The sequence below is a fragment of the Dorea amylophila genome, assembly GCF_025567265.1.
Taxonomy (GTDB): Bacteria; Bacillota; Clostridia; order Lachnospirales; family Lachnospiraceae; genus Dorea_A; species Dorea_A amylophila.
Window position 1 is genome coordinate 1 of the sequence record NZ_JAOQJW010000002.1, and the last position, 57,671, is coordinate 57,671.

A 57,671-nucleotide genomic window follows, 5' to 3' on the forward strand; every position below is an offset into this window, starting at 1 on the left:
ACGTCAACTATTGAAAGCGCCGTATACCGAACGGTACGTACGGTGCTGTGAGAGGACGGCGGTTAGTCACCGCCTCCTACTCGATTAGTTTTTTAGATTACATAAGAGGCTTGACAAATAAAACAACTTGAGATTATAATTAAATTTACGTAAAGACAGTCTGCAGACCAGAAGAAAGCATTTAGATTTAGGGCTTGTACTGGTTTCGACGGGGGTCTGGAAGTTGGAGAAGCCATCCGTAGCGGGACACTACGTTAAAAGTTCCACTTAAATATAAACGCAGACAATACAGAATTAGCGTACGCAGCCTAATTAGGCCGCAGTCGGCCCCGGATCATCCGCTGTCCGGGTCACCGGCTTCAAACAGGCGGAGCACTTCGTTTCCAAAGCTTTGAGGAGATGGAAGAACTTATGAAGCTACTAAAGTGAGGAACCTGTCATTAGGTGCCGCATGGAGGGAATGTTAATATAATGACTGTGATGGGAGATGCTCGAATGGATGGGCTTTCGGACGCGGGTTCAACTCCCGCCAGGTCCACTATAATATTAAGTAATACGGAGAACGTGTCATGGGCGGGTTTTCTTATATACTTAAGAACACAGAGGAAAGTCATAGTTTCTGAAGAATCGGTAAACTAGGGCTTTTCTTTTTATTTACGCGAGCAACGAGCCAAAGTCCGTGCTTGCACGAGACCTTGGCGACTGCCGCGATAACTTGAGAAACTCGCGAAGCGTGTTTCTCATAGTTTGTAATTATGAAAAACACGGAAGCAACAAAATAAGAGAAGAAACAAATAGATTAACAGGAGGGTATTATGAGTGAGAAATCGCTGAGTAAAAATACAAGAAAAAATGTGATCCTGCTGCATATTGCAGTTATGTGCTTCAGCTTTTCGGGAGTGATCGGTCAGTATGTACAGGTACCGGCAGTACAGGTGGCAATGGGAAGAGTTATCTGTTCTTCACTGCTTTTGCTGGCAATATCTCTGGTCTGCAAGGATAAGCTGACGCTTGATTCAAAGAAAGATTATGGTCTTATGATCATGACAGGTGCGGTAATGGCAATTCACTGGTCAAGCTTCTTTCAATCCATCCAGACATCGTCTGTAGCAATTGGAACGATTACATTCTCTACATTCCCGCTGTTTCTGACGTTTTTAGAGCCGTTATTATTTCATGAGAAGATTCGTGGCCGGAATATTTTGAATGCACTGATCCTTCTTCTAGGAGTATTGATCACAATTCCGGAGTTTTCTGTGGAGAATAAAGTGACGGTCGGAATCATCTGTGGAATGATTGCGAGCTTTACATATGCAGTGATGACATTGTCGAACCGGTATTTTGCCAATAGATACAAAGGACGTACAATCTGTCTATATGAACAGGGAACAGCAGCTGTTGCACTGCTTCCGGCACTGGGATTGGTGAAAGCGGACTGGCGTCCGGTGGATTTTGCAGGAGTTGTAACGATTGGCTTTTTGTGTACGGCAATTGCATATTCTTTATATGTGACGGCGCAAAAGGGTGTGAAAGCACAGACAGCGGGAATTATCTCAGGAATGGAGACGGTGTACGGCATCGTATTTGCACTTCTGTTCTTAAGAGAGATCCCGACAGTCAGGGAACTGGTCGGAGGAGCGGTGATACTTGGAATTGCATTTTATTCGTCTCTGCACAGTGAGGATGAATTATAAGAAATTTTTAAGAATTGTATCGGGAAATATTTAAATCATGAGCGGTATAGTATGGCTGTAAAGAAAAAGAGGGGAGAGACGAAAGAAATGGAGGCAGAAAAAATATTAGTAGTAGATGATAATAAAGAAATCGTCTATTCCATCAGTGAACTGTTAAAATATGAAGGCTATGAGATTTTGAAAGCTTATGATGGTATGGAAGCACTGGATATCATGGAGCGGGAGAATGTAGACCTGATCCTTCTGGATGTGATGATGCCAAGACTCAATGGTCTGTCAGCGCTGATGAAACTGCGTGAGAAAAGCAGGATCCCGGTGATCATCCTGTCGGCCAAGACAGAAGAAAGTGATAAGGTGTCGGGACTTACGCTCGGAGCAGATGACTATATTGAGAAGCCGTATAATCCGGCGGAGTTGATCGCCAGAGTGAAAGCGCATTTACGCAGATACCGTGTATGGAGTAACATGGAAGCGGAAAAAAAGAAAGATCCGGATCAGATTGTGAATGGCGGACTGGTACTTGATAAGAAACAGAGAGTGATCTTTGTTGAAGGAGAAGAAGTGCATCTGACGGCAACGGAGTATAAGATTCTGGAGCTATTGATGGCGCATCCCGGGCAGGTATTTCCGGCAGAGCAGATTTATGAGAATGTATGGCAGGAAACAGCAGATTATACTGTAGAGAATACTGTAATGGTACATATCCGTCATATCAGGGAAAAAGTGGAGATTGATGCGAAGAAGCCAAGATATGTAAAGGTGGTGTGGGGAATTGGATACAAAATGGAAAAATATGGTAAAAGCAATTAAAAAGTTTATAAAAGAATATTATGATTGCGTATTTGGATTTCTGCTGTTTATAATTGGAAGCTTCCTGTTCTTTGTGATGTTAGTGAATAGATATTATTTCAGTACATGGGACGTATGGAGAATCTGCCTGATCGGCAATATCCTGGTGCAGCCGGGAATCTGCCTGCTCGTACGCAGGTATATGAAATTGAGATATCGGAACTGGAGTCAGAAAGGGAGTGCAGAGATCTATCTGCAGGATACAGAAGACAGTATCTATTATCAGACCTGGAAGGCGAAAGAAAAACAGTCGGAAAAAAGATTCCGGAATATACTGGCGGTAGAACTGTCGGCAGCAGCGGCATATCTTTTCTTTATCAGTTACAGCAGCGGATGGGGATGGAATTATGCAGCCGGATATATGATGGTAGCAACGGTGTTTATAGAATATATCTGTTGCCGGGAAGTGCTCCAGAGATACTGGAGAAATGAGCTGGATCAGATCATGGAGCAGACGGAGAGCTTCTTTCAGAAGCGTCTGGAACAGGCGCTGGAGATTGAACGGAAGAGTCTGGAAAAGGTATCGAGAAGTGACCAGTTAAGAGTAGACTTGATCACAAATGTATCGCATGATCTGAAGACACCACTGACTTCCATCGTCGGATATCTGGAACTGATCAAAAAAGAAGAATTAAGTGATGTAGTGAGGGACTATGTAGACGTGATATCGACAAGAGCAGGAAAGCTTGGTGAGATGATCAACAGCCTGTTTTCGCTTGCAAAAGCGAGCAGTGGGAATGTAGAACTTCACAAAGAAACTTTTGAGCTTAATCGTCTGATGGAACAGATATTTGCAGATATGGATGACCGGATAAAAGAAAGCGGGCTGAAATTTGTAACTCAGCTTACGGAAGAAGATACGGCAATTTATTCTGATAATTCATATTTTTATCGGATCTGCCAGAATTTGGTGGAAAATGCGCTGAAGTATTCGGCGAAAGGAACCAGGGTATTTATAAAGACATATAAAAAGGAAGCGGGTACAGATCAGAAAATGGTATTGGAGATTACGAATACATCCGGATATGAGATGGATTTTGAAAAAGAAGATATCATCGAACGGTTTTCAAGAGGCGACAAGGCAAGAACCAGTGAGGGTAACGGACTGGGACTTGCAATCGTAAGTACCTATGCGAAAGCACTGGGAGGAGAATTTGATATTAAGATCGACTGCGATCAGTTCAAGGCAATTGTTTCGATATAATAAAATGTATAAAAGTAATCTAGATCCCGGAGAAGGGAATGCAAAGGATGGTGTACGCAGGACGCCATCCTTTCTTAATATGTATGTACCCGGTTTTTCTGAAAAAGTCCTGTAAAAGAGTTTCGAAAATGATTTCGTTGACAAATAAATAAGTTTAAACTAACATTAGTTATATAAAAATAACTAATGGAGGAGAACGATGTTTCTGGAAATAAGAGGAATCAAAAAATCATTTGGAACAGGAGACAGCCGCGTAAATGTGTTGAAAGGGCTGGATCTGAATATAGAAAAAGGGGAATTCTGTGTCTTACTCGGACCGTCGGGATCTGGTAAATCAACATTGCTGAATATCATCGGAGGAATTGATGCTGCGGATGAGGGCAGTATTACAATCGAAGGTGAACGTCTGGAAGATATGACAGAGAAAAAGCTTTCCATGTATAGAAGAAAGCATCTGGGATACATCTTCCAGATGTATAACCTGATACCGAATCTGACGGTCCGCGAGAACATTGAAGTGGGGGCATATTTAAGTGAGCAGCCATTAGATGTGGATGAATTATTACATACACTGGGACTTTACGAACATCAGAGAAAACTGCCGAATCAGTTATCAGGAGGACAGCAGCAGAGAACTGCAATCGGACGTGCAATCGTCAAGAATCCAGATATTCTGTTGTGTGATGAGCCGACTGGTGCTCTGGATTATCATACATCAAAGGAAATTCTGAAACTGATCGAGACGGTCAATCAGAGATATGGCAATACGATTATTATGGTTACACATAATGATGCGATCAAAGACATGGCTGACAGAGTAGTGAAGCTCAGAGATGGAATGATCCGGAAGAATTACAGAAATGAAGTGAAGATTCCGGCAATCGATCTGGAATGGTAAGGAGGACATGACAAATGAAAAGTCCTTTAAGAAAAAGATTACCACGGGAACTTAAAAGTGAATTTGGAAAGTATTTAGTTGTCTTTATCATGATGGCAATCACGATTGCATTTGTATCCGGATTTCTGGTGGCGGATGGAAGTATGATCCGGGCATACGATGACAGCTTTCAGAAATATAATATAGAAGATGGGTATTTCCAGACGAAAAAGAAGCTGACTACAACACAGAAAGAAGACATCGAAAAATCGGATGTAAAAATATATGAGAATTTTTATATAGAACAAAAACTGACGAACGGAAGCACTGTGCGGTTTTTTAAGAACCGGAAAGATGTAGATAAGGTATGTCTGATGAAAGGAAGGATGCCGGAGAAGTCCGGCGAGATTGCCGTGGACCGTATGTATGCAGAGAATAACAGCCTGGAAATCGGAGACAGGGTAAAGAGTGGAAAGAAGGCATTTCGGATTACAGGACTTGTGGCTCTTTCGGATTACAGTGCATTATTTCAGAATAATAATGATACGATGTTTGATTCTGTAAAGTTTGGAGTGGCGATCGTTACGGACAAAGATTTTGAAGCATTAAACCAGGTGAAACTACAGTATAATTACGCCTGGGTTTATGATAAAAAGCCGGAAACAGAGAAGAAAGAAAAGAAAATGGCAGAAAATCTGATGGAAGACATGACTGGTGTTGTGACGCTGGAAAGTTTTGTGCCGCAATTTCAGAATCAGTCGATCTGTTTTACCGGGGATGATATGGGAAGTGACCGTGCGATGATGGTTATGCTGCTTTATATCGTAATGGCAATTCTTGCATTTGTCTTTGGAATTACGATCAGTAATACGATAAGAAAAGAAGCCGGAGTTATCGGTACGCTTCGTGCATCCGGGTATACAAGACGTGAATTGATCATACATTATATGTCGCTTCCGGTTGTGATCACGCTGATCGGTGCGCTGGTTGGAAATATTCTTGGATATACGTTATTAAAGCAGGTATGTGCCGGTATGTACTATGGAAGTTACAGCCTTCCGACATATGTAACGATCTGGAATGCGGAAGCATTCTGGATGACGACGGTTGTGCCGGTTATTATTATGCTGACCATTAACTATGGTATTTTATATTACAAATTAAGGCTGTCACCACTTAAGTTTATAAGAAGAGATCTTTCTTCCCGAAAACAGAAGAGAGCGGTATATTTGAGCACAAAGCTTGGAATTTTCCGAAGATTCCGTCTGAGAGTTATTTTCCAGAATATCAGTAATTATATGGTGCTGTTTGTAGGAATCCTGTTTGCCAATCTGTTATTATTCTTCGGATTGTTGCTGCCATCCGTATTGGATCATTATCAGGAAGAAATTCAGGAAAATATGCTGGCGAAATATCAGTATATACTTGAGGTTCCGACAGAGGCAATGAGTGGAAGTAAACTGGAAAGTTTACTGGCGCTGATGCAGTATTCCAACGGGACAGAGACAGAGAATAAAACTGCAGAAAAATTCAGCGCATATACATTAAATACAATTCCGGGACAGGCGAAGAGTGAAGAAGTGATGCTGTATGGAGTAGAACCGGACAGCAGATATATCAAGGCAGATCTTGGGAAAAGAGTCTATGTATCAGCTGCATATGCAGACAAATATCAGGTGGAACCGGGAGATAAGATCACGTTAAAAGAAAAATACGAGCGGAAACGTTATACATTTAAAGTAGACGGAATCTATAATTACAGCGGAGCTGTCAGTGTATTTATGAGTCGTGATAAGCTGAACAGGACATTTGATCTTGGAAATGATTATTATGCAGGGTATTTTTCAAATACAAAGATCAGGGATATTGATGAGAAATACATCGGCACCGTGATTGATCTGGAGGCATTGACGAAGGTTTCGAGACAGCTGGACGTATCTATGGGAAATATGATGGGACTGGTCAATGGATTTGCAGTCATGATCTATATGATCGTCATCTATCTGTTGTCAAAGATCATTATCGAGAAAAATGCACAGTCTATCTCTATGACAAAGATACTTGGATATACGAACGGAGAGATCAGCAGGCTGTATATTATGTCGACAATGCTTGTGGTTATCATAGAACTGCTTATAAGTCTTCCGATTGAAAAGGCAGTGATGAATGTGATTTTCCGTGCAATGATGATGTCAAGTATGACAGGTTGGATCACACTGTGGATCGATCCGAAAATATATGTGGAAATGTTCCTGGTTGGATTTATTACCTATGTGGCGGTAGCACTTCTGGAATATCGGAAGATCAAAAAGGTTCCGATGGATGAAGCGTTAAAGAATGTGGAATAATCAAAAGAATGCATAGAAACGTATGACAGAAGTAATTGAATATAAAAAAAGGAGGAGAGAGAAGAGAACTGATCATAACAGGAGCAGGAATCGGGTTCAAGAAAAAGAAGGGTGAAAATCTGGATGAAGCACTGGCGGATAAAACTTATTATCTGGAGAGTGTCGATGACAGCAGGAGACTGCAGGAAGTAGTAAAAGAAATATCAGAAGAATATTTGGAGATTGTAAGCCGTATCGTAAAGACAGCGAGGGAGGAAGGATTGAAAGTCAGGGATTCCCTGTATGTGACACTTACAGATCATATCAATTCCGCAGTTGACAGATATCGTGAGAATATAGCATTAAAAAATATGATGAAACTTGAGATCCGTAAATTTTATCCAAAAGAATATGAAATCGGATTAAGGGCAGTACAATGAATACAGGAACAAAATGATGAGAATCTAGGGGAAGACGAAGCTGCATTTATAGCGATGCACATCGTTTCGGCCGAACTTGGCAATGGAAGTAATGTAGATGTTAATAAGATTACGAAATTGATTAATGCAGTTCTTCAGATTGTCAGAATCCATTTTAAGATAGAATTTAACGAGAAATCGATATCGTATGAACGGTTCCTAACTCATTTGAAATTTTTTGCGACCAGAGTATTTGATAATACCATTTATCAAGACAGCATGCAGGAAATATACAAAGTATTGATAGAAGAGAATGAATATGCTTATTCAGGAGTCAGAAAAATTGTGGAATATATTGAAAAACAGTATTCCTACAAATTGACAATAGATGAAAGATTATATTTATTAATACACATTAAAAGAATATTAGATGAACAATCAGAATAGATTGCAGGTTTGTTATTATTCAGTTAAGCAAGACCTGACTTAAAAGAAAGCAGCGGTCCCGGGAAGCGTATGCTCTTTTAAGTCGGGTCTTTGTTATATATATGAAAAAATAAAAAAGAAAATTGAGGTAAATGAAAATGGATTACGAAAGTATAGCAAAAAAAATCCTCCAAAGAGTCGGGGGAAAGGAAAATGTAATCAGCCTGGTACATTGTATGACGAGACTGCGTTTTACATTAAAAGATGAATCAATTGTAGACGATGAAGCAGTGAAAAAGACCAAAGGCGTTATGGGAATCATGAAAAAAGCCGGTCAGTATCAGATTATCATTGGTAATGATGTGGCAAATGTCTATGCAGAGCTTAATAAGCTTGGAAATTTTTCAAACGAAGTACCGAAAAAAGCACCACAGAATAAGGAAAAACAGAATGTATTTTCTATGCTGATGGATACAATCTCCGGTATCATGGCACCGGTTATTCCGGCAATCATCGGAGCTGCAATGATCAAAGTACTTCTTACATTACTTCCAATGATCGGTGTTCTGAGTACAAAAGGTGATACTTATAATCTGTTAAGTGTTATGGGTGACGGCGCATTTTTCTTTATGCCGGTATTGATTGCGATATCTGCATCTAAAAAATTTGGAACGAATATGTATTATGCGGCAAGTATAGCGTTGATTATGTTGCATCCAAATTTTATTTCATTCATGAATAGTGCAAATGATGCAAAAGAAACTGTAAAATTTCTTAAATTTATTCCGGTAACATATGCATCTTATGCTTATTCTGTTATTCCGATTATTCTGGCAGTATGGTCGCTGAAATATGTCGAGCGTCTGGTAGATAAGATTACACCGGTAGTAACCAAGAACTTCTTAAAACCGATGTTGGTAGTGCTGATCGAAGCACCTATTGCATTGATTATTCTTGGACCTTTAGGTGCAATCTGTGGTAACGTATTATCAACAGTTGTTTATACAATTCATGATAAACTTGGATTTATTGCGATCGGTCTTGTGGCGGGTGTATATCCTTTCGTTGTTATGGCAGGTATGCATCATGCATTTACACCAATCAAACTGGGAATGATTGCTTCCACAGGATTTGAAAACTTTATCTGTATCGGAGAACTTTGCTCTAACATGGCACAGGGTGCTGCATCGCTTGCAGTAGCAGTAAAGAGTAAGAACAAAGATTTTAAACAGATTGCCGGATCTTCTGCATTTTCGGCATTATTTGCAGGAATTACAGAGCCAGCTCTGTATGGTGTAACATTACGTTTGAAACGTCCGATGTTAGGAGCATGTATCGGTGCTGCTGCAGGTGGATTATTTGGTGGATTTTTCCAGATGAAATGTTTTGGTATTGCGACACCTGCGATCGTAACAATCGTTCAGTATGTAGAAAAAGGGAAACCGCAGAGTCTGTTATTTGCGGCACTTACGATTCTCCTTACAATAGTGGTTGCATTCATTGCGACAATGATCATTGGATTTGAAGATGTAGTAGATGATGATGATGAATTAGACATGCTGGAAACAGAAAGCAAAGAAGAAGTAAAAGTAATGGAGAATGCGATTGATATTGCAAGTCCGGCAGAAGGAAAAGCAATTTCACTGTCAGAAGTTGCAGATGCAACATTTGCACAGGAAATTCTTGGAAAAGGTGCGGCAATCGTTCTGGAAAAAGGAGTGATCTATGCACCATTTGATGGAAAAGTAGATGTGATGTTTGAAACGGGACATGCAGTAGGTCTTGTAGGAGAGAATGGGGTAGAACTTCTGGTACACATCGGAATCGATACCGTAAATCTGGAAGGAAAATATTTCTCACCGAAGAAAGCAGCAGGAGATGTTGTGAAAAAGGGTGATGTGTTGATCGAATTTGATATTGAAAAAATAAAAGAGGCTGGATATGATGTAACAACGCCGGTGATCGTTTCAAACACAGATCAGTATGCAATAGTTGAAAAAACAGCAACAGGAGAAGTAACAAAAGAAAGTAACCTTATCAAAGTTCAGTAAAGGAAAGGAATATGGATATGGAAGAAATGAAAGTGACAAGATTTCCAAAAGACTTTCTATGGGGAAGCGCTTCAGCGGCTTATCAGATTGAAGGTGGATGGAAAGAAGATGGAAAAGGTGTGACAAACTGGGATACATTTGTACGTATCCCAGGGAAAACATATAAAGCAACGACCGGTGATGTAGCGGTAGATCATTATCACCACTATAAAGAGGATATTGCATTAATGGCAGAGATGGGATTAAAAACATACCGGTTTTCTATCTCCTGGGCCCGTATTTATCCGGAAGGAAGAGGTACGGTCAATGAAAAAGGACTTGCATTTTATCAGGATATTATTGATGAATGCTTGAAATATGGAATTGAGCCGATGGTGACAATTTTCCACTGGGATCTTCCGCAGGCACTGGTGGATCTGTATGGTGGATGGGAAAGCCCGGAGATCATTCAGGATTATGTGACTTATGCAAAGACTCTCTTCGAAAACTTTGGCGATAAAGTGAAATACTGGATTACATTAAACGAACAGAATATATTTACTTCTCTTGGTTGGTTGACAGCACAGCATCCGCCTGGAAAATTTGATGACCAGAAGACTTTTTATCAGGTTAATCATTATGCTTTTATGGCACATGCCAAGGCAGTACTTGCTTATCGTGAAATGGGTGGAAAAGGAGAGATTGGTGCAAGCTTTGCGTATGTACCATCCTATGCGTTGGACTGTAAACCGGTAAATGCAATGGCAAAACGTGATTATGATGAATTGAAAAATTTCTGGTGGATGGATATATATGCATATGGGCGTTATCCAAAAGCTGCGATGGCTTATCTGAAGAAAAAAGGTTATGCTCCGGAAATTTTAGATGAAGATATGGAAATATTGAAAAAAGCTGCCGGAGAGATTACATTCATGGGTGTAAATTATTATCAGAGTTGTGTGTGTGAGTATAATCCAATGGATGGAGTTACGCCGTATGGTACGATGAATACAACAGGTGTAAAGGGATCTGCCCAAGAACTGGGAATGCCGGGAATATATAAGAATCCAGTAAATCCATATCTTATGACAACAGATTGGGATTGGATGATAGATCCGATGGGGCTTCGCTTTTGCTGCCGTGAAATTACAAGCCGTTATGGTCTGCCAATTGTGATTTCTGAAAATGGATTGGGAGCATTTGATAAAAAGACAGAAGATGATCAGATTCATGATGAATATAGAATCCATTATCTGGAAGAACATTTGAAAGAACTGGGAAAAGCAATTGAAGAAGGCTGTGAAGTTCTGGCATACTGTACATGGTCATTCACAGATCTTTTAAGCTGGTTAAATGGTTATCAGAAACGTTATGGTTTCGTATATGTAGACCGTGAAGAGGAAGAAGGCGGTACATTAAACCGCTATAAAAAAGATAGCTTTTACTGGTATCAGAGTGTTATCAAATCTGATGGGGAGAATTTGTATAAATAGGTATAAATAAAAAAGATTATTGTGATACAGAAATGAAATTCCGGCACAATAATCTTTTTTGTTTACAAATCTATTTGTATTATCCACTGACTTCGCTGAATCATTTTTTGAGGCGGAAGATGATGTAGATGAGATGCAGGCACGCTTGGAACTAGTTAACCTTCTGGTTACATACAAAGGTTCGATCGGTGACAGCCGTCATGATGCATTAAATAGAAAATCATGTGTAAAGAATAAATACAACAACTGTCTTGTCACATGTAAATAACAGTGGTATAATGTGAAAAGTTTAAGCGGTCAGAAGAATATATATGGAGGGACTGTCCGTAAACGGAAAGCAGTATAGAAAAGAGGATGTTGTATTATGAAACTGAATGCAGATACAGTAATCGTAGGAAGCGGAGTCGCAGGACTTTTCAGCGCGTTGAATTTACCAAGAGAACAGGATATTATATTAATTACCAAGTCAGATCTGGAAAGCAGTGATTCGTTCCTTGCACAGGGGGGAATCTGTGTATTAAGAGACGAAAGCGACTACGACAGTTATTTTGAAGACACGATGAAAGCCGGTCATTATGAGAACCGGAAAGAATCTGTAGATATCATGATCCGTAATTCCAGAGATATCATCAATGATCTGGTAAAGTATGGCGTAGAGTTTGAAAAGAAGGACGGCGAATTTGCCTATACAAGAGAGGGAGCGCACTCCAGACCGAGAATCCTGTTTCATGAAGATGTGACAGGAAAAGAAATCACCAGCAAACTGCTTGCTCAGGTGAAGGAGCTTAAGAATGTGAAAATGTATGAATATACAGAGATGACAGATGTGATCATCGAAGATGATAAATGTGTAGGAATCAAGGCAAAGAATGAAAAGGGAACGTATGAAATTTATGCAGAAAATACGATCCTTGCAAGTGGCGGTATCGGCGGGACCTATCAGCATTCCACGAATTTTCCACATCTGACAGGGGATGCGATTGAGATTGCAAAGAAGCATGGAATCCGTCTGGAACATCTGGACTATGTACAGATCCATCCGACAACTTTATATTCGAAGAAACCGGGAAGACGTTTCCTGATCTCAGAATCGGTACGTGGTGAAGGAGCGGTCCTTTATAATAAGAACAAAGAACGTTTTGTAGACGAACTGCTTCCAAGAGATGTTGTGACAAAAGCAATAAGAGAAGAGATGGAAAAAGAAGGAACTGATCATGTATGGCTTTCTATGGAACATATACCAAAAGAAACGATTTTAAAGCATTTCCCAAATATCTATGAACATTGTCTGGAAGAAGGATATGACGTAACGAAAGAATGCATCCCGGTTGTACCGGCACAGCATTATTTTATGGGTGGAATCTGGGTAGATTCAGACAGCAGGACTTCTATGGAACACCTGTATGCAGTCGGGGAGACAAGCTGTAATGGTGTACATGGTGCTAACCGTCTGGCAAGTAACTCACTTCTGGAAAGTCTGGTATTTGCAAAGCGCGCAGCAACAAAGATTACAAAAGAAGAAACACAGGAAAAAATATCTGAACGTAAAGCGGTATAAGATGTTATAATAAATGCAGTATACGGATGCATAGATAAAAATTGCTATCTGTCAAAAAATGAATAGAAAAATAAACAGGAAAAGGACAGAAACAGACGAACAGGAAGAATGATAAAGGAGACAAGCATAATATGAATAACATAACAATGACTTTACAGGTAGACCACCTGATCATGGAAGCATTAAGAGAAGATATTTCAAGTGAGGACGTGACCACCAATGCGGTCATGCACGAAGCTGTAACCGGAGAAGTAGATCTGATCTGTAAACAGGATGGTGTGGTCGCAGGACTTCAGATATTTCAGAGAGTCTTCGAATTATTAGATAAAGATACAAAAGTAGAATTTTTCTGCAAAGATGGCGATGAAGTAAAGAATGGACAGTTAATGGGGAAAGTAACCGGAGATATCCGTGTACTCCTTTCCGGAGAAAGAGTTGCGCTGAATTATCTGCAGAGAATGAGTGGAATCGCAAGTTATACACATTCCGTAGCATCGCTTCTGGAGGGAAGTAAGACAAAACTTCTGGATACCAGAAAGACGACTCCGAATATGAGAATTTTTGAAAAATATGCAGTCAGAGTGGGTGGCGGATACAATCACCGTTATAATCTGTCTGATGGAGTGTTGCTGAAAGACAATCACATCGGTGCAGCAGGAAGCGTGACAAAAGCTGTTCAGATGGCAAAAGAATATGCACCATTTGTACGTAAGATCGAGGTAGAAGTTGAAAATTTGGATATGGTGAAAGAAGCGGTAGAAGCAGGGGCAGACATTATCATGCTCGATAATATGTCCACGGAAGAGATGCAGGAAGCAATCCGCATCATTGACGGACGTGCCGAGACCGAGTGTTCCGGTAATGTAACGAAAGAGAATATCAGCAGACTGACTTCTCTCGGCGTAGATTATATTTCCAGCGGAGCACTGACACATTCCGCACCGATTTTAGATATTTCCTTAAAGCACCTTCATGCGGTATAATAGATATGATTACCGTGTGTGGAGAAAAATACATGGATAAATAGATCATTTGGGAAAATAACATGGGAGGTGGCAACAGGAAATGCATGGATCTGAAAGAAGAGAACAGATAATCAGACAGATTCAGGAAAGCAAAGCTCCGGTATCCGGAACAAAGCTTGCTTCCCTTTATAGTGTCAGCCGTCAGGTGATCGTGCAGGATATCGCACTGATCCGCTCAGCAGGATATGAGATCATATCTACAAACCGCGGCTATATATTGAACCAGCCAAAGACGGTGTGTCGGATATTTAAAGTACAGCACACAGATGAACAGCTGGAAGAAGAGCTGAATACGATCGTTGACCTGGGAGGATGTGTAGACAATGTCATGATCCATCACAGAGTCTATGGAAAGATGGAGGCGGAACTGGCCTTAAGTTCCCGGAGAAAGGTCGGCGCATTTATGGAAGATATCCGAAGTGGCAAGTCCAGTCCGCTTAAGAACATCACATCCAACTATCATTATCATAAGGTTAGTGCCGACAGCGAAGAGACGCTGGATCTGATCGAGCAGGAACTGAGGGAAAAAGGATTTCTGGTAGAGGAAAGACGACAGGTAGTGTAAATATTTCTTGCATTTTTCAGAAAGATTGTATACGATATAGTATAAAGTGAAATGTGAGGAATGAGATGGCGGGAATAAAAAAAGGTGCAGAGTTAAGACAGAAAATTATTGATACAGCATGGGAACTGTTTTATGAAAATGGTTATGAGAATACGACAGTAAATGATATCATCCGGAAAGTGGGAACTTCAAAAGGTGGATTTTATTATTATTTTAAGGCGAAAGAAGATTTGTTGAATTCCTTGTACTCCGTTTTCGACCGGGAATATGAAAAATTTTATGAAAATATGGACCAAAATCAGGACAGCCTGATGAAGCTGAAACAGCTCAGTCAATATGTGTCTTATTTTATTGAAGGAAATGTATCAGCAGAACTTCTGGCTGCACTTTACCAGTCACAATTGGCAAAAAAAAGTCAGGATAATTTTTTGAATCCGGACAGGTATTATATCAATCTTGTCAAAAAGATCATATCCGAGGGTCAGAAAAAAGGGGAAATCCGGACAGATATATCTGTAGAGGAGCTGGCGCATGATGTGCTGGTTTTGGAAAGAGGAATTATTATGGACTGGTGTGTCCAGAATGGTTCATTTTCGTTAGGATATTACGGAAGTCGCAGTTTTGACCTGTATATTGAATTTATGAGAGTAGGTTAAGTAATAATAAAAAAGATTACAGCAATGTATTTGTTGTAGTCTTTTTTTATACCAAAGTATGTAATAGAAGCTGATTGTAAAATGTAATCTGTATTTTATAAAAAACAGACCAAGGTATGTACCTGCAAGTGCGAATAAAAGGAGATAAAAGAAAGAAAATAAATGTAAAAGCATACAATAAATAAGAAATGTATGGATAAAAAGAAGAAGAAGTCAGATAAATTAATTGACAACAGAAGAGAGAATTGTTAATATTATAACTAACAACAAACCGCGGTTTCCAAAAGAATGGAGGAGAAATATGGTATATACAGAGATATGTAACGCTGTGTGGATGTATCTGTGGGTAGGAGCCTTGTTACTGGCAGTAATTTTACAATGTCTGGTATTTATGAAAAAAGCCTGGAAACACGCTCTGGAATTAGGACTTCGGCCGGAACAGATAAAAAAGGGCTTAACAACAGGAATCACGATCAGCATTATGCCGACTTTGCCGGTATTGTTAGTTTTACTTTCACTTATGCCTTTGCTGGGCGTTCCGCTTCCGTGGTTGAGATTATCAATCATAGGATCTGCATATTACGAAACCTATGCAGCGACCACAGCATTGGAGTGTGTGGGAGAAACAATGAAATTAAATGAATACAGTGCCGTAGGATGGGTGGCTGCAGCGTGGGTTATGACGATTGGAGGAAGCGCCTGTGTATTATGGTCATCCCTTGCAATCAAACCGATTTCCATGTTGTATGAAAAGGCCGAAAAGATTGATATGAAATTAGTACTTTCAATTGGAGCAGGATGTCTTGCCGGAGTTATGGCATATGTATCGGTATCTTATGGATTTAGTGCAATGTCAACAAAAGGCGTTGTGTTCTGTATCAGTTTCGCCGTTGGTGCATTGCTAGTGTGGATACATAACAAAAGACCGAAGGCCAAATGGCTGTCGGATTATCTGATGACGATCAGTATGCTGGTTGCGATGGCGGCAGCCTGTATCATCTTTTAATGAAAGAGAAAGGATGTGGAAAACATGACAGATAATGGATATCACAGGTGGATACACCGGTTTGGAATTTCATCGAGCCTGCTTTTGTTTGTGGCGATGACTGCATTTCCGGTGGCAATTAGTTTTGTATATGGAATATGGCCGGATTTTAAAGCGTTATGGCCTGGATTTGTTGCAGTGATTTTATTTATGGCACCATATTGGCCGGCCGAAACGATCGGATATATGTCGGTAATGGGACCGGGAGCGTTATATATGTCCTACATTACCGGAAATGTTACAAATCTCAGAATGCCGGCAACGATTGGAACGATTAATTCACTGGGAATTAAACCGAATACCGAGGAATGTCATACAATGGCAATCATTGCATGTGGAGCATCTGTAATTACAACCGTTGTGATCGTAGCGTTGGGTGTCGTGATTGCAACTCCGCTTGCACCGGTTTTGGAATCTCCGGTGATCAAGCCTGCATTTGATTATGTTGTACCGGCGTTGTTCGGAGGTCTGGTTGCGCAGACAGTTCTGAAAGGGAAAAAACAGTTTTTGTATTTTCTGGTACCATTGGCGATTTGTCTGTTTTTCTGTTATTTTACCGCAGTAAACAGTGCATATTATATGCTGATTGCGATTGCAGTATCGGTAATCATCTATGTGATGGATTATAAAAAAGAAAAACAAAAAGAAGTAAAATAGTGTTCATGTAAAGGAGCAGCGTATGAGTAAGTATACATATATTATTTGTGGGAAACTTTATAATGGTATAGATGCGGAATTCAAAGAAGGATATAAGATACTTGTCAAAGACAATAAGATAGAGGCTGTTGGCAGAGAAATTCCACAGCCGGAGACAGCAGAAGTGGTGGATCTTTCGGATGCAACCGTTACGCCGGGAATGATAGATGCGCATATGCATATGGATTATATAGACTGGCACACAATAAGAGAAGAAGTATATACTACTTCAGAAGAAGCAAAAACGATCGCGATCATCAGAACTGCACAGAAAACACTTTCCAGAGGATTTACAACAGTCAGACATCCGGGAGGAATTACTTCGAATGGTTTTGGAGTTCTGGATGTAAAAAGAGCAATAGAAAAAGGGTATATCACAGGATCGAGAATTGTGGCGGCACCTAGATTCCTGTGTGCGGCAGGAAGCCATGGTGATCTGTCACAGGGATTTGCAAGAAATCCGGAATTGTCTAATATAGCGCAGAATCTGAGATTAAGTCTCGGAGCCGGAAAAGATTTCTTTGCAAATGCGGTTAGAGAAGAGATAAAATACGGTGCGGATTTTATTAAAATCATGGCAACGGGAGGTTTCTTTACGCCATATGATAATCCATCACAACAGCAGATGAATGATGAAGAACTGAAATCAATCATGGATACAGCCCATGAATGGGGCAAGACTGTTACAGCACATGTATATAGTGTAAATCATATGCAGAAACTGATAAAATTCGGAATTGACGGAATGGAACATTGTTCGCTTATGGATGAAGAAACGGCACAGATGATCATAGATAATGATGTATATGTTGTTCCTACATTCTGCCCGTACGAAGAAGCGGTACATTATGATCCGGTTATGATACAGACCAAGCAGAAAGAATATAGAATTAAATTAGAATATTACAAAGACGCATTGCAGGCAGGGCGTGAAGTGATTAAAAATTGTAAGTGTAAATTAGGATATGGCACGGATATGGTTGCAACACATCAGAATTATGAAAGTGGATATGAATTTAAAGCGTGGATGGAGAGTGGCATGGGTACTTTCCGTACCTTGCATGCGGCAACAAAGGTTAATTCAGAGATACTTCAGCTGGAAGATAAGATCGGTACACTGGAACCAGGAAAATATGCAGATATTGCAGCATGGAAAAGAGACCTGATGACAGATCCGTATGCATTATTAGACTGTGCATTTGTTATGAAAGAAGGAGTAATTTATCCGACAGAAAAATGCGAGGAATTAACTGATTAATTGTTGAAAATATATGGTATTTTCTGACGAGTCAATGTATAATGATAGACAAAGAAATCGTGATACTTTCATCGAAGGAGGGATACCTATGACGACGCATAAGATTATAACAATAGGCAGACAGTTTGGAAGCGGCGGACATGAGATTGGCAATCTTCTTGCAACAAGACTGGATATTCCGTTATATGATAACAATCTTGTCAGAATGGCAGCAGAGAAGATGGATATCAGAGAAGAGACGGCAAAGGCAATTGATGAGACTTCTCTTAACAGTTTCGTATCCAGTTATCTGATCACACCGATGGGATATTCTTCCTATATTAATTCGGAAGAATATGTGCAGCCGTTATCTGAGCAGATGTATGAACTGCAGACGGAGATCATCAAAAAACTTGCAGAACGTGGGCCATGTGTGATCGTGGGCAGATGTGCAGACTATATCCTGAAGGACAATCCAAACTGCATTAACGTATTCATCTGTGCTGACCGGGCTGACCGCATCAAACGTATAGCGGAAAGATACGATGTGTCTGAGAAGAAAGCTCTGGATCGCATCAAACGTATGGACAGAGAACGAAAATATTATTACGAAACTCATACAGGACAGGAATGGGGAAGCATCAGTTCTCATGATATATTATTGAATGCCAGCCTTCTTGGGATCGAAGGAACGGTTAATGTACTAGAAGGAATCTATAAAAGATAACGGACAATGAAATGAAAGATGTAATAAGAAATGAGCGGTGTATGCCGCTCATTTCTTATTGCCCTTAAACATTATGATTCAAATCCAAGTACCGTTTCTGTATTCTGAATATCTGAATATAATTTCAGATGCATGCCTTCTGTATGGCATACTTTTACAATATCCTCATACTCTTTGCAATCCGGAAGTATTTTCATAAGCATGTTAGGCATATTATGAAAAATATTACGGTTAAATATACAGGATCGTTCAAAAGTACTCATATGGCCACATCCTTTCTGTGAAAATAGTCTATATATAATGTGTTATACAGAAAAAAGACTGAAAATTACAGGATAAATGAGAAAAATATACAAAGTAAGACTACATATTTTGCTTGAAAAATACGACCATAACATCTAGAATAAAAATGTTATGAAAAAAATTAAAGGAGAGACGGTAGATATGGAAATGTTTATTGATATATTACTGGATGCGGCAATCGATTGTGTGAAGATGCTTCCATTCCTGTTTCTTGCATTTCTGCTGATAGAGGCACTGGAGCATTATTCCAGTGATTTTACAAAAAAACTCATGGTGAAAGTAGATAAGGCAGGACCGGTTGTAGGAGCAATCGTAGGATGTGTCCCTCAGTGTGGATTTTCGGTTATGGCAGCAAATCTGTATTCAGGCGGAATCATTACGGTTGGAACATTGATCGCAGTGTTTCTGGCCACATCGGATGAGGCAATACTTATTATAATGGGAAATCCGGAACATGCAGGAAAGATCGGTGTGCTGCTTCTGGCAAAAGTGATCATTGCAATTATTGCAGGATATCTGGTAGATATTTTCTTTAAAAAAGAAATTGCAGTGCCGCATCATGAAGGAGAACTCTGTCATGACTGTGGATGTCACAATCATTCGGCTGGAATAGTAAAACCTGCACTTCGCCATACGGGAAAGATTTTTTTGTATCTGTTTGTATTTACGTTTATTTTAAATCTGTGTATTGACATACTTGGAATTGACAAGATTTCAGCTATGATGCTTGGAGATACTGTGTTCCAGCCGGCAATTGCGGCTTTGATCGGCCTGATTCCAAATTGTGCGGCGTCCGTGATTCTGACACAGCTGTATCTGAGTGGGGCAATTTCTTTTTCCTCTGTGATTGCGGGACTTTGCACGGGAGCCGGTATCGGGCTTGTAGTATTGTTCAAAGTGAATCCGGATAAGAAGGAAAATATAAAAATTATAGCAGTATTGTATGTGATTGCTGTGATCGCAGGTCTGATCCTGGAGCTGACCGGAGTGTAGAATGCTGTCTGTGGCATAGAATTGCATTTTTGGAAGAATGTGTTATAATATTGACAACTAGGTGATGAGGCTTAGAGAGATTTAGGAGGAAATGAAATGGCTACAAAAAAAGTAACAACAGCAACCACAAAGGATGTAACTGCAAAAGTAACTGCACCAGTGACAAAGACATCAGAAAAAGCAGAGACAACTAAGAAAGCAGAGACAGTAAAGGCAGTGGCAGCAACAGAGCCGAAGAAGATAGAGAAGGAGCCGGTAAAAACAGCAGCTCCAAAGACCGAGCCAGTAAAACCGACTACAAAAGAAGAAACAGCTAAGCCGGAAGCAAAGAAGGCCGAGAAAAAAGTTGAAGACAAAGCTGTAAAGACAGAATCTGTCAAGAAAGCTGAAGCTGAGACAAAGACAGCAGCAAAGAAGACGACCACAAAGAAGACGACAGCAAAGAAGACAACTGCGAGAAAAACAACAGCAAAAAAAGAAATCAAAGTAAGTGCGTTTGTAGAATACTTTGGAAAACAGGTAGAAGAAAAAGATATGATCGCAAGAGTAAAGAAGGCATGGACATCTTCTGGAAAGAAAATCGGAGATATCAAGACGATGGAGTTATACATAAAACCAGAAGAATCTGCAGTATACTATGTTATTAATGGAACAGAGACAGGAGCAGTAGCATTCTAGAGGCGGATATAAGGAACCAAAGGCTGTGAATCTTCGGAGGCACAGTCTTTTCTATTCTTAAAGCATAATAAGGGGCAAAGGAGAAACGGGTATGAATATGGAGAACTTTACATCAGTTTTTAATTCGGCAGATGGGCCCACGAGTATATTTGTTGCAGGGAAGACACCGGAGATAATGGGTGTGCTGATTGCGATTGTTGTAGTGGGTGTGATTATTTCATTGTTTGGTCTGAAGCTTGTAAGAGTACTTTCGGCGATGATGGGACTTGGAACCGGAGCAGTGATCGGAGCAGTGATCGGAACAGTGGCAGGTCTTGATACGACAAAGATGGTTGCGACAATTGCCGTGTGCGGAGTGGTATTGTGTATCATGTGTGCAGTACTACGAAAATTCGGAATATTTGTTATGACTTTCTTGGGATCATGGGGGACATTTGTTACCCTTGTGGAAGCGCGGTCAGTTATAGTACTTGGAATCTGCGCAGCGGTTGCACTGGTCATCGCAATACTGACAGTCATCTTTGCGGAATTTCTGGTCATCTTTGTAACCGGTATTGTAGGAGGAGTGGAAGCAGGAATGGCACTTCCGTTTCTTCTTGGGATGACAAAGATTGGCTGGATCGGATATGTAATGAGTGCAGCGATCGCAGTAATTGGCATCACGGTTCAGACAATGATGCAGTCGAGAAAGATCGGAAAGAGGGAAAAAATATTTTCGAAAAAGATCAAAGAACAGGTTTCGATGGAATCGGAAGTAGAAAAGGCCAGAATGCTTCTCGATGATGGAGATGTGGAAGAATCTCAGGAGGAAGAAACGGAAGCCGGAGATCAGGAAGATCAGGGAGATCAGGGAGAACCGGAAGAGACGGTGACAGAGATATTTGACATAGACGATGATAAGCCGGAGCCGGAAGATACAGATGATGAGGAAAATGTAGATGCCAAAATGACGGATGTGCCGGAAGGCGGATTCCTGGATGAAGATGATGTCGAGATATTCGAGACAGACGATTCGGATGTCGTAGTTCTTCATGCGGATGATATTGACTAAAGCAAAAAATATATACCCGTTGCAGAAAATTAAGATCTGCAACGGGTATTTTTGTTATAAGGGATGTGCTATAATGTTATTAAGAATAAAGTTAAGGAGGCTTACTTATGAAATTGGATATGCATTGCCATGTGCGGGAAGGTTCAGTAGACAGCAGGGTAAGCTTGGACGAATACATCACAACCCTGAAGGAAAAAGGATTTGACGGGATGCTGATCACAGATCACGATACGTATCATGGTTATCGTCATTGGAAATATCATATGAAAGGCAAGGTACATGAAGATTTTGTTGTGTTGAAAGGAATCGAGTATGATACTCTGGATGCGGGACATATCATTTGTATTATGCCGGAAGGTGTAAAGATGCGTCTTCTGGAAATAAAGGGACTCCCGGTGTCTGTTCTGATTGACTTTGTGCACAGACACGGAGGAATCCTCGGACCGGCACATCCATGCGGGGAAAAGTATCTGAGTTTTACTAATACGGGAAGGTTTTATAAATCACCGGAACTGATCAAAAGGTTTGATTTCATTGAGGCGTTTAATGCATGTGAATCAGCAGAATCGAATGAAGGAGCAAGGAAGCTTGCAGAGAAATACAAAAAGCCGGGAATCGGCGGAAGTGACGCACACAGACCGGACTGCATAGGGACAGGCTATACCATTCTTCCGGAAAGAGTGACCTGTGAGACGGAACTGATCGCCCTGATACGGAGTAAAGCGGCAATCGAGGCCGGAGGCGTGTTGTACGGAAAGACAGCCAAAGACAAGATGGGACCAGCGCATAAGATCCTGACGTATTCATTCTGGTTCTATAATAAGGGCGGGGCACTTCTGAAAAAACGGAAAAGAATCTTGAAAGGAAAGATCGAAAATCCGGCAACACCGATTGATCCGATTGAAATTCCATACCTGCATAATATAAAAAAACAGAAATAAAAAGAAGATGTATTTTTGAAAAATTATGCATTAAAATTTATAATTTCTTGCATGCCCTTTTTTACTGTGCTAAAATACAGTATAAAATTATGAGAATCAAGGAGGTAAAGATTCGTTATGGGAATGACGATGACACAGAAGATATTGGCAGCACATGCTGGGCTCGACAGCGTGACAGCCGGTCAGTTAATAGAAGCAAAATTAGATGTAGTCATGGCAAATGATATTACAGGTCCTATGGCATTACCAATCTTCAGACAGATGGCAGATAAAGTATTTGATAAAGATAAAGTAGTTCTTGTTCCGGACCATTTTACACCGAACAAAGACATCAAGTCTGCGGAAAACTCAAAAGCAATCCGTGAGTTTGCCAAAGATCAGGGGCTCAGCTGGTATTTTGAACAGGGAAAATCAGGAGTAGAACATGCAATTCTTCCGGAAGCAGGAGTGGTTGCAGCAGGTGAATGTATCATCGGAGCAGATTCGCATACTTGCACATATGGTGCACTTGGTGCATTTTCGACAGGTGTCGGAACGACGGATATTGCAACAGGTATGGCAATGGGAGAACTGTGGTTCAAAGTTCCGAGTGCGATCAAGTTCGTACTGACAGGGAAACCGGGCAGATATGTAAGCGGTAAAGATATCATCATTCATATCATCGGCAAGATCGGTGTAGATGGTGCGCTTTATAAATCTATGGAATTTACCGGAGACGGAATCAGGAATCTTTCTATGGCAGACAGATTCACAATGGCAAATATGGCGATCGAAGCCGGAGCCAAGAACGGAATCTTCCCGGTAGATGAGAAGACAGAAGAATATTTAAAAGAACATACAAAGAAAGACTATCATGTATATGAAGCGGACGAAGATGCGGAATACGAAAGTATTGTAGAGATTGATCTTTCAGAAGTCCGTCCAACCGTTGCATTTCCACATCTTCCGGGAAATGCGAAGACAATTGACGAGATCGAGGCAATGGAACCGATCAAAATCGATCAGGTTGTGATCGGATCCTGTACAAACGGAAGAATGGAAGATATGAGAAAAGCAGCTGCCATTCTTCAGGGACATACGGTTCATCCGGATGTACGTGTTATGGTCATTCCGGCTACACAGAAGATATACAAACAGTGTATCAGAGAAGGTCTTCTGGAAATTTTCGTAGACGCAGGATGTGCAGTCAATACACCAAGCTGCGGACCTTGTATGGGTGGACATATGGGTGTTATGGCAGCAGGAGAAAAATGTGTATCTACAACAAACCGTAACTTTGTAGGAAGAATGGGACATGTAGATTCTCTGATTTATCTGGCATCACCGGAAGTAGCAGCAGCAAGTGCGATCGCAGGATACATCGCAAATCCAGAGAAAGTAGGTGACAAATAATGAAAGCTTTAGGACATGTTTTTAAATACGGCGATAACGTAGATACAGACGTAATCATCCCGGCAAGATATCTGAATTCTTATGATGCACAGGAACTTGCGAGCCATGCAATGGCAGATATCGATCCTGAATTCGTCAATAAGGTACAGCCTGGAGATATCATTGTTGCCAACAAGAACTTTGGATGTGGTTCTTCTAGGGAACATGCACCGTTATGTCTTAAGACAGCAGGTGTCAGTTGCGTTATTGCAGAGACATTTGCAAGAATTTTCTATCGCAATGCGATCAACATCGGACTTCCGATCATTGAGTGTCCGGAGGCTGCAAAAGCAATTGAAGCAGGTGATGAAGTAGAGATTGATTTTGACAGCGGTAAGATCTATGACAGAACAAAAGGAACAGAATTCAAGGGACAGCCGTTTCCAGAGTTCATGCAGAAACTGATCGCAGCAGGCGGACTGGTAAAATATACAAACAGTAAGAGAAAGTAATCATAATAAGGAGAGCGTTGGCATGGGTTTATATTACAAAAGTACAAGAAATTCTAATCTGAAAGTAACAGCATCAGAGGCAATTCTGAAAGGACTTGCTCCGGATGGCGGACTTTTTGTACCATCGGAACTTCCAAAGCTGGATGTAACAATGTCAGATCTGAAAGGAAAGACATATCAGGAGATCGCATATCTCGTAATGAAGCAGTTCCTGACAGATTTTACAGAAGAGGAACTGAAAAACTGTATTGATAAAGCATATGACAGCAAATTTGACACAGAAGAAATTGCGCCGCTCGTAAAAGTAGATGATACTTATTACATGGAATTGTTCCATGGTGCAACAATCGCATTCAAAGATATGGCATTATCAATCCTGCCGCATCTGATGACAACTTCGGCAAAGAAGAACGACGTTAAAAATGAGATCGTGATTCTGACTGCAACATCCGGAGATACAGGAAAAGCCGCACTTGCAGGCTTTGCGGATGTGGAAGGAACGAGGATCATCGTATTCTATCCAAAGAATGGTGTCAGCAAGGTACAGGAACTCCAGATGGTAACACAGAGAGGAGAGAATGTAAACGTAGTAGCGATCCATGGCAATTTCGATAATGCACAGAGTGGTGTGAAAGCGATGTTCGAAGATACAGAACTGGCGGAAGAACTCGCAAAGAAAGGCTATCAGTTTTCATCAGCCAACTCTATCAATATCGGACGTCTGGTTCCACAGGTGGTATATTACGTCAATGCATATGCAAAACTTCTGGAAAATGAAGAGATTGAAGATGGTGAAAAGATCAATGTGGTAGTACCGACAGGTAACTTTGGAAATATCCTGGCTGCATATTATGCAAAACAGATGGGAGTACCGATTGATAAGCTGGTATGTGCTTCAAATGACAATAAGGTATTGTTTGACTTCTTCCAGACAGGAGATTATGACAGAAACCGTGAGTTTATCCTCACTACATCCCCATCCATGGATATTCTGATCTCTAGCAATCTGGAACGTCTGATCTACAGAATCAGCGGGGATGATGATCAGAAGACGAAGGATATGATGGAAGCATTAAAATCCGCCGGAAAATATACGATCACAGAAGATATGAAGGAGCGTCTTGCTGATTTCGCAGCAGGGTACGCAACAGAAGAAGAGTGCGCAGAGAATATTAAAAAAGTATACGATAAGACAGGATATGTTATGGATACGCATACAAGTGTAGCGTCGTATGTATGCGGCTGTTATCAGAAGAACAGTGGCGACGATAAGAAATGTGTGATCGCGTCGACTGCAAGTCCGTACAAATTCGTGAAGAGTGTGATGAGCGCAATCGATTCGAAGTATGCTGATCAGGATGAATTCAGCCTTCTGAGTGTTTTGGAAGAAACATCCGGACGTGAGATGCCACAGGCAATCAAAGATATTCTGAACGCTAATATCCTGCATGATCTGGAATGTGATGCAGATAAGATGAAAGACACAGTAAAGAATATTTTAGAAGTATAAAACTTTATATTAAAAATAAATAAAATTCATAATCGATAAAAATTACTAAATGCAAGGTTTCTATAAAAATCTTGCATTTTTGAACTATATAAAAGAATAAAAGCAGAAAAAATAACGGATTGAGATATAGGAGTTGCAAAATAGTGCTTTGAAAAGATTGTTAAAGTGTTGACTTTTGCGCAGAAAAATGCAATAATAAGGCAAATGCTGTTGTGGGAGAGTATGAAAAACCAGAATTTATAAATATACAGCAGTAAATAAAAGAAAAGAGGTTAAATGAAGATGGCTAAAATCGATTTAAGTAAGTATGGCATTTCAGGAACGACGGAAATCGTGCACAATCCTTCTTATGAATTATTATTTGAGGAAGAGACAAAACCGGAACTGGAAGGTTTTGAAAAAGGACAGGAAAGTGAACTTGGTGCAGTCAATGTAATGACAGGTATCTATACTGGACGTTCTCCTAAAGATAAGTTCATCGTAGTTGATGAGAATTCAAAAGATACTGTATGGTGGACATCTGATGAATATAAGAATGATAACCATCCTGCAACACAGGAAGCTTGGGACGCAGTAAAAGATATTGCAATCAAAGAACTTTCTAACAAAAAACTTTATGTTGTAGATGCATTCTGCGGAGCAAACAAAGATACACGTATGGCAATCCGTTTCATCGTAGAAGTTGCATGGCAGGCTCATTTCGTAACAAATATGTTCATCAAACCTTCAGAAGAAGAGCTTGAAAACTTTGAGCCAGACTTCGTAGTATACAATGCTTCTAAAGCAAAAGTTGAAAATTACAAAGAATTAGGACTGAACTCAGAAACAGCAGTAATGTTCAACATCACAAGCAAAGAGCAGGTTATCGTGAATACATGGTACGGCGGAGAGATGAAGAAAGGTATGTTCTCTATGATGAACTACTTCCTCCCACTTAAGGGAATGGCTTCTATGCACTGCTCAGCCAATACAGATTTGAACGGAGAGAATACAGCAATCTTCTTCGGACTTTCAGGAACAGGAAAGACAACACTTTCTACAGATCCTAAGCGTCTTCTGATCGGTGATGACGAGCACGGATGGGATGACAACGGAGTATTTAACTTTGAAGGCGGATGCTATGCTAAGGTTATTAACCTTGACAAAGAGTCTGAGCCGGATATCTACAATGCAATCAAGCGTAACGCACTTCTTGAGAACGTAACACTTGATGAAAATGGAAAGATTGATTTCGCAGATAAGACTGTAACAGAGAATACACGTGTATCTTACCCAATCAATCATATTGAAAATATCGTGCGTCCTGTATCTTCAGCACCTGCTGCTAAAAATGTAATCTTCCTGTCAGCTGATGCATTCGGAGTACTTCCACCGGTATCTGTACTGACACCAGAGCAGACACAGTACTACTTCCTGTCAGGATTTACAGCAAAACTTGCAGGTACAGAGCGTGGAATCACAGAGCCTACACCTACATTCTCAGCTTGCTTCGGACAGGCATTCCTGGAACTGCATCCTACAAAATATGCAGAGGAACTTGTTAAGAAGATGGAGAAGAGCGGTGCAAAAGCATACCTGGTTAACACAGGATGGAACGGAACAGGAAAACGTATCTCTATCAAGGATACACGTGGAATCATTGATGCCATCCTGAACGGAGACATCAAGAATGCTCCAACAAAGAAAATTCCATATTTCAACTTCGAAGTACCTACAGAACTTACCGGTGTTGACACAGGAATCCTTGATCCTCGTGACACATATGCCGATGCAGCTGAGTGGGATGAAAAAGCAAAAGATCTTGCTACAAGATTCATCAAGAACTTTGCTAAATATGAAGGAAATGAAGCAGGTAAAGCTTTAGTTTCAGCAGGACCACAGTTATAAGAGACACTTATCTATTTGATTAAAATCAGACAATTGTAAAGGGTTGTAAAATCCATGTAAATGGGTTATAATAAGTGCAGTGGAAACCTGAAATGTTCGATACTCTTGTAGTTTTGAACCTACAATACTTTAAACGGGAGTCTTACATCTCTGTAATATGTCAGGCCATCGACTTTGCAGTGGAAGGCAGAAAAGCAGATGCGGATACCCACCTAGCGGGTGCTAGGAGTCAGAATACAGGAACCGGCATTTTGGGGAATATACAAAAGATAAAAGACAGTCGTTTTAACGGCTGTCTTTTTTTGAAATCGCCATCAGGTTCAGGTAAGCGGATCTGAGAAAGACAGTCAAAGAAAGGAAAATAAAGTGCGGAAACGGAACAACAGGCATTATAGCATCTACATTGCATGGATTTTATTGCTGCTGTGTCTGATTACAGGGCTGAAATCTGGGTTAGAAAAAAATGCAGCCGGAAAGAAGGAGTCCTATCCGGGAATATCGATTCAGAGCCGGTGGGAAGAATTGTGGAAAACAGTATCATCGAAAGACAGAGAGGAAGAAAGTGAAAGTAAAGACAAGACCCCGGAAAAGGATGCGGATTCTCAGAGAAATATCCGGGTATTGATCATGACAGATGGATATCAGCAGATCGTACATAGAGAGGTAGAAATCAGTGCAGCGGGAGGCTTAAGAATTGAAAAGAAGGATGGCCTGGAAGAAACTGCAGGAAATGAAAAAATTAAGATCACAAAAGAAGATACGGGATTTCAAAATGGAAAGATCCGTATACAGGCAATTGATGGCGGAGAGATAACCGTTCGCAGTATTAGGCGGGGCTACGGGAATCCGTCTTATGCAGGTGCGTTGGATCTGTATGCCACATCAGAAGGGGTTGTGATGGTAAATGAACTTCCGCTGGAGAATTATCTGTGTAAAGTGGTTCCGAGTGAGATGCCCGCATCATATCAGAAGGAAGCATTAAAGGCCCAGGCGATATGCGCAAGAAGTTATGCATACCGGCAGATTATGGATTATGCATATCCGGAATATCAGGCTCATGTGAATGACAGTACGGATTACCAGGTGTATAATAATTCGGCATCGCAGCAAGCTGCAACAGAGGCTGTACAGGAGACGGCAGGAAAAGTATTGAAATATAATGGAAATATTATAACCGCCTATTACTATTCGACTTCCTGCGGAAAGACAACAACGATGGCTGCGTGGGGAACGAAAGAGAAGGCAGAAAATGCATATCTTCAGTCTGTAGAAGTGAAAGATCAGACAGGTGATTATGAGAGAAATCTTCCATGGTACCGGTGGGAAGCAGATATAGATCAGAATACATTGTCCAAAATGATTGCAGAGAATACAAAAAAGAATATAGGAACTGTGCAGTCACTGGAGGTGACGAAAAGCGGACCGGGCGGTGCAGCGTTACAGATAAAAGTATCAGGAAATCTTGGAACAGTTGTTGTTGATACGGAAAATAAGATCCGCAGAGCACTGGGGGGAAGCGGATATGAGATAAAGAAACAGGACGGGACAGCTGTAAAGGGAAGCAGACTTCTTCCGAGTGCCTTTTTTAAAGTAGAAAAGAAAGGAAACACCTTCAAGATTAAGGGCGGTGGATATGGACACGGTATTGGCATGAGTCAGAACGGAGCAAATGAAATGGCAAAAAAAGGAAAGAATTATCAGCAAATACTGCAAATGTTCTATCCAGGAACGACAATTGAATGATAAGTATAATCAATGAAAAAGTATTTGAAAAAACATAACAAGAAACAGAATAATTTCTAATAGACAAATAAATGAAAATCGGGTAGAATATAGAGACGAATATTTTGGGAGATAAGAATGAAAAAAGTTAAGTTTCTATATGATAAAGTAATGGAAATAACCGGACAGGTCGGAAAAGATCATGTAGGTGCCTATGCTGCACAGGCAGCGTATTTCTTTATGCTCAGTATGATTCCGATCATTTTACTGCTGATCACATTGGTACAGTATACACCGGTTACGAAGGCAGATGTTATGACAGCGGTTCTTCAGGTGTTTCCAAAATCCGTAGACAGTCTGATCACATCGATCGTTAATCAGGTTTATAATCAGTCCGGCGGAATCATCTCGCTGACTATTATTGTTGCACTCTGGTCAGCCGGGAAAGGGGTGCTGGCACTGACGACAGGTTTGAACTGTGTCTATGACTGTAAAGAGACACGTAATTATATTATTTTGCGAATACGTGCAACCTTTTATACAGTGGCATTTATAATTGTGATCATTTTTCTACTGGTATTATCGGTGTTCGGTAATACGTTGAATCTGTTTGTAACGGAACACTATCCGGTGATGGAACGCTTGGTGGATCAGATCATGCGGATTCGCGGAATCATCACGCCGGTATTACTGTTTGTATTTACGATGATGATCTATAAATTCCTGCCGAACCACATTGTACAGTTGAGAATCCAGCTGATGGGAGCTGCATTTTCAGCAGTCGGATGGATGATCGTATCCTGGATTTTCTCGGTCTATCTGGATATTTTTAAAGGATTTTCATCAATGTATGGGAGTCTGACAACGATTGTATTGATCATGTTGTGGCTGTATTTTTGTATGTATATCTTACTGCTGGGCGGAGAAGTAAATATGATTTTGCGGGATATGGAGCAGGGGTAGAATTTCTGACTTGACAACTCTGAGCCATATGATACAATAATTAGGTATTATGAGATAAAGGCAATGACCGTGTAAGTAGTGAGCCATTTTCCGATAGAGAGAGGGAATCAACAGGCTGAAAGTTCCCTTGGGTTCAGATGGTAAATGAATTTCCCGCGTGAGCTGTGTTCTTGAAATAACAGTAGAGAACGCCGTATGATGCACGTTACGCAATAATGAGTGTCCGTAAAAGTTTTTACGGGAATCAGGGTGGTACCACGGGTTATATGTCTCGTCCCTTTTGGGGCGGGGCTTTTTTAATACCAAAAAGCATACGCTGATATAAAGATATGCGGAGAAAGGAAGAAAATGATGAAAGAAAGACTGCAGAACATCAAAGATGAAGCATTGAAGGCAATTGAAGCTGCCGATATGCCGGAAAAACTGAATGATGTGCGTGTAAAGTTCCTTGGTAAAAAGGGAGAACTTACCGCTGTATTAAAAGGTATGAAAGACGTTGCACCGGAGGACAGACCGAAGGTCGGACAGATGGTAAACGAGACAAGGGCGGCAATTGAAGCTGTTCTGGAAGAAAATAAAGAAAAGATGGAAAAGGCAATCCGTGCAGAAAAGCTGAAAAAAGAAGTGATCGATGTTACACTTCCGGCTAAGAAAAATTGTGTCGGACACCGTCATCCGAATACAATTGCACTGGAAGAAGTAGAACGTGTATTCACCGGTATGGGATATGAAGTCGTAGAAGGGCCGGAGATTGAGTATGACGAGTATAACTTCCGCAAACTGAACATTCCGGACGGACATCCGGCAAAGGATGAGCAGGATACATTCTATATCAATAAAGATATCGTGCTTCGAACACAGACATCTCCTGTACAGGCTCGTATTATGGAACAGGGCAAGCTCCCAATCTGTATTCTGTCACCGGGACGTGTATTCCGTTCAGATGAAGTTGATGCGACACATTCTCCATCCTTCCATCAGATTGAAGGATTGATCATTGATAAGAATATCTCGTTTGCCGACTTAAAGGGAACACTGGAAGTATTTGCAAAAGAATTATTCGGGGAAGATACAAAGACAAAATTCAGACCACATCATTTCCCATTCACAGAGCCAAGTGCAGAGATGGATGTAAGCTGCTTCAAATGCGGTGGAAAAGGATGCCGTTTCTGTAAAGGATCCGGATGGATTGAGATTCTTGGATGCGGAATGGTACATCCACATGTGCTGGAAATGTGCGGAATCGACCCGGAAGAATATACAGGATTCGCGTTTGGTGTAGGACTGGAACGTATCGCACTTCTGAAGTACGAGATCGATGATATGAGACTGTTATACGAAAATGATATCAGATTCTTAAAACAGTTCTAGCGAGCACAAGTAATAATACGAAAAGGAGATTTATAAATGAATACTTCATTATCATGGATAAAAGCGTATGTTCCGGATCTTGATGTAACAGCTCAGGAATATACAGATGCAATGACTTTGTCTGGTACAAAAGTCGAAGGTTATGAGAAATTAGATGCAGATCTTGATAAGATCGTGATCGGACAGATCGACAAGATTGAGAAACACCCGGATGCAGATAAACTGATCATCTGCCAGGTAAATGTCGGAACAGAGACGATTCAGATCGTAACAGGCGCTCCGAATGTAAAAGAGGGAGACAAGGTACCGGTTGTATTAGCAGGCGGACGTGTAGCAGGCGGACATGAGCCTGGACAGCGTGTAGAAGGCGGAATCAAGATCAAAAAGGGAAAACTCCGTGGTGTTGAAAGTGATGGTATGATGTGTTCCATCGAAGAACTTGGCTCTAACAGAGATATGTATCCGGAGGCTCCGGAATACGGAATCTATATCTTCGACGATGATGCCGTTGTAGGCGAGAGTGCGATCAAATCACTTGGCCTCGATGATGTCGTTGTAGAATATGAGATTACATCTAACCGTGTAGATTGCTTCAGTGTTGTAGGTATTGCAAGAGAGGCAGCAGCTACATTTAATAAAGCGTTCTATCCACCTGTTGTCACACCAACAGGAAATGATGAGAATGCAGCAGATTATATCAAAGTAACCGTTAAGAATCCGGAACTTTGCCCAAGATATTGTGCAAGAATCGTAAAGAACATTAAGATCGGACCATCTCCAAAATGGATGCAGAGACGTCTGGCTTCTGTAGGAATCCGCCCGATCAACAACCTGGTTGATATTACAAACTATGTAATGGAAGAATACGGACAGCCAATGCATGCATATGACCTTGATACGATCGAAGGAAAAGAAATTGTAGTGCGTACTGCAGAAAAAGGTGAGAAATTCACAACTCTTGACGGACAGGAAAGAGAGATGGATGAATCTGTACTGATGATCTGTGACGGTAAGAAATCCATCGGTATCGCAGGTATCATGGGTGGAGAAAACTCTATGATCACAGACGATGTTCAGACAATGTTATTCGAAGCAGCTTGCTTTGATGGAACCAACATCCGTAAATCAAGCAAGAAGATCGGACTTCGTACCGATGCATCCGGTAAATTTGAGAAGGGTCTGGATCCAAATAATGCAGAGGCAGCCATTGACCGTGCATGCCAGCTGATCGAAGAGATGGGAGCCGGTGAAGTTGTCGGAGGAATGGTTGATGTATACAGCAAGAAGAAAGAGCCTGTAAGAGTACCATTTGATGCGGAAAAGATCAACAAGCTGCTTGGAACAGACATTTCTAAAGAAGAAATGATCGGATACTTCAAGAAGATCGGTCTGGAATTCGATGAAGAGACAAGCGAAGTCATCGCACCTACTTTCCGTCATGACTTATTCCGCATCGCCGACCTTGCGGAAGAGGTTGCAAGATTCTACGGATATGATAACATTCCGACCACACTTCCAAGTGGAGAAGCTACAACAGGAAAATTATCATTCAAGTTAAGAGTAGAGCAGGTTGCACGTGATATCGCTGAGTTCTGCGGATTCAGCCAGGGAATGACATATTCATTCGAAAGCCCGAAGGTATTTGACAAGCTTCTAATTCCGGAAGATTCTGATCTTCGTAAGGCTATTCCGATCATGAACCCACTGGGAGAAGATTATAGTATCATGCGTACATCTTCTTTGAATGGTATGCTGACATCACTTGCAACAAACTATAACAGAAGAAATAAAGACGTAAAATTATACGAACTGGCTAACATTTATCTTCCAAAGGCACTTCCACTTACAGAACTGCCGGATGAAAGAGTACAGTTCACACTTGGTATGTATGGCGAAGGCGACTTCTTCACTATGAAGGGTGTCGTAGAAGAGTTCTTCGATAAAGTAGGACTTCATAAGAAAGAAAAATACGATCCGAATGCAGGAAAATCATTCCTTCACCCGGGACGTCAGGCAAACATCATTTATGATGGTGTAGTAGTCGGATATCTTGGAGAAGTACATCCGGAAGTTGCAGATAACTATGGAATCGGAACAAGAGCCTACATTGCAGTAATCGATATGCCAGAGATCGTAGCAAGAGCAACATTTGATCGTAAATATACAGGAATTGCAAAATTCCCTGCAGTGACACGTGACATCAGTATGGTAATGCCAAAAGAGATTCTGGTAGGACAGATTGAAGATGTGATCGAAAGCAAGGGCGGTGAATATCTAGAAAGCTATTCACTGTTCGATATTTACGAAGGTGCTCAGATTAAAACAGGATTCAAATCTGTTGCATATTCTATCGTATTCCGTGCAAAGGATAAGACTCTGGAAGATGCAGATGTATCTGCAGCTATGGACCGTATCTTAAAGGCACTAGAGGGTATGGGAATCGAACTTCGTAAATAAAAAAACATTCATTCATATCAGATAAAAGCTCGGTAAAAAGAGCAAGAGGATTACGTATGAAGAAAAAACAAATCATAGGTCTGGTAGTAGCGGCAGCACTGTTCGTTGGAGTCAGTGCTGCCAGCGTATTTACCAATACAATTTCAAAAAATCTGCTTCAGAACAGTGCAGATGATATAATTAATCTCGGAGGTTCGTATCAGTTTAATCCACCGTCTGAAGATTATATTGCAATCGTAAGAGTAGAAGGTACGATCCAGGAACAGAGTGGAAGCAGTACACTGGAGGCATCCAGTGGATATCAGCATGATTCAACGATGAATTATATCGATGAATTGATGGATGATTCTAACAATAAAGGAATTCTTCTGTATGTAGATTCTCCGGGAGGAACTGTCTATGAATCCGAAGAACTGTATCAGAAACTGAAAGAATATAAAGAGACAACAAAACGTCCGATCTGGGATTATATGGCACATTATGCGGCATCCGGTGGATATATGGTGTCTATGGCATCGGATAAAATCTATGCAAATTCGAATACAACGACCGGTTCCATCGGTGTGATCATGTCAGGATATGATATGTCCGGGCTGTATAAAAAGCTTGGAATCCGTTATGTAAGTATCACGAGCGGAAAGAATAAGGACAGCAGCAAATTTACGGACGAGCAGATTGCTATTTATCAGGATCAGATCAATGAAGCTTATGAGAAATTCGTGAATATCGTGGCAGACGGCCGTGATATGTCAGTGGAGGATGTAAAGAAACTGGCAGACGGAAGAACTTATACTGCAAAGCAGGCGAAGAACAACGGTCTGATCGATGAGATCAGTCTGTATCCGGATATGAAAGATGCAATGAGCAAAAAACTTGGAACATCTACATTTTATGAGATGGAATCAGATGAAGGACTTTTGCAGTCGCTGTTTTCCAAAGCAGAATCATTAGTTCCGAAGTCAGAAGCGCAGGTTCTGACGGAAACCGCCAAAAGTGTAGAAAGCGGGGTGCCGATGTACTATGCAGAACAGTTACGATAATCAGGAGAAGTTAGCCAGACAGAACAGTTGCTGTGCCAGTGGGAATCTGGAGTATGCAGGGTTCTGGGTGCGGATGGCGGCTTATATGATCGACAGTGTGGTAGTATTTGCAGGCCTCCTGATCGTGCGGCTGATATTTGCAGGTATCTCACTGGCTGGCGGTGGTGCGATAACGGGAACGGATATCCTGTTCCATTATTCGTTGAAAGATATCATACTGTATGCTCTGAAAGTGTTATATTTTATTGCATTTACCTATCTGACAGGAACGACACTTGGAAAGAAAGCGATGAATCTCCGGGTAGTTTCAAAAAATCCGGAAGAGAAGCTGACACTGTTCAATGTGGTGTATCGCGAGACGGTTGGAAGATTCTTATGTAGCCTTCCGGTGAATATCGGTTATATTGTTGCAGGAATTGATTCGGAAAAACGTGGATTTCATGACCTGCTTTGTGATACCAGAGTGGTCTATCAGAAGAAGATAAAAGCATGGATGGCGCAACCGGGAACAGTTGTACCAGAATGTGAAAAGCCAAATGTAGAAGAGCAGAAACAGCAGACATCAGAGGGTGAGCTGTCAAAAACGCAGGAAAATGTCCAAATGAAAGAGTCTGGGATACGGGAATTGAAAAAAACAGAAAATACACAGAGTTCTGTAGTTGAGAAACTGGGAAAACCAGTGTATAATGGCTATCGTCTGGTAGAAAATAAATCAGAAAAAGAAATAGCTTCAAATGCAACTGTAAATGAAAACATATCAGAAAAAGATACGTAAAGAATAAAAGGGAAAGGAATTCATAATTATGAAACGTCAGGATTTTTATTATGAATTGCCGGAAGAACTGATTGCACAGGATCCGCTTGAGGATCGTTCGAGCTCCAGACTTCTTGTCCTTGACAAGGAGACCGGGGCTTTTTCCCATCATGTATTTAAAGAAATCACAGAGTATCTGCATGAGGGAGACTGTCTGGTAATCAATGATACAAAGGTTATTCCGGCAAGACTGATTGGTTCCAAAGTAGAGACCAATGCCAAAATTGAAGTATTATTATTGAAGAGAAAAGAAAACAACGTATGGGAGACGCTGGTAAAACCAGGTAAGAAAGCAAAAGTCGGAGCAAAGATTAGTTTCGGTGATGGCCTTCTGATGGGAGAAGTCATTGATGTGGTAGAAGAAGGAAACCGTCTGATCAAATTCGATTTCGACGGAATTTTTGAAGAAATCTTAGACCAGCTTGGCCAGATGCCGCTGCCTCCATATATCACACACCAGCTGGAGGATAAGAACCGTTACCAGACGGTATATGCAACTCACACAGGTTCGGCAGCAGCACCGACGGCAGGACTGCATTTTACACCGGAACTTCTGGAAGAGATTAAGGCAAAAGGTGTGGATATTGCGAGAGTTACACTTCATGTGGGGCTTGGAACATTCCGTCCGGTAAAAGTGGATGAGATTACCGAGCATCATATGCATTCGGAATTCTTCATGATCGATGAAGAAGCGGCTGAGAAGATCAATCGTGCAAAAGAGACGGGACACCGTGTTATCTGCGTCGGAACGACAAGCTGCAGAACGGTAGAATCGGCAGCAGATGAGAATGGACATCTGGAAGCGAAGAGTGGATGGACACAGATATTCATCTATCCGGGCTATAAATTCAAAGTACTGGATTGTCTGATCACGAACTTCCATCTTCCAGAATCTACATTAATCATGCTGGTATCTGCGCTTGCAGGACGGGAGCACGTGCTTGCGGCTTATGAAGAGGCTGTGAAGGAGAGGTACCGGTTCTTTTCATTTGGGGATGCGATGTTTATTCAGTAGAGTTGCTATTTAATGCATTAAGCGGTTGATACCCGGCCGGACAATCGTACTTCATGAGATGCCGGATGACTTCAAGACCCAGCCGTCCGGAGATTCGGGAATGAAGATTGCATGCGGTGAAATCAAAGCATGGGAACAAGAATGTAAGAACAAAAATGGTAACGAATAAGTGGAGAACCGTCATACAGATAATTTGACATGTAAGTATGAAAACGCTAAAATTGGTGGAGGAATGTAGAAAACTGCAGTCCTCCATTTTTGCGTCAGGGGATATTAAAAAAGCCAAAACCTCGCTCCCTGATGGAAAGGAGTCCATATGCCGAAAAAAGAATTAGCAAAAGGGTATACAACCGGAACCTGTGCACAGGCTGCAACGAGGGCAGCAATGCAGATGCTTTTTACAGGTGAAAAAGTAGAGCAGGTGTCGGTAGAACTGCCGCAGGGAGAAAAGCTGCAGTTGGATATCACGGATATACAGAGAAAATATACAGACAGGGAATTGCCGGATATGGTATCCTGTGCGGTCAAAAAAAACAGCGGAGATGATCCGGATATCACGAATGGAGTACTGGTTTACAGTCAGGTAAGGCTTTCTGAAACAGGACAGATTCATATTGATGGCGGGATCGGGGTAGGAAGAGTGACCAGGCCCGGACTGAATCAGCCGGTGGGAGAAGCCGCAATTAACCGTGTGCCAAGGCAGATGATAAGAAAAGAAGTAGAAGAAGCCTGTGAAGAGGTTGGCTATACCGGTGGAATTGATGTAGAGATTTCGATTCCGGAAGGGGCAAGACTGGCAAAAGAAACATTTAATCCAAGACTTGGAATAGAAGGAGGACTTTCAATACTTGGGACAACCGGTATTGTGAATCCGATGAGTGAACAGGCGCTGATCGATACCATTGAAGTAGAGATGAAGGTATGCCTTGCGGAAAAGTACAGGTATCTGATCATTGCACCGGGTAATTACGGATTGGATTTTCTGAAAGAACAGTATAGTATAGAAGAAAATGATGTGGTAAAATGTAGTAACTATATTGGTCAGACTATAGATATGGCGGTAGAACAGGATTGTAAAGGTGTCCTGCTGGTCGGACATATCGGGAAACTGATCAAGGTATCCGGCGGAATCATGAATACCCATTCCAGATGGGCAGACTGTCGGATGGATTTATTCGCCACGGCCGCATTGAGAGCGGGAATTGCCGGAGAGAAGGCAGTCGAATTTCTTGACTGTGTGACGACGGATGATGCATTGGAGAAATGCAGCGAGGAAGAACGAACACGCATTATGGAAAAAATCATGATGCGTATGGAGGAATATCTGAACTACCGGGGGAAAGGAGAGATACAGGTGGGAGTGGTCACGTTTTCCAATGTATACGGAATCCTTGGAAAGACAGAAAAAGCAGAAGAACTGATAGAAAGATTCAGAAAAGAACGACATATACAATAGATACCAGAGTATGCAGGAGAAGTTGCTGGTGGCAGGTTCTTTGCAGGACAGGAAGGAGTCGGAAAATGATACATTTTGTGGGAGCAGGTCCGGGAGCCGAAGATCTGATCACGGTCCGTGGACAGCGTTATCTGGAGCAGGCTGATGTGGTGATTTATGCGGGATCACTGGTGAATCCGGGGCTGTTAAAGAGTACAAAGGAGACATGCGAGATATATAACAGTGCGAAGATGACACTGGAAGAAGTTCTGGAAGTGATGAAACAGGCAGACCGGGAACAGAAGATGACGGTTCGGCTGCATACAGGTGATCCGTGTCTGTATGGTGCAATCCGGGAACAGATGGATCATCTGGATGAACTGGGAATTGCGTATGATTCCTGTCCGGGTGTCAGTTCCTTCTGCGGGGCAGCAGCGGCACTGAATCTGGAATATACACTTCCGGAGGTGTCACAGAGTGTTGTCATCACACGTATGGAAGGAAGAACACCGGTTCCGGCGAAGGAAAAGGTTGCAGCGTTTGCAAGTCATAATGCGACGATGGTACTTTTCTTAAGTACAGGACTTCTGGAAAAGCTGGAAGGCCAGTTGATAGAAGGCGGTTATAAAGAAGATACGCCGGCAGCAATTGTATACAAGGCAACATGGCCGGAGGAAGAAAGTTACATCTGTACTGTCAGTACACTGGCAGAGACTGCGAAAGCACATGGAATTACAAAGACAGCATTGATCATCGTTGGAGATGTGGTGACACATCATGCGTATGAACGTTCGAAACTGTATGATCCGGAATTCACCACCGAGTTCCGTCAGGGAGTAAAATAAGATGAAGATTGCAATGATCAGTTTTACCGGAAATGGAAGAAGACTGGAGAGATCTTTAGCACATGAACTGGAAAAAGAAGGACACCAGGTGCTGCAGGCGGTAAAATGCAAAGAACTGGAATCGGACAAGGATGAGGTAAAATGCAGTGCCAGAGAATGGACAGGTGAACAGTTCCGGACGCGGGATGTACTGATCTTTATTGGAGCAGTACAGATTGCCGTGCGCTTGATCGCATCTTTTATAGGATCAAAGACAACAGATCCGGCGGTACTGGTACTGGATGAGAAAGGACAATATTGTATCCCGATCCTGTCCGGGCACATTGGCGGAGCAAATGAGATGGCTGAAAGAATTGCAGAGATGGCAGGAGCACTGCCTGTGATCACAACAGCTACAGATATCCGGGGAAAATGGGCAATAGATGTATTTGCCAGAAAGAATCATCTTTATATAGAAGATATGCAGAAGGCAAAGCAAATTTCGGCAAAGATTCTGGAAGGAAAGACAGTCGTGGCCGCGATTGAGAGCGGAAGAGATTCGATAGAGGGTACTGTGCCGGAAGAAGTGAAGATCGTACCGGAAACCTATGAGAATCCAGATATCTATATCGGGATATATGAACGAAAATTAAGCAGTCATGTATTAAGGCTGATACCACAACGGATCACGGTGGGAATCGGCTGCAGACGGGGGACATCCGCAGAGCAGATAGAACAGCTGGTGGATAAGATACTGAAAGAATCACATATTAATAAGAAAAGTATTGGCAGGATCGCAAGCATTGATCTAAAAAAAGACGAAGAGGGATTGCTTACATTTTGCAACAAATATAACATAGAGCCGGAATTTTATCCGGCAGAAGAATTAAAAAAAGTAGAAGGAGAATTCAGTGTTTCTACATTTGTAAAAAAGGTTACCGGAGTGGATAATGTATGTGAAAGAAGTGCTGTATATACAGGTGGTACACTGCGAATCAGAAAACAGGCAGAAAATGGTGTGACAGCAGCATTTGCCTGGGATAATTGGAGGGTGAAGTTTGAATAAGGTATATGTGATAGGAATGGGACCGGGGGCATATGAACAGATGACGGTGAAAGCAGTCCGGACGCTGGAAAAATGTGATGTGATCGTCGGATATACCGTATATATCGAATTATTAAAAGAATATTTTCCGGATAAGAGATATCTGACAACGTCCATGAGACAGGAGGCAGCACGGTGCAGGATGGCATTCGAAGAGGCAGCAAAAGGAGCTGTAACGGCAATGGTATGCAGCGGAGATGCCGGGATATACGGAATGGCAGGACTGATGTATGAAATCGGTGAGGAATATCCGGAAGTCGCGATCGAAGTAATCCCGGGAGTGACAGCGGCACTGGGAGGTTCTGCGGTACTTGGAGCAGCAGTCGGACATGATGTCAGTCTGATCAGTTTAAGTGATCTTCTGACACCGTGGGAATTGATCGAAGAAAGGCTTCGCTGTGCGGCAAAAGCTGATTTTGTGATCTGCCTTTATAATCCGTCCAGCAGGAAACGCAGTACCTATCTTGCAAAAGCATGTGAGATCATGCTGGAATATAAGGCGGAAGATACCGTCTGCGGAATAGTGAAAAACATTGCCCGCGAGGGAGAAACAATGCAGACACTAACACTGAAAGAATTAAAAGAGACAACAGTAGATATGTTCTCTACTGTATTTATCGGAAATAAACAGACAAAAGTAATTCGGGAAAAAATGGTTACACCAAGGGGATATCGTATATGAAAGACAAAAAGATTCTATTATATGCAGGGACAACAGAAGGAAGAAAATTAGCATCTTATCTCGGAAGAAGAGGCGTAAGACTGCACGTCTGTGTGGCAACCGCTTATGGGGAGAGTCTGCTTCCGGAAGAGAAGAATATAACGGTGACACACGACCGGATGGACAGTGGGCAGATGGGCGAGTTTATGAGGGTGTTTGAGCCGGATTATGTGATCGATGCAACGCATCCATATGCCAAAGAAGTGACCAAAAACTTGAAAAGTGCCTGCGAGGTTATGCAGGTTCCGTATTTAAGACTGGTCAGGGGAAGTGAAGAGACCAAAGAAAGCATCTGTGTGGAAAATATGGATGAAGCGATAAAGTATCTGGAAAAAACAGAAGGAAATATTCTGGTAACAACAGGAAGCAAGGAGCTGGAATCCTATACAAGACTGACGGATTACGAAAGCCGGGTATATGCGCGCGTTCTGTCTATTGGCCAGGTGGCAGTTAATTGTGAAGAACTTGGATTCTCCGGACGTCATCTCATCTGTATGCAGGGACCGTTTTCTACGGAAATGAATCGTGCCATGTTAAAGGAATATGATATTGCTTATATGGTAACGAAAGAATCAGGACTTGCAGGCGGATACCCGCAGAAATGTCAGGCTGCACTAGAAGCCGGTGTGAAAATGGTTGTGATCGGAAGGCCGGAAGAAGAAGAGGGAATGAATTTTGAAGAAATGTCCAAATTCCTTCAGAAAGAACTGGAACTGGATAATCACTGGAAAGTTACACTGGTGGGAATCGGTGCAGGTGCCAGAGACCAGGTTACACTGGAAGCAAAAAGATGCTGTCAGGAAGCAGAACTTCTGATCGGAGCAGGCAGGATGATCGAGGCAGTGGCAGAAGTCGGACAGACCATATATGAAGCATACCGCCCGGATGAGATCATTTCTTATATCAAAGAAAATCCGGAATATGAAAATGTAACGATTGCGTTGTCCGGTGATACAGGATTTTACAGCGGTGCGAAGAAGATTCTGGAATTGACGAAAGATGACCCACAAATTGAGACAAAAGTGGTGCCTGGAGTATCATCCATCATATATTTTGCATCAAAGCTTGGCGTAACATGGGAGGATGCGGCACTAGTAAGCCTGCATGGAAGAAAAGAAAATCTGATGGCGGTCATTAAGGAGAATAAAAAGGTATTCGCCCTTGTAAGTAATGCAGAAGAGATCCGTCAGATCCTGACAAAAATGACGGAATATGGAATGGGCGAAGTAACAGTCAGGATCGGGACAGAACTTTCTTATAAGAATGAAGAGATTCAGACAGGAACAGCAAGATCACTGCTTCATTACAAAGGAGAGAATCTGGCGGTCCTTTATATTGAAAATGAATCCGGCGGCGAAAGCCCGGTGATTCCGACAATTCCGGATGATACATTTGTACGTGGCGATGTACCGATGACCAAGGAAGAAGTAAGAAGCATTTCGATTGCTAAACTTAAGATTAAGAAGGATGCAGTTGTATATGATGTCGGAGCAGGAACAGGCTCTATTTCCGTAGAGGCCGCCATGGTTGCAACGCAAGGTAACGTCTATGCAATCGAACAGAAAGTGGAGGCGCAGGAACTGATCCGTGAAAATGCAAGGCGGATGCACGTGGATAATCTGCATGTGATAGAAGGTATGGCGCCGGAGGCACTGGAAGAACTGCCGGCACCTGATTGCGTATTTATCGGGGGCAGTAAAGGAAAGTTGTATGAAATCCTGGATGCTATCCGGAAGAAGAACCCATTTGTACGGGTGGTGCTCAATGCAATCTCACTCGAGACGATGATGCAGGTGTTAAAATATACGGAAGAGAATGAGATAGAAGAGGCAGAAGTTATTCAGGTAGCGGTAAGCCGTGCGAAAAAAGTGGGCAGTTATCATATGATGAATGGACAGAATCCGATCTATGTGATCAGCTTTACGAGCAGACCGGCAAAAAAGGAAGCAGATCCGGAAAATGAAGACGATTTCGTTCTGGAAGAAATCAATCTGGACGAGGTGGAACCGGAAGATATGACCGGAGATATTGTGGAGGATATTACGAAAGTGATCTCTGTAGGGGATCTGACACCGGAGAAAATCCGGGAAGAAATGGAGGAATCTGAGTAATGAAACTTCCTAGAATTCTGATTACTGCGATGAGAAGTGGCGCAGGTAAAACCATGCTGACCTGCGGAATATTGAAAGCAATGAAGATGCAGGAGATAAATCCTGCGTCTTTTAAGTGCGGGCCGGATTACATTGATCCAATGTTCCACAAGACTGTGATCGGCATCAGCAGCTATAATCTGGATTCCTTTTTGTGTGGAGAAAATGGAGTCAGAGAGATCCTGAAAAAAAATGGTGCCGGAGCAGATATTTCCGTAATGGAAGGTGTTATGGGATACTATGATGGGATCGCAGGGATCTCTTCAGAGGCGAGTGCTTATGACATTGCCAGAATTACCGATACCCCGGCTGTGATGATCCTGGACTGTAAAGGACTAAGCGTGTCTGCAGTGCCGTGTATCCAGGGGTTTTTGCATTATAAAGAAGACAGCCGTATCAAAGGCGTAATTCTGAACCGTTTGTCTCCGATGATGTATGGAAGAATGAAAGAGATGATCGAGGTGCAGACAGGAATCAAAGTCTACGGTTATGTTCCGGTTATGAAAGATTGTGCACTGGAGAGCCGTTATCTGGGACTGAAGCTTCCAAAAGAACGAAAAGATACGGAAGACAAACTCACAAGACTGGGAGAACAGATTCTGAAAAGTGTAGATATCGCAGGCCTTCTGGAACTGGCAGAAAATGCACCGGAGCTGCAGGAAAAGAAAACGCAAGGATATACATCAGAAATGGTAGAAAATTTGGCAGAAAATGCACAGTATAGTACAGAATCGGTTAGAACAAAAGATACGGTACGGATCGGGCTTGCAAGTGACGATGCATTCTGTTTTTTCTATCAGGATAATCTGGAACTGCTGCAGGAGATGGGAGCGGAACTGATTCCTTTTTCTCCTCTTTACGATAAGCAGATTCCGGAAAATCTGTCGGGACTTTTGTTCTATGGCGGTTATCCGGAACTATATGCAGAAGAACTAAGTAAAAATGAGTCAATGAAGACGAGTATTAAAAAAGCATTGAACGGCGGAATGCCATGTATCGCGGAGTGTGGAGGATTCATGTACCTGCAGGAATATATCAGAGATGAAAGCGGCACAGAATTTCCAATGGTTGGATTTTTAGAAGGGAAAAGTTATCCGACAGGTTCCTTAAAGCGATTCGGCTATGTTACCCTGACAGGGGGAAGCATATTCGGTAAAGAAGCAGGAGGTATCCCGGCACATGAATTTCATTATTATGATTCAGAAGTATGCGGGGAAGCATTTCTGGCGGAAAAACCAATGTCAAACCGTTCGTGGAAATGCATGATCAGTACCGATACGGTACTGGCAGGATATCCGCATATTCATTATTATGGAAATGAAAAGATTCCGGAGAACTTTCTGGAACAATGCAGAAGATGCAGGGAACAAGAGAAAAGAGCTAGGGAAAGAGATAGAACATAGAGAACAGAGAGGATAAAAAGCATGGCAGAGCAAAGTTTAGAACAACTGGAACAGGAATTCCATCAGATCGTATCTGGCATTCATCCGGCAGATGTAGTAACGAAAGGAAATGCGCAGAAAAAGTGGAACTCCATTGCGAAACCGTTACACAGTCTGGGAAAACTAGAAGATCATATTATGCAGATTGCGGCACTGACCGGCGATACAGACGTGAATCTGAACCGGAAGGCGCTGATCGTGATGTGTGCGGATAACGGAGTGGTAGAAGAAGGTGTAACGCAGACAGGACAGGAAGTAACTGCAATTGTTGCAGAGAATTTTCTGACATGTAATACCAGTGCGGCGATCATGTGTAAAAAAGCCGGTGTAGACATCTTTCCCATCGATATCGGTATGGCAGCGGATACAAAAGTCCCAAGATATAAAACGGCAAATGGAACCGCAAATATGACCAAAGGTCCGGCTATGACAAGAATGCAGGCGTTACAGGCAATCTTAACCGGGATCCATCAGGTGAAGGAAAAGAAGGAAGCCGGATATAAGATCATTGCTACCGGAGAGATGGGAATCGGAAATACGACGACCAGCAGTGCCGTGGCTTCCGTACTTCTGGGAGACGAACCGGCAGAGATAACGGGACGGGGAGCAGGACTGACGAACGAAGGATTGGAAAGAAAAATACACGCAATCGAGAAGGCGATAGCGGTCAATCGTCCGAAATGGGATGATCCGGTGGATGTACTGGCAAAAGTAGGCGGATTCGATCTGGCGGGAATCACCGGACTCTATCTGGGAGGTGCTGTATATCGAATCCCGATTGTAGTTGATGGATTTATCTCAGCGGTTGCGGCACTTGCGGCCGTCAGAATCTGTGAGTGGGTCAAAGATGCGATGATTGTGTCACATGTCTCGAAAGAACCTGGAATGCAGAAGATCCTGAAAGAGTTACACATGGATGCACCATTGCATGCAGATATGTGCCTGGGTGAGGGAACCGGAGCTGTGGCATATCTTCCGGTGCTGGATCTTGCGGCAGAAGTGTATGGACGGATGAGTACATTTTCAGAAAATGACATCGAAGATTATAAAGAATTAGGTGAGAAAGAATGATACATCTGGTGACAGGCGGAAGCGGAAGCGGTAAATCTGAGTATGCGGAGAACTGGCTGACAGGCAGAAATAAGAAGGATGGTACTTACATATATATTGCAACCATGCAGCCATACACAGAAGAAACGATGAAAAAGATTGAAAGACATCACAGGCTGAGAGCCGGAAAAGGATTCCGGACATTGGAAAAATATACAGATCTATCAGAACTTGAGATACCAAAGAATCAGGGAATCCTTCTGGAGTGCATATCAAATCTGGTGGCCAATGAGCTTTACAGAGAAGATGGTACATTGAATGATTTAAAAGAAACAAAAGAAAAAGTATTGGCAGGAGTACGCAGACTGAGCAATTCTACGACACGTCTTGTAATTGTTACAAATGAAGTGAACGCAGATATAAACGGCTATAGCGAAGAGACGGAAAAATATCGGGAATGCATCGGAATGGTGAATCAAAGTCTTGCAGAGCTTGCAGATATAGTAACGGAAGTTGTGTATGGAATTCCGGTATGCATTCGTAAGGAGCAAAAGAAGTATGAAGAATATAAAAAGAATATGGAATAGTTTCAAAATTGCGTTTTCTATGTACAGCAGGATTCCGATGCCGCGCAGCGAATGGACAGATGAAAATAAATCGTATGCAATGTGTTTTTTTCCATGGATCGGTGCGGTGATCGGACTTTTGTCTTATGGAGTGTTTCGGTTTTCAAAATGGTTTGATGGGAATGGAGGAGGAAATTATTCCTTATTTTTTGTAATATTTCTGATCCTAATCCCGGTATTTATTACGGGAGGAATTCATCTGGACGGATTTCTGGATACACAGGATGCGCTGAGTTCCTGGCAGACGAAAGAGCGGCGTCTGGAAATACTGAAAGATTCCCACGCAGGAGCATTTGCTATCATTTCATGTACCGTCTATTTTCTGATGTATATTGGCGTGTATTCTTGTCTGAGTGTACGGAGTATGGAAGTGATCGCATATAGCTTCATGCTATCGAGAACATTGAGTGGATTGTCCGTAGTTACATTTCCACAGGCAAGGAAGAAAGGTATGGTGGCAGATTTTTCGGAAAGTGCATCGACCAGAATTACAAGAATGGTATTGGGCATTTATCTGATTGTACTGTGTTTCCTGATTCCACTGACCGGAGGGATCTGCGGAATCGGATGTGTGATCTCGGCAGGCGTGGTATTTGGATATTATTACCGGATGGCGATGAAGAATTTCGGCGGTGTGACCGGGGATCTGTGTGGATATTTCCTGCAGGTATGTGAACTTGTGATGGCGCTTGTCGTGGTAGTAGTGGATATCGTAGTAAAAAGCGGAATCATCAAATGATGAACAGGCTGGATAAAAGTGTGGAAAGAATGAAGAAAACAAGTGGCAGAAAGAAAACAGCAGAGAAATAGTAGAAAATAACAGAAAGATGAAAATACAGGATTGGAGGAAGGAAAAGAAGTCATGATCATGATAATAGGCGGCGCATATCAGGGAAAACTTGCATTCGCAAAGAAAATCTACCCAGATGTCACATGGGCAGACGGTGCGGTATGTACGGAAGAAGAACTATATAGCTGCGAAGGGATATATCATTTCCATCAGTATATCGAAAGAAAGATAAAGGAAGGAGAACCGATAGATGATCTTGCAGAAGAACTGATTCGGAAGAATCCGGAACTGATCCTGATCACAGATGAGATCGGATACGGGATCGTGCCGGTTGACCGGATGGAACGGGAATACAGAGAGCAGACCGGAAGAGTGTGCACGCGCCTTGCGGCATATTCGGAGAAAGTATACCGTGTGATGTGCGGAATCGGACAGGTGATAAAGGAAGTATGAGGATTTATCTGATACGTCATTCGATGACGAAAGGAAATAAAGAAAAACGCTATATCGGAACGACGGATGAATCTTTATGTCTGGAAGGAATACAGCTTTTGGAAGAGAGAAAAGGAATGTATCCTGAGGTTACATATGTCTATGTAAGTCCGATGAAGCGGTGCGTGCAGACGGCAGAGATCATTTATCCGGAGATGATGAAAGCAGGAGCATATAGCTGTAATGAAAAGTTACGGGAGTGTGATTTTGGCCTGTTTGAAAATCATAATTATATCGAACTTTCCGGCTGCCCGGAGTATCAGGCATGGATAGACAGTGGTGGGAAGCTGCCATTTCCGGAAGGGGAAAGCAGGGAAGCGTTCATCCGGCGGACACTGGAAGGGTTCCGGGAAGTCGTACGGGATGCGCAGGCACATGACCGGGAGACGATTGCGGTTGTGGCACATGGCGGAACGATCATGAGTATCATGGAACGGTATGCAGTAAAGGAAGACGGGACGCCAGCAGGAAGTTATTATGATTATCAGATAAAGAATGGAGAAGGATATGAACTTAGAATTTCAGAGAATGACATATATGACGATCGCGATCGTGGCGGGCTTTGTTCTGGATCTGATTTTCGGGGATCCAAGATGGCTGTATCATCCGGTGAGGCTGATCGGGCATCTGATATCGGGAACCGAAAGAATTATCAGAAACTGTCTGCCGGCGAATAAGACAGGGGAACGCATCGGTGGAGGGATTCTGGTGCTGGTGGTTGTGACGGTCAGTACAGGAGTTCCGGCGGTGATCTTATCGGTTGCATATAAGTATTTCTGGCAGCTTGGACTTGCACTGGAAAGCTTCTGGTGTTATCAGATCCTTGCAACGAAATCCCTGAAAGTAGAAAGTGACAGGGTCTACATAGCACTGAAAGACAAGGGCCTGGAGGTCGGGAGAAAGGCCGTGTCCATGATTGTCGGAAGAGATACACAGAATCTGACGGAAGAAGGTGTGACCAAGGCGGCCGTAGAGACGGTGGCAGAGAATACATCGGATGGTGTGATTGCACCGTTATTTTATATGCTGATCGGCGGAGCTGTTCTGGGATTTGCTTATAAGGCAATTAATACGATGGATTCGATGGTCGGTTATAAGAACGACCGGTATCAGTGGTTTGGAACGGCTGCCGCGAAGCTGGATGATGTGGTGAATTTTATTCCGGCGAGGGTATCGGCAGTACTGATGATCGTGGCGTCATATCTGACCGGAATGGATGGAAAGAATGCAGCACGTATCTTCCGAAGAGACCGCTTTAATCATAAAAGTCCGAACTCGGCACAGACAGAAGCAGTCATGGCGGGGGCGCTGGATGTGCAGCTTGCAGGAGATGCGTGGTATTTTGGAAAGCTGCATAAGAAGCCGACGATCGGAGATCCGGTCCGGGAGATGGAACTACTGGATATCCGGAGATCGCATAAGCTGTTATATGGGACGGCAATGCTTGGTCTGATACTTGGAATCATCCTCCGGATTCTGGTTCTGTAGATGATATTGATAATAAAAATCAAAAAACAAATAATATTATCTGCAAATTATGAATAAAAAGTTAGAATTGTGCAAACAATGTTCCTGTTGACTAACATAGTCAGTGCAACTTACAATATAAAAAAGAGGTAAAGAAGGTGTTAGTTATGCAGGCATTGTCAAAGGCGGCGGCTGGAAAAAGCTACACCATCAAGTGGATGTTCGGCATCCCGGAAGTTCTGGATAAGATCCGAAAATGCAAGATTGATGAAGGCAGTGAGATCACAGTCATTCAGAATTCCGGAAGAGACCTGATCATCAGAAGTGGTGAGAAGCGGATCGCAATGAGCAGCGATGCGGCAACAAGAATTCAGGTATAAGATTCCGGTTGACTATTTTCTGCAAAGTGAGTAAGATGGTTGTAGCAAAATAGCAGAGAGAGCGGTTTATCCGCACAGGTGAAGGAACGTTGGCAGAACCAAAAGAGACAGTTCACGGTGGAGACATTTACCGGAATCCATCTGTTACAGATTATTCTGTAAACAGTAACCCGCTGGGAGTTCCCGAAGCGGTACGAAAGAGCGTACAGGAAAGTGCAGACAGGATCATGTATTATCCGGATGTCAGATGCGACAGACTTCGGGAGTCGATCAGTGATTTTGAGAGAATAGAAAAAGAAAAGATACTCTGCGGCAATGGTGCTGCAGAGCTTTTTTTTGCTGTCGTAATGGCAGTGAGACCGAAAAAAGCACTGGTGACGGCACCAGCTTTTTCCGAGTATGAGCGGGCACTTGGCACAGTTGGAGCAGAGGTACAATATTACAGATTAAAAGAAGAACAGGATTTCCGGATACAGGAGGATATACTGGAACAGATTACGGAAGATACAGATATGATATTTCTGTGCAATCCCAATAATCCGACCGGACAGACAACGGAAAAAGAACTGCTGATCCGTGTGATGAACAGGTGTAATAAATGCGGTACGATACTGGTCCTGGATGAGTGTTTTATAGAGTTTCTGGAAGAACCAGAAAGATATGAATGCCGGGGGTATCTGACACAGTATCCGAATGTGGTCATTATCAAAGCATTTACGAAAATATTCTGTATGCCGGGTGTAAGACTTGGATATGCATTGTGTGAGAATGCAGCTCTTAGGAAACGAATGAGGGCAATGCTCCAGCCGTGGAATGTGTCGGTAACGGCACAGGAAGCAGGTGTGGCAGCACTTGTTGATTGCGAAGCATATTTAAAGAGAACGAGAGAATATATAAAAAAAGAAAAGTTCTGGATGACAGAGCGGATGAGAAAGCTTGGTCTGAATGTATGGGGATCGGAAGCAAACTATATATTTTTTAAAGGAAAAGCAGGGCTGTATGAGAAGGCACTGAAAAGCGGACTGTTGATCCGGGACTGCAGTAACTATGAAGGACTGACAGAAGGGCATTACCGGATTGCAATAAGATCTGAAGAAGAGAATGAAAGGTTGATAACATGGCTGGAAAAATTATGATACAGGGGACAATGTCCAACGCAGGAAAGAGTCTTCTGTGTGCGGGACTTTGCAGAATATTCAAACAGGACGGATACCGGGTGGCTCCGTTCAAATCCCAGAATATGGCACTGAATTCCTTTATTACAGAGGATGGACTGGAGATGGGACGTGCACAGGTTGTGCAGGCAGAGGCAGCAGGCGTGGCGCCGCAGGTAGAGATGAATCCAATCCTGTTAAAGCCGACCAACGATGTAGGATCACAGGTGATCGTAAATGGTGAAGTCTTGAAGAATATGAGTGCAAGAGAATATTTTGCTTATAAAAAGCAGCTCATACCGGACATTATGAAAGCATTTCACAAATTAGAAGAAAAGAATGACATCATTGTGATCGAAGGAGCGGGAAGTCCGGCAGAGATCAACCTGAAGAAAGATGATATTGTAAATATGGGGCTGGCGAAGATGGTAGATGCGCCGGTGCTTCTGGTCGGAGATATTGACCGCGGAGGAGTATTTGCCCAGCTTCTGGGGACGCTTATGCTCCTGGAAGATGATGAGAAAGAGCGTGTAAAGGGACTGGTCATCAACAAATTCCGCGGGGATAAGACAATCCTGGATCCCGGTATTGTTATGTTGGAAGAAAGAGGCGGCATTCCGGTAGTCGGAGTTACACCGTATATGCAGGTCGAGATTGAAGATGAAGACAGTCTGACAGAGCGTTTTAACATGACAAAGGGTGGAAAAGGTGCAGAAGAAAGGATCGGTCTGGTGGATATCGCAGTCATCCGGACACCGAGAATTTCGAACTTTACGGATTTCATGCTGTTGGAAAATGCTCCGGGAGTGAATCTGCGTTATGTAAAGAATCCAAGAGAACTTAGAAATCCTGATATGATCATCCTTCCGGGAACAAAAAATACGATGGGAGATCTGAAATGGTTAAGACAGAGCGGAATGGAAGCGAAGATTCTAAAGGCGCATGCCGGCGGCTGTGTGGTCTGGGGAATCTGCGGCGGCTATCAGATGCTGGGGCAGTCGCTCAGTGATCCGGAAGGCGTGGAAGATGGCGGCAGTATGAAAGGTCTTGGTCTGTTGCCGGTAACAACTACATTTACCACAGAAAAGACCAGAACAAGGGTGAATGGAACACTCCTTCATGTGGAGGGGAATCTGAAAGCACTTGAGAATCTGAAGTTTGAAGGATACGAGATCCATATGGGAAAGACCGAACTTCTGGAAGGATGTCCGATGAATCAGATTCACGATACGGTGAAGAAAAAGGACAGACAGATTCCGGATATGGAGCCGGAAAACAGAATAGAGAACAGTACAGACGGAATCTCGCATGGAAATGTATACGGAACATACATCCACGGCATTTTTGATAAGGAGAAAATTGTATCGGAGATCGTAAAATCCCTGGCAGAAAAGAAAGGACTTTCAATGGAAGAAGTGGAAGGTGTAGACCTGAAAGCATTCAAAGAAAGCCAGTATGATCTTCTGGCAGATACACTCAGAAAACATCTAGATATGAAGGCAATCTATCAGATCATGGGAATGCAGAAATAATTTTTCGGAATTACTATGTATTCGTAAGGAGCTGTAGATACCAAAGTATGCAAGAGAAGTTGCCGATGGCAAGTTTTGTAGTTAGAAAAGATGAGATGTGGGCTATGACGGACTATGAAGAGAAAGGAAGAAAACGTTGAATATACAGAAAAATAATCACGCAGCACATACTAAAATAGAGATAGAAAATGTCCTTCCGACAGAGATCGAAAAGCGCAGCTTTGAGATCATTACGGAAGAACTGGAGCAGGAAGGCATCGTGCTTCCTGAGATTCAGGCATCAATTACAAAGCGCTGCATACATACCAGTGCGGATTTTGATTATGCGAAGAATCTGGTGTATTCCGAGCATGCGGTGGAGAAAGCACTCGAAGCGATCAGAGGCGGTGCTTCCATCGTAACCGATACACAGATGGGGCGTTCCGGAATTAACAAAAAGAGACTGGCACAGTACGGCGGTCAGGTATACTGCTTCATGTCAGATGAAGATGTGGCACAGGCGGCAAAGAAGAATGGAACCACAAGAGCTGTTGCCAGTATGAAAAAGGCGTGTGAACTGAACGAAAAACTGATCTTTGCCATCGGAAATGCACCGACAGCACTAATTCACCTGTATGAACTGATCAAAGACGGAAGAATCCGTCCGGAGCTCGTGATCGGTGTACCGGTCGGCTTTGTAAATGTGGTACAGTCCAAAGAACTGATCCTGACTCTGGAAGATACCCCGTATATTGTAGCGAGGGGGAGAAAAGGCGGAAGTAATATTGCGGCATGTATCTGTAACGCACTGATCTATATGCTGTAGGGAGGAAGAATTTATGACATTACAGCAGTTAAGGTATATTACCATGGTTGCGGAGAAGGGGACGATAAGTGAGGCGGCAAAAGAGCTGTTCATTTCCCAGCCGAGTCTTACCAATGCGATTCGGGAACTGGAGCAGGAGATGCAGGTGACGATTTTTCACCGGACGAATAAAGGGGTGACGATCACCGCAGAGGGAGATGAATTTCTCGCCTATGCAAGACAGATTCTGGATCAGGTCGGCCTCATGCAGGAGAGGTATCTGAATGTAAATGAACGGAACCCGAGATTTTCCGTATCCTGCCAGCATTATTCTTTTGCGGTCAATGCATTTGTAGATGTGATCCGTAAATTTGATGCGAGAAAATATGATTTCACACTGCGGGAGACACAGACTTATGAGATCATCGAAGATGTGGCGAAGCTGAAAAGTGAGATAGGTATTCTGTATACTTCTTCACAGAATGAGACGATCATCATGAAACTGATCCGTCAGAATGATCTGAAATTCGAAGAGTTATTCGTAGCAAAGCCACATGTATTTATCAGTTCAAAGCATCCGTTGGCAGATAAGGAAGCACTGACACTGGAAGATCTGGAGGAGTATCCGTATTTGTCATTTGAGCAGGGGGATTATAATTCCTTTTATTTTTCCGAAGAGATATTAAGTACACTTGATCGGAATAAGAACATCAAAGTCAGAGACCGGGCAACGCTTTTCAATCTGGCGGTCGGCCTGGACGGGTATACGGTAAGCTCCGGCGTGATCAGTAAAGAACTGAACGGTGAGAATATCATCGGGAAGCCGCTTCTGGTGGATGAATATATGCGGATCGGAACGATTGTGCGGAAAGATGTGTCACTGAGCCGGTATGGAAAGGTGTATATGGAAGCGTTGAAAAAATACACAGGCGGGATGTAAGAATAATTCAGAATACTGGTGAAAAGCAGTGGAGTGCTATAGTTTAAAACTATGGAGAACCGCTGCTTTTTTGTATTATACATAAAAAAACAGATGGGTTATACTTTTCAACAGAGAAAACGAGCAAAGTACAGGAGGATATAAAATATGAGTAATCAGGCACCATTCCGTTATGATGTGGTAGGAAGTTTCTTACGTCCAGAGTATCTGAAGGATGCAAGAGCAAAATTTGCAGAAGGAAAGATCACAGAGGAACAGTTAAAAGAGACAGAAGATAAAGCAATTAAAGAACTGGTAGAAAAAGAAAAAGAAGTCGGACTTCAGGCTGTGACAGATGGGGAATTCAGAAGAAGATACTGGCATTTGGATTTCCTTGCAGATCTGGATGGTGTAGAGGAGATTAAGTCGGATCACTGGTCTGTACACTTTAAGGGGCATCAGCCGAAAGCGGCAACACTTAAGATAGCAGATAAAGTTGATTTCGGAGAACATCCATTTCTGGAGCATTTTAAATATCTGAAAAGTGTTGCAGGAGATACTCTCTGCAAAATGACAATTCCTTCACCATCTATGCTGCATCTGATCTGTTGTGTACGTGCAGAAGAGTATATACCGATCGAACGTTATCAGGACATGAAGGATTTGTATTATGACATTGCAATCGCTTATCAGAAGGTCATCCGTGCATTCTATGATGCGGGATGCAGATACCTGCAGTTAGACGATACATCATGGGGAGAATTCTGTGATGCGGAAAAGAGAAAGACATATAAAGAAAGAGGCTTTGATCTGGATGAGATTGCGAGATCTTATGTAGACATGATCAATCTTGCACTCGAAGCAAAACCAGAAGATATGACGGTCACAATGCATATCTGCAGGGGGAATTTCAGATCTACATGGTTCTCATCAGGCGGGTACGAACCGATTGCAGAGATATTATTCGGTCATTGTAACGTAGACGGATTCTTTCTCGAATATGATTCCGAAAGATCGGGAGACTTCTCGCCGCTTCGCTATATTAAGGATCAGAAGGTGGTATTGGGACTGATCACTTCTAAGTTTCCGGAACTGGAAGACAAAGAGGATGTAAAGAAAAGAATTGAAGAGGCAGAAAAGTATGTGACGAAAGATCAGCTTTGCTTAAGTCCACAGTGTGGATTTTCATCTACAGAAGAGGGTAATATCATGACAGAAGCAGAGCAGTGGAGAAAGGTTTCATTTGTAAAAGAAGTTGCGGAAGGAGTCTGGGATATTTAATATAAAATTGAATATATAAAAAAGATATGGAAGATATATCAAATATACGTTTCACATTTTTGATATTCTTCCGTATAATAGTCTGCTGAGGGGGATGGATCGGAAAACGTAAGAACGTATGAGAATCATCCTCCGTTTTTATTCTAAGGAGATGAAAACATGGGAGTAATGAAAAGTTTATTTTCCGGGAAGCAGATGTCGGAGGCATTCATCTGTAGTGCATTTCTGGCCTTGTCGGGTGGATTTCAGGATGCGTATACCTATAATACGAGGAATGAAGTATTCTCGAATGCACAGACAGGTAATGTGGTGCTGATGAGCCAGAATTTCATGACGGGAAAATGGGAGGCTGGACTGAAATATTTATTTCCGCTTTTTGCATTTGCTTTAGGTGTTCTGATTGCGGAGCAGATCCAGAATAAGTACAAATATGCCAGGCGCCTGCACTGGAGACAGGGAATACTGGGAGCAGAGATCCTCATTTTGTTTGTTGTAGGATTTATTCCGCAGCGGGGAAATATGATCGCGACTGTTCTGGTATCCTTTGCCTGTGCGATGCAGGTGCAGAGTTTCCGGAAGGTAAATGGATTTTCATATGCAAGTACTATGTGTATCGGAAACTTACGGAGTGGAACGGCGGCATTATCCTTCTATCTGAGAGAGAAAAAGCCGGAACACTTGCGGCAGGCAATGTATTATTTTGGAATTATAGTTCTTTTTGCGGTAGGAGCCGGAATCGGAGGCAATCTTTCAGCCAATTATGGAATCCATATGATCTGGGTATCCTGCGGACTTTTGATCGTCAGTTTCCTGTTGATGTTCCTGGATATAGAATCCCGGAGAAACGAAAGATAAAAAAGGGACAAAAAAGAGACATTGATCCGTCATCAGATACGGATCAGTGTCTCGATTAGTTTTTGCGCTGCAATGCTCTGTGGTCTGGAAGCATTCTGTACAAGACAGATTTGTCTCGCAGGAAGGGATTCTTTCAGATGGATCTGAAGAATTTCTCCACGCTTGAGCGGTTCTTCTGCAAGCTTCTCCGGATAGAAGCCGATACCAAGATTGTGCTGGATCAAAGCCAGGCACTGGTCGGTGGATGTAACTTCAAGATCCGGACGGAACGGAAGCCCGTGAGAAGAAAAGTATTGAATATGAAGATCTCTGGTGCTGGTGTTATTTTCCAGCGAGACGAAAGGGTAGTCCGTAAGTTCTTCCAGTGAGCAGATGCGGGAAGCCGGTTCTTTGTATTTCGGGCCGGCGATCAGAATTTCCCGGAAAGAACCCAGGGAGATTTTCTGAAACTGTTTTTGAACAGAAAGTGGAGTTGTTACAATTGCAAAATCCACCAGTCCGCTTTCCAGGGAAGCAATTGCCTGCGGAGTGGAATGGTTGGATATCTTAAGCCTTACATGTGGATAATGATTGTGAAATGCTTCTAATTTGGACAGAAGCATAATACGAAGTGCATTTTCACTGACTCCGATGGAGATGAGTCCGCTTGTAAGACTCTGGTCACGCTTGAGCTCGGCTTCTCCGAGTTCAAGCTGTTCGAAAGCAATCGCAACGTGGTTAAAAAGCTTCTGGCCTTCAGGCGTCAGTGAGACTCCGCGGTTCGAACGGACAAAAAGGTGACAGCCAAGTTCTGTCTCAAGATTATTCATACAACGGGTAATGTTCGGCTGGTTATTGTGTAATACCTCTGCCGCTTTTGTAAAACTGTGATGTTGTGCAACATGGTAAAAAATACGGTAATAATCGTATGTACTCATAATATCCTCCAAAATAATATATAAAATTGATATATATATATAGTTAGTTATCTTTAATACGGATGATGCCAGATAAGTATAATATATTCTAGGTGAAAAGACAATGTTAAGAAATAAAAAATATATTACATAGTAGAAAAAAACGTAGTATACTGATTTATATTTTTCTTATAAACAGATGTGTTTGTGATGAAAATGATGGATACACCTGAGAGGAGAGACTTAATTATGATAAAAATGAATGTAAAATTTGAAACACCGGAACAGCTTGTAGAATTTTCAAGAATGTGT

The 57,671-nt window shown here is 42.2% G+C and carries 55 protein-coding genes, 2 other RNA genes, 1 pseudogene and 1 other annotated feature (1 of these 59 running past the window's edge); of the genes and pseudogenes, 56 read left to right on the top strand and 2 right to left on the bottom strand.

Translation table 11 applies throughout. From position 1 onward, the window contains the following. Positions 1 to 190: 190 nt before the first annotated feature. From ssrA to OCV72_RS01265, 19 genes are all read left to right on the top strand, one after another. Positions 191 to 541: a transfer-messenger RNA gene (gene ssrA, locus OCV72_RS01175) on the top strand. 274 nt (positions 542 to 815) lie between these two features. Next, positions 816 to 1,694, top strand: coding sequence for a DMT family transporter (locus OCV72_RS01180; protein ID WP_055281286.1), 879 nt, complete (start codon positions 816 to 818; stop codon positions 1,692 to 1,694). Positions 1,695 to 1,781: 87 nt separating this feature from the next. Further along, positions 1,782 to 2,504, top strand: coding sequence for a response regulator transcription factor (locus OCV72_RS01185; protein ID WP_081020973.1), 723 nt, complete (start codon positions 1,782 to 1,784; stop codon positions 2,502 to 2,504). Beyond that, on the top strand, positions 2,467 to 3,747 hold the full coding sequence (locus OCV72_RS01190) for a sensor histidine kinase (RefSeq protein WP_055281290.1): 1,281 nt from the start codon (positions 2,467 to 2,469) through the stop codon (positions 3,745 to 3,747). Before OCV72_RS01185 ends, OCV72_RS01190 begins: the two co-directional genes overlap by 38 nt. 199 nt (positions 3,748 to 3,946) lie before the next feature. Continuing rightward, complete coding sequence (locus OCV72_RS01195; RefSeq protein WP_055281292.1) at positions 3,947 to 4,645, top strand: ABC transporter ATP-binding protein; 699 nt, start codon at positions 3,947 to 3,949, stop codon at positions 4,643 to 4,645. 14 nt (positions 4,646 to 4,659) lie between these two features. Continuing rightward, entirely contained in the window at positions 4,660 to 6,972 is a 2,313-nt protein-coding gene (locus tag OCV72_RS01200; RefSeq protein ID WP_055281293.1) for an ABC transporter permease, read from the top strand. 35 nt (positions 6,973 to 7,007) lie between these two features. Then, positions 7,008 to 7,391, top strand: coding sequence for a PRD domain-containing protein (locus tag OCV72_RS01205; protein ID WP_242859181.1), 384 nt, complete (start codon positions 7,008 to 7,010; stop codon positions 7,389 to 7,391). 54 nt (positions 7,392 to 7,445) lie between these two features. After that, positions 7,446 to 7,817, top strand: a complete 372-nt coding sequence (locus tag OCV72_RS01210; RefSeq protein WP_242859182.1) for a PRD domain-containing protein — start codon at positions 7,446 to 7,448, stop codon at positions 7,815 to 7,817. Positions 7,818 to 7,954: 137 nt separating this feature from the next. Next, positions 7,955 to 9,847: a beta-glucoside-specific PTS transporter subunit IIABC gene (locus OCV72_RS01215; protein ID WP_055281296.1), complete on the top strand. Its 1,893-nt coding sequence runs from the start codon at positions 7,955 to 7,957 to the stop codon at positions 9,845 to 9,847. A gap of 17 nt (positions 9,848 to 9,864) precedes the next feature. Next, positions 9,865 to 11,319: a glycoside hydrolase family 1 protein gene (locus tag OCV72_RS01220; RefSeq protein ID WP_055281513.1), complete on the top strand. Its 1,455-nt coding sequence runs from the start codon at positions 9,865 to 9,867 to the stop codon at positions 11,317 to 11,319. 58 nt (positions 11,320 to 11,377) lie between these two features. Beyond that, positions 11,378 to 11,587: a hypothetical protein gene (locus OCV72_RS01225; RefSeq protein ID WP_155515191.1), complete on the top strand. Its 210-nt coding sequence runs from the start codon at positions 11,378 to 11,380 to the stop codon at positions 11,585 to 11,587. A 96-nt stretch (positions 11,588 to 11,683) separates the two neighbouring features. Further along, positions 11,684 to 12,877 carry an L-aspartate oxidase gene (locus OCV72_RS01230; RefSeq protein ID WP_055281298.1) on the top strand — a complete coding sequence of 398 codons (1,194 nt, stop codon included), beginning with the start codon at positions 11,684 to 11,686 and terminating at the stop codon, positions 12,875 to 12,877. A gap of 131 nt (positions 12,878 to 13,008) precedes the next feature. Beyond that, positions 13,009 to 13,860, top strand: a complete 852-nt coding sequence (gene nadC, locus OCV72_RS01235) for a carboxylating nicotinate-nucleotide diphosphorylase (RefSeq protein ID WP_055281300.1) — start codon at positions 13,009 to 13,011, stop codon at positions 13,858 to 13,860. An 82-nt stretch (positions 13,861 to 13,942) separates the two neighbouring features. After that, entirely contained in the window at positions 13,943 to 14,467 is a 525-nt protein-coding gene (locus tag OCV72_RS01240) for a transcription repressor NadR (protein WP_055281302.1), read from the top strand. A gap of 65 nt (positions 14,468 to 14,532) precedes the next feature. Next, positions 14,533 to 15,123: a TetR/AcrR family transcriptional regulator gene (locus OCV72_RS01245; RefSeq protein ID WP_055281304.1), complete on the top strand. Its 591-nt coding sequence runs from the start codon at positions 14,533 to 14,535 to the stop codon at positions 15,121 to 15,123. A 301-nt stretch (positions 15,124 to 15,424) separates the two neighbouring features. Beyond that, positions 15,425 to 16,129, top strand: coding sequence for a DUF5058 family protein (locus OCV72_RS01250; protein WP_055281306.1), 705 nt, complete (start codon positions 15,425 to 15,427; stop codon positions 16,127 to 16,129). 24 nt (positions 16,130 to 16,153) lie between these two features. After that, positions 16,154 to 16,825, top strand: coding sequence for a hypothetical protein (locus OCV72_RS01255; RefSeq protein ID WP_055281308.1), 672 nt, complete (start codon positions 16,154 to 16,156; stop codon positions 16,823 to 16,825). 22 nt (positions 16,826 to 16,847) lie between these two features. Then, entirely contained in the window at positions 16,848 to 18,122 is a 1,275-nt protein-coding gene (locus OCV72_RS01260) for an amidohydrolase family protein (RefSeq protein WP_055281310.1), read from the top strand. An 88-nt stretch (positions 18,123 to 18,210) separates the two neighbouring features. Next, complete coding sequence (locus OCV72_RS01265; protein WP_028086866.1) at positions 18,211 to 18,828, top strand: cytidylate kinase-like family protein; 618 nt, start codon at positions 18,211 to 18,213, stop codon at positions 18,826 to 18,828. 71 nt (positions 18,829 to 18,899) lie between these two features. Here the strand turns inward: OCV72_RS01265 and OCV72_RS01270 are convergent, their stop codons facing one another. Next, the gene (locus tag OCV72_RS01270; protein WP_055281312.1) at positions 18,900 to 19,091 is read right to left on the bottom strand and encodes a hypothetical protein; all 192 of its coding nucleotides are present in this window, start codon (positions 19,089 to 19,091) and stop codon (positions 18,900 to 18,902) included. 181 nt (positions 19,092 to 19,272) lie between these two features. Between OCV72_RS01270 and OCV72_RS01275 the strand changes: the two genes are divergently transcribed. From OCV72_RS01275 to OCV72_RS01450, 36 genes and pseudogenes are all read left to right on the top strand, one after another. Then, entirely contained in the window at positions 19,273 to 20,124 is an 852-nt protein-coding gene (locus tag OCV72_RS01275) for a putative manganese transporter (RefSeq protein WP_055281314.1), read from the top strand. Between the two features lie 96 nt (positions 20,125 to 20,220). Further along, positions 20,221 to 20,802 carry a DUF6465 family protein gene (locus tag OCV72_RS01280; RefSeq protein ID WP_055281315.1) on the top strand — a complete coding sequence of 194 codons (582 nt, stop codon included), beginning with the start codon at positions 20,221 to 20,223 and terminating at the stop codon, positions 20,800 to 20,802. A gap of 91 nt (positions 20,803 to 20,893) precedes the next feature. Continuing rightward, on the top strand, positions 20,894 to 21,853 hold the full coding sequence (locus tag OCV72_RS01285; RefSeq protein WP_055281317.1) for a hypothetical protein: 960 nt from the start codon (positions 20,894 to 20,896) through the stop codon (positions 21,851 to 21,853). A 107-nt stretch (positions 21,854 to 21,960) separates the two neighbouring features. Continuing rightward, complete coding sequence (locus OCV72_RS01290) at positions 21,961 to 22,794, top strand: PHP domain-containing protein (protein ID WP_055281319.1); 834 nt, start codon at positions 21,961 to 21,963, stop codon at positions 22,792 to 22,794. Between the two features lie 117 nt (positions 22,795 to 22,911). Continuing rightward, positions 22,912 to 24,186: a 3-isopropylmalate dehydratase large subunit gene (leuC, locus tag OCV72_RS01295; protein ID WP_055281321.1), complete on the top strand. Its 1,275-nt coding sequence runs from the start codon at positions 22,912 to 22,914 to the stop codon at positions 24,184 to 24,186. Continuing rightward, the gene (locus OCV72_RS01300) at positions 24,186 to 24,677 is read left to right on the top strand and encodes a 3-isopropylmalate dehydratase small subunit (RefSeq protein ID WP_055281323.1); all 492 of its coding nucleotides are present in this window, start codon (positions 24,186 to 24,188) and stop codon (positions 24,675 to 24,677) included. The genes leuC and OCV72_RS01300 overlap by 1 nt, the downstream gene beginning before the upstream one ends. Before the next feature lie 22 nt (positions 24,678 to 24,699). Then, positions 24,700 to 26,187, top strand: coding sequence for a threonine synthase (gene thrC, locus OCV72_RS01305; RefSeq protein ID WP_055281325.1), 1,488 nt, complete (start codon positions 24,700 to 24,702; stop codon positions 26,185 to 26,187). A gap of 282 nt (positions 26,188 to 26,469) precedes the next feature. Next, a complete protein-coding gene (gene pckA, locus OCV72_RS01310; RefSeq protein ID WP_055281515.1) occupies positions 26,470 to 28,074 on the top strand; it encodes a phosphoenolpyruvate carboxykinase (ATP) in 1,605 nt (534 codons plus the stop codon). A gap of 81 nt (positions 28,075 to 28,155) precedes the next feature. Further along, positions 28,156 to 28,336, top strand: a non-coding RNA gene (gene ssrS / locus OCV72_RS01315) — 6S RNA. A gap of 104 nt (positions 28,337 to 28,440) precedes the next feature. Next, positions 28,441 to 29,817, top strand: a complete 1,377-nt coding sequence (locus OCV72_RS01320) for a SpoIID/LytB domain-containing protein (protein ID WP_242859183.1) — start codon at positions 28,441 to 28,443, stop codon at positions 29,815 to 29,817. 117 nt (positions 29,818 to 29,934) lie between these two features. Further along, positions 29,935 to 30,759: a YihY/virulence factor BrkB family protein gene (locus OCV72_RS01325; protein WP_055281327.1), complete on the top strand. Its 825-nt coding sequence runs from the start codon at positions 29,935 to 29,937 to the stop codon at positions 30,757 to 30,759. Between the two features lie 54 nt (positions 30,760 to 30,813). Continuing rightward, positions 30,814 to 31,041 (top strand) — a binding site (T-box leader). A gap of 69 nt (positions 31,042 to 31,110) precedes the next feature. Beyond that, positions 31,111 to 32,130: a phenylalanine--tRNA ligase subunit alpha gene (pheS, locus tag OCV72_RS01330; RefSeq protein WP_028086877.1), complete on the top strand. Its 1,020-nt coding sequence runs from the start codon at positions 31,111 to 31,113 to the stop codon at positions 32,128 to 32,130. Between the two features lie 36 nt (positions 32,131 to 32,166). Beyond that, positions 32,167 to 34,587, top strand: coding sequence for a phenylalanine--tRNA ligase subunit beta (gene pheT / locus OCV72_RS01335; RefSeq protein ID WP_055281329.1), 2,421 nt, complete (start codon positions 32,167 to 32,169; stop codon positions 34,585 to 34,587). Between the two features lie 56 nt (positions 34,588 to 34,643). Further along, on the top strand, positions 34,644 to 35,627 hold the full coding sequence (gene sppA / locus OCV72_RS01340; protein WP_055281331.1) for a signal peptide peptidase SppA: 984 nt from the start codon (positions 34,644 to 34,646) through the stop codon (positions 35,625 to 35,627). Then, entirely contained in the window at positions 35,608 to 36,402 is a 795-nt protein-coding gene (locus tag OCV72_RS01345; protein ID WP_055281333.1) for an RDD family protein, read from the top strand. Before sppA ends, OCV72_RS01345 begins: the two co-directional genes overlap by 20 nt. Positions 36,403 to 36,430: 28 nt before the next feature. Beyond that, a complete protein-coding gene (gene queA / locus OCV72_RS01350) occupies positions 36,431 to 37,456 on the top strand; it encodes a tRNA preQ1(34) S-adenosylmethionine ribosyltransferase-isomerase QueA (protein WP_022416223.1) in 1,026 nt (341 codons plus the stop codon). A 28-nt stretch (positions 37,457 to 37,484) separates the two neighbouring features. Further along, positions 37,485 to 37,625: pseudogene (locus tag OCV72_RS01355) on the top strand (superoxide dismutase family protein); the annotation flags it as partial. A 147-nt stretch (positions 37,626 to 37,772) separates the two neighbouring features. Next, positions 37,773 to 38,912, top strand: a complete 1,140-nt coding sequence (cbiD, locus tag OCV72_RS01360; protein ID WP_055281336.1) for a cobalt-precorrin-5B (C(1))-methyltransferase CbiD — start codon at positions 37,773 to 37,775, stop codon at positions 38,910 to 38,912. 65 nt (positions 38,913 to 38,977) lie between these two features. Further along, entirely contained in the window at positions 38,978 to 39,736 is a 759-nt protein-coding gene (cobM, locus tag OCV72_RS01365) for a precorrin-4 C(11)-methyltransferase (protein ID WP_055281338.1), read from the top strand. Position 39,737: 1 nt separating this feature from the next. Then, positions 39,738 to 40,781, top strand: a complete 1,044-nt coding sequence (locus tag OCV72_RS01370; protein WP_055281340.1) for a cobalt-precorrin 5A hydrolase — start codon at positions 39,738 to 39,740, stop codon at positions 40,779 to 40,781. Beyond that, positions 40,774 to 41,502, top strand: coding sequence for a precorrin-3B C(17)-methyltransferase (gene cobJ, locus OCV72_RS01375; protein WP_022416227.1), 729 nt, complete (start codon positions 40,774 to 40,776; stop codon positions 41,500 to 41,502). The genes OCV72_RS01370 and cobJ overlap by 8 nt, the downstream gene beginning before the upstream one ends. Next, positions 41,499 to 43,652, top strand: coding sequence for a bifunctional cobalt-precorrin-7 (C(5))-methyltransferase/cobalt-precorrin-6B (C(15))-methyltransferase (locus OCV72_RS01380; RefSeq protein ID WP_055281342.1), 2,154 nt, complete (start codon positions 41,499 to 41,501; stop codon positions 43,650 to 43,652). Before cobJ ends, OCV72_RS01380 begins: the two co-directional genes overlap by 4 nt. Then, complete coding sequence (locus tag OCV72_RS01385) at positions 43,652 to 45,094, top strand: cobyrinate a,c-diamide synthase (RefSeq protein WP_055281344.1); 1,443 nt, start codon at positions 43,652 to 43,654, stop codon at positions 45,092 to 45,094. The genes OCV72_RS01380 and OCV72_RS01385 overlap by 1 nt, the downstream gene beginning before the upstream one ends. 21 nt (positions 45,095 to 45,115) lie before the next feature. Beyond that, positions 45,116 to 46,204 (top strand): nicotinate-nucleotide--dimethylbenzimidazole phosphoribosyltransferase, encoded by a 1,089-nt coding sequence (gene cobT, locus OCV72_RS01390; protein ID WP_006426283.1) that lies wholly within the window; start codon positions 45,116 to 45,118, stop codon positions 46,202 to 46,204. Beyond that, positions 46,201 to 46,770 carry a bifunctional adenosylcobinamide kinase/adenosylcobinamide-phosphate guanylyltransferase gene (locus OCV72_RS01395; RefSeq protein ID WP_055213705.1) on the top strand — a complete coding sequence of 190 codons (570 nt, stop codon included), beginning with the start codon at positions 46,201 to 46,203 and terminating at the stop codon, positions 46,768 to 46,770. The genes cobT and OCV72_RS01395 overlap by 4 nt, the downstream gene beginning before the upstream one ends. Further along, complete coding sequence (locus OCV72_RS01400; protein WP_055281346.1) at positions 46,742 to 47,548, top strand: adenosylcobinamide-GDP ribazoletransferase; 807 nt, start codon at positions 46,742 to 46,744, stop codon at positions 47,546 to 47,548. Before OCV72_RS01395 ends, OCV72_RS01400 begins: the two co-directional genes overlap by 29 nt. A 123-nt stretch (positions 47,549 to 47,671) precedes the next feature. Beyond that, positions 47,672 to 48,052 (top strand): bifunctional adenosylcobinamide kinase/adenosylcobinamide-phosphate guanylyltransferase, encoded by a 381-nt coding sequence (locus tag OCV72_RS01405; RefSeq protein WP_006426280.1) that lies wholly within the window; start codon positions 47,672 to 47,674, stop codon positions 48,050 to 48,052. Next, positions 48,049 to 48,768: a histidine phosphatase family protein gene (locus tag OCV72_RS01410; RefSeq protein ID WP_242859184.1), complete on the top strand. Its 720-nt coding sequence runs from the start codon at positions 48,049 to 48,051 to the stop codon at positions 48,766 to 48,768. Before OCV72_RS01405 ends, OCV72_RS01410 begins: the two co-directional genes overlap by 4 nt. Next, on the top strand, positions 48,668 to 49,579 hold the full coding sequence (cbiB, locus tag OCV72_RS01415; RefSeq protein WP_242859187.1) for an adenosylcobinamide-phosphate synthase CbiB: 912 nt from the start codon (positions 48,668 to 48,670) through the stop codon (positions 49,577 to 49,579). Before OCV72_RS01410 ends, cbiB begins: the two co-directional genes overlap by 101 nt. Positions 49,580 to 49,725: 146 nt before the next feature. Continuing rightward, positions 49,726 to 49,938 (top strand): ferrous iron transport protein A, encoded by a 213-nt coding sequence (locus OCV72_RS01420; protein ID WP_006426277.1) that lies wholly within the window; start codon positions 49,726 to 49,728, stop codon positions 49,936 to 49,938. An 89-nt stretch (positions 49,939 to 50,027) separates the two neighbouring features. Continuing rightward, positions 50,028 to 51,074, top strand: coding sequence for a pyridoxal phosphate-dependent aminotransferase (locus OCV72_RS01425; RefSeq protein ID WP_055281350.1), 1,047 nt, complete (start codon positions 50,028 to 50,030; stop codon positions 51,072 to 51,074). Next, complete coding sequence (locus OCV72_RS01430) at positions 51,056 to 52,624, top strand: cobyric acid synthase (protein WP_055281352.1); 1,569 nt, start codon at positions 51,056 to 51,058, stop codon at positions 52,622 to 52,624. Before OCV72_RS01425 ends, OCV72_RS01430 begins: the two co-directional genes overlap by 19 nt. 136 nt (positions 52,625 to 52,760) lie before the next feature. Further along, complete coding sequence (locus OCV72_RS01435; RefSeq protein ID WP_242859185.1) at positions 52,761 to 53,429, top strand: precorrin-8X methylmutase; 669 nt, start codon at positions 52,761 to 52,763, stop codon at positions 53,427 to 53,429. A 13-nt stretch (positions 53,430 to 53,442) separates the two neighbouring features. Further along, positions 53,443 to 54,348: a LysR family transcriptional regulator gene (locus OCV72_RS01440; protein ID WP_055281354.1), complete on the top strand. Its 906-nt coding sequence runs from the start codon at positions 53,443 to 53,445 to the stop codon at positions 54,346 to 54,348. Between the two features lie 147 nt (positions 54,349 to 54,495). Further along, complete coding sequence (locus OCV72_RS01445) at positions 54,496 to 55,608, top strand: 5-methyltetrahydropteroyltriglutamate--homocysteine S-methyltransferase (RefSeq protein ID WP_055281356.1); 1,113 nt, start codon at positions 54,496 to 54,498, stop codon at positions 55,606 to 55,608. Positions 55,609 to 55,767: 159 nt separating this feature from the next. Beyond that, positions 55,768 to 56,463 carry a YoaK family protein gene (locus OCV72_RS01450; protein WP_172677188.1) on the top strand — a complete coding sequence of 232 codons (696 nt, stop codon included), beginning with the start codon at positions 55,768 to 55,770 and terminating at the stop codon, positions 56,461 to 56,463. A gap of 32 nt (positions 56,464 to 56,495) precedes the next feature. Here the strand turns inward: OCV72_RS01450 and OCV72_RS01455 are convergent, their stop codons facing one another. Next, a complete protein-coding gene (locus tag OCV72_RS01455; protein ID WP_055281358.1) occupies positions 56,496 to 57,380 on the bottom strand; it encodes a LysR family transcriptional regulator in 885 nt (294 codons plus the stop codon). A gap of 228 nt (positions 57,381 to 57,608) precedes the next feature. On the opposite strand from OCV72_RS01455, the gene OCV72_RS01460 reads away from it, so the two are divergent. After that, positions 57,609 to 57,671: the start of an HPr family phosphocarrier protein gene (locus tag OCV72_RS01460; RefSeq protein ID WP_055281360.1), read on the top strand. Its footprint extends 201 nt past the window's final position; 63 of the gene's 264 nt are visible here — the first part of the coding sequence; its start codon is at positions 57,609 to 57,611; its stop codon lies off the right edge, out of view.

Excerpts from the sequence above, each read along its gene's own strand:
- OCV72_RS01180 (WP_055281286.1), top strand. The coding sequence starts at position 816 with ATGAGTGAGAAATCGCTGAGTAAAAATACAAGAAAAAATGTGATCCTG.
- OCV72_RS01185 (WP_081020973.1), top strand. The coding sequence starts at position 1,782 with ATGGAGGCAGAAAAAATATTAGTAGTAGATGATAATAAAGAAATCGTC.
- OCV72_RS01195 (WP_055281292.1), top strand. The coding sequence starts at position 3,947 with ATGTTTCTGGAAATAAGAGGAATCAAAAAATCATTTGGAACAGGAGAC.
- OCV72_RS01200 (WP_055281293.1), top strand. The coding sequence starts at position 4,660 with ATGAAAAGTCCTTTAAGAAAAAGATTACCACGGGAACTTAAAAGTGAA.
- OCV72_RS01210 (WP_242859182.1), top strand. The coding sequence starts at position 7,446 with ATGCACATCGTTTCGGCCGAACTTGGCAATGGAAGTAATGTAGATGTT.
- OCV72_RS01215 (WP_055281296.1), top strand. The coding sequence starts at position 7,955 with ATGGATTACGAAAGTATAGCAAAAAAAATCCTCCAAAGAGTCGGGGGA.
- OCV72_RS01220 (WP_055281513.1), top strand. The coding sequence starts at position 9,865 with ATGGAAGAAATGAAAGTGACAAGATTTCCAAAAGACTTTCTATGGGGA.
- OCV72_RS01230 (WP_055281298.1), top strand. The coding sequence starts at position 11,684 with ATGAAACTGAATGCAGATACAGTAATCGTAGGAAGCGGAGTCGCAGGA.
- nadC (WP_055281300.1), top strand. The coding sequence starts at position 13,009 with ATGAATAACATAACAATGACTTTACAGGTAGACCACCTGATCATGGAA.
- OCV72_RS01240 (WP_055281302.1), top strand. The coding sequence starts at position 13,943 with ATGCATGGATCTGAAAGAAGAGAACAGATAATCAGACAGATTCAGGAA.
- OCV72_RS01245 (WP_055281304.1), top strand. The coding sequence starts at position 14,533 with ATGGCGGGAATAAAAAAAGGTGCAGAGTTAAGACAGAAAATTATTGAT.
- OCV72_RS01250 (WP_055281306.1), top strand. The coding sequence starts at position 15,425 with ATGGTATATACAGAGATATGTAACGCTGTGTGGATGTATCTGTGGGTA.
- OCV72_RS01255 (WP_055281308.1), top strand. The coding sequence starts at position 16,154 with ATGACAGATAATGGATATCACAGGTGGATACACCGGTTTGGAATTTCA.
- OCV72_RS01260 (WP_055281310.1), top strand. The coding sequence starts at position 16,848 with ATGAGTAAGTATACATATATTATTTGTGGGAAACTTTATAATGGTATA.
- OCV72_RS01265 (WP_028086866.1), top strand. The coding sequence starts at position 18,211 with ATGACGACGCATAAGATTATAACAATAGGCAGACAGTTTGGAAGCGGC.
- OCV72_RS01270 (WP_055281312.1), bottom strand. The coding sequence starts at position 19,091 with ATGAGTACTTTTGAACGATCCTGTATATTTAACCGTAATATTTTTCAT.
- OCV72_RS01275 (WP_055281314.1), top strand. The coding sequence starts at position 19,273 with ATGGAAATGTTTATTGATATATTACTGGATGCGGCAATCGATTGTGTG.
- OCV72_RS01280 (WP_055281315.1), top strand. The coding sequence starts at position 20,221 with ATGGCTACAAAAAAAGTAACAACAGCAACCACAAAGGATGTAACTGCA.
- OCV72_RS01285 (WP_055281317.1), top strand. The coding sequence starts at position 20,894 with ATGAATATGGAGAACTTTACATCAGTTTTTAATTCGGCAGATGGGCCC.
- OCV72_RS01290 (WP_055281319.1), top strand. The coding sequence starts at position 21,961 with ATGAAATTGGATATGCATTGCCATGTGCGGGAAGGTTCAGTAGACAGC.
- leuC (WP_055281321.1), top strand. The coding sequence starts at position 22,912 with ATGGGAATGACGATGACACAGAAGATATTGGCAGCACATGCTGGGCTC.
- OCV72_RS01300 (WP_055281323.1), top strand. The coding sequence starts at position 24,186 with ATGAAAGCTTTAGGACATGTTTTTAAATACGGCGATAACGTAGATACA.
- thrC (WP_055281325.1), top strand. The coding sequence starts at position 24,700 with ATGGGTTTATATTACAAAAGTACAAGAAATTCTAATCTGAAAGTAACA.
- pckA (WP_055281515.1), top strand. The coding sequence starts at position 26,470 with ATGGCTAAAATCGATTTAAGTAAGTATGGCATTTCAGGAACGACGGAA.
- OCV72_RS01325 (WP_055281327.1), top strand. The coding sequence starts at position 29,935 with ATGAAAAAAGTTAAGTTTCTATATGATAAAGTAATGGAAATAACCGGA.
- pheS (WP_028086877.1), top strand. The coding sequence starts at position 31,111 with ATGAAAGAAAGACTGCAGAACATCAAAGATGAAGCATTGAAGGCAATT.
- pheT (WP_055281329.1), top strand. The coding sequence starts at position 32,167 with ATGAATACTTCATTATCATGGATAAAAGCGTATGTTCCGGATCTTGAT.
- sppA (WP_055281331.1), top strand. The coding sequence starts at position 34,644 with ATGAAGAAAAAACAAATCATAGGTCTGGTAGTAGCGGCAGCACTGTTC.
- OCV72_RS01345 (WP_055281333.1), top strand. The coding sequence starts at position 35,608 with ATGCAGAACAGTTACGATAATCAGGAGAAGTTAGCCAGACAGAACAGT.
- queA (WP_022416223.1), top strand. The coding sequence starts at position 36,431 with ATGAAACGTCAGGATTTTTATTATGAATTGCCGGAAGAACTGATTGCA.
- cbiD (WP_055281336.1), top strand. The coding sequence starts at position 37,773 with ATGCCGAAAAAAGAATTAGCAAAAGGGTATACAACCGGAACCTGTGCA.
- cobM (WP_055281338.1), top strand. The coding sequence starts at position 38,978 with ATGATACATTTTGTGGGAGCAGGTCCGGGAGCCGAAGATCTGATCACG.
- OCV72_RS01370 (WP_055281340.1), top strand. The coding sequence starts at position 39,738 with ATGAAGATTGCAATGATCAGTTTTACCGGAAATGGAAGAAGACTGGAG.
- OCV72_RS01380 (WP_055281342.1), top strand. The coding sequence starts at position 41,499 with ATGAAAGACAAAAAGATTCTATTATATGCAGGGACAACAGAAGGAAGA.
- OCV72_RS01385 (WP_055281344.1), top strand. The coding sequence starts at position 43,652 with ATGAAACTTCCTAGAATTCTGATTACTGCGATGAGAAGTGGCGCAGGT.
- cobT (WP_006426283.1), top strand. The coding sequence starts at position 45,116 with ATGGCAGAGCAAAGTTTAGAACAACTGGAACAGGAATTCCATCAGATC.
- OCV72_RS01395 (WP_055213705.1), top strand. The coding sequence starts at position 46,201 with ATGATACATCTGGTGACAGGCGGAAGCGGAAGCGGTAAATCTGAGTAT.
- OCV72_RS01400 (WP_055281346.1), top strand. The coding sequence starts at position 46,742 with ATGAAGAATATAAAAAGAATATGGAATAGTTTCAAAATTGCGTTTTCT.
- OCV72_RS01405 (WP_006426280.1), top strand. The coding sequence starts at position 47,672 with ATGATCATGATAATAGGCGGCGCATATCAGGGAAAACTTGCATTCGCA.
- OCV72_RS01410 (WP_242859184.1), top strand. The coding sequence starts at position 48,049 with ATGAGGATTTATCTGATACGTCATTCGATGACGAAAGGAAATAAAGAA.
- OCV72_RS01420 (WP_006426277.1), top strand. The coding sequence starts at position 49,726 with ATGCAGGCATTGTCAAAGGCGGCGGCTGGAAAAAGCTACACCATCAAG.
- OCV72_RS01430 (WP_055281352.1), top strand. The coding sequence starts at position 51,056 with ATGGCTGGAAAAATTATGATACAGGGGACAATGTCCAACGCAGGAAAG.
- OCV72_RS01440 (WP_055281354.1), top strand. The coding sequence starts at position 53,443 with ATGACATTACAGCAGTTAAGGTATATTACCATGGTTGCGGAGAAGGGG.
- OCV72_RS01445 (WP_055281356.1), top strand. The coding sequence starts at position 54,496 with ATGAGTAATCAGGCACCATTCCGTTATGATGTGGTAGGAAGTTTCTTA.
- OCV72_RS01450 (WP_172677188.1), top strand. The coding sequence starts at position 55,768 with ATGGGAGTAATGAAAAGTTTATTTTCCGGGAAGCAGATGTCGGAGGCA.
- OCV72_RS01455 (WP_055281358.1), bottom strand. The coding sequence starts at position 57,380 with ATGAGTACATACGATTATTACCGTATTTTTTACCATGTTGCACAACAT.